The organism is Halomicrobium sp. IBSBa (assembly GCF_017612575.1).
GTDB lineage: Archaea > Halobacteriota > Halobacteria > Halobacteriales > Haloarculaceae > Halomicrobium.
Genome location: NZ_JADPQC010000003.1, coordinates 225,278 through 280,021, shown reverse-complemented (window position 1 = coordinate 280,021; position 54,744 = coordinate 225,278). Strand labels below are relative to the sequence as shown.

Below are 54,744 nucleotides of genomic sequence, written 5' to 3'. Positions count from 1 at the left end.
CAGCTACCCGTCGTCGGCTGTCTCGGCGGCTTCCTCGGCCGGGACGACGCGCTTTCCCTCCGGCTGGGGCTGGACGACGCGGTCCGCGTCTTCCCACTCGCGGTCGAGTTCGCGCCCCTCGAAGAGTCGATCGAGGAAGACCGCCAGCCCGGCGACCTCTGAGTGGGGCTGGTTCGTCACGCCGACGTTCCAGTCGGCCCGCTCGTACACCTCGAAGCTGACCTTCTCCGCGCCCACGACCAGCAGCAGCGGCTCGCTCCGGTGGGCCGCGCGGATCTCGCCTTCGACCTCCTGGACCGGGAGGCCGTACATGGTGAGGTGGGCGATCGAGCCCGACCAGTCTTTCAGGAAGCGGTTCGGTTGCTCGGTGACCTCGACCTCGAAGGGGCCGCCGAAACGGTCGGTGATGTCCTCGACGGTGTCCTGTCGACTCGCGCCCGCGTTCGCGAGGACGAGCCGATCCGCACCCAGGGCCCGGGCCGTGAGTCCGACGTGGGTCGTCATCCGTTCGTCTCGGCCGGGACGGTGGCCGAGTCGGAGGACGGCGACCTCGGGTTCGCCTTGCATACCCGAGGGGAGGGGCGTCGGCCGTTAAGTGCTGTCGGACTGGGCCGCGTCGATCGCGGCGCTGAGTGCCTCGTAGCTGGCTTCGACTCTCTCGCCGTTGACCAGCGCCGTCGGCGTCCGGTCGACCCCCGCGTCGATGCCGCCCTCGCGATCGGCCTCGATAGTCGCCTCGTAGGCCTGTTCGACCGCTGCGGTCTTCACCGTCGACGGATCCGCGTCGACCTCCCGAGCCAGCGACGCGTAGCGGTCCGGCCCCAGTGAGCCCTGGTTCTCGAACAGGAGGTCGGCGTACTCGAAGAACGCCTCGTCGCCGACGCCGTCCTGTACCGCTCGGGCCGCGTTCGGAGCCTCCAGAGAGACGTTCTGGTCGACCGGCAGGGGGAAGTCGTGGTGTTCGTACCGGATCGCCCCGCTCTCGACGTACTCAGAGCGGATGTCGGGATAGACTTCCTGGTTGAAGGTTGCACAGTGTGGACAGGCGAAGTCCTCGTAGACGGCGACCGTCACGTCGGCCTCGGGATCGCCCGCGACCGGCGTCGAGAGCGAACCGGTCGTCACCGTCGCCGTTCCGTCCGGTTGCTCGGAGCCACCACTCGAGGAGTCGAGACAGCCCGCGAGCGAGGCAGCCGCTGCACCGCCGGCCAGCAACAGCGAGCGCCGCGTCGGAGAGAGATCGTCCATAGTCGGCAATCGGAGTTCGTGCACTTTAGTTTCGCGGTCTGTGTGCTGTAGAATCCGCGCCGAGAGCGGGGGCGGCATCGACGCGGGCGTCGGGAGACGGCGACGATCCCACGGGTATTTTGCCCGCCATCCCGTAGCCGCCGCCGTGCAAGTCGTCGGCTATCGCGCTCGCGTCGACGAGTCGGCCGCGCTCCTGCTCGGGACCGACGGAGCCGTTCGAACGGAGCCACTGGAGCCCGGCCAGCAGGTGTCGTACTCGCTCGGCGAGCGCCACTGCGCGGGCACGATCGACGAGGGAACGCACGTCGCTTGCGAGAATCCGACGGCACCCCACTGTGACAGACACACCGATCGCTGGCCGTGTGCGCGGTGTCGCGGGGACTGTGCGATGCCACTGGAGAGCTGTCACGAGGAACACGCCGTCTACCTGGCCGCCTTCGCTCCGGCGACGTTCAAAGTCGGCGTCACCCGCTCGTGGCGGCTCGAACGGCGACTGCGAGAACAGGGAGCCGACCGGGCGGCCCACCTCCGGACCGTCGCGAACGGACGCGTCGCTCGCCAGATCGAGGCCGAGATCGCCGCGACGGTGGGCGACAGCGTCCGCGTGCCGACGAAGATCGAGGGGCTACACCGATCGGTCGAAGAGGCCGCCTGGCGGACGTTGCTCGACGAGTTCGAGCCCATCGAGACGTTCGAGTTCGAGTACGGGCTGGGCCTGACGGACCGTCCGATCGCCGAGACGCTGCTGTCTGGTACCGTCGTCGGGTCACAGGGGCGTCTTCTCGTCGTCGAGAACAGCGGCGGGACCTACGCCGTCGACCTCCGGGACACCGTCGGCTACGAGCTCAGCGAGGACAGCGTCGATCGGCAACTCCAGGCCAACCTCGGCGCGTTCAGCTGATGCTGGCGTCGGCGTCCGCTGGGACGGTGGTGTTCGCGGTCCTGCTTCGTCCCGTGTAGAGACGGACCACGCCTCCCGCGAGGAGGCAGGCGGCCCCCAGGACGAGCCAGTACGGTTCGGCACCCAGCACGAAGCGTCCGGCGTCGCCGCCAGCCACCGAGAAGCCGGTGTACAGCGACCCTTCGGCGGCGTAGTGGCCGACCGCTCTCGCCGCGTAGAAGAACACGACGGCGCTCGCGGCGACCGCTCCGAGCGCGGCCCGCCGCCACCGGAAAGAGGCGAGGACGCCGAGAACCCCGACGACGGCGACACGCGAGAGTAGACGCTCTTCGTGGCTAATCCGGCCGTCCCAGGCGGTGTGGACGGTCGCGTCGTACATCGGTCTGAAATGCAACAACTCCTGGTAGATGCCGACGACGACGGCGGCGAGACCGACGATCGAGAGGACGACCGAGAGGGCGGCTCGTCGGTTCATGCGGTCGGACTCTCATTGCGACGGCATGAATTTTGCCCTCAGCGGCCGAATTGCATACGCCTCGGTTAGTCAGAAAACATTTATGACTCCGTGGAGGGTTCTCGGACGTGCAACGCGAAACGATACTCACCGGCGGCATGGTCGTTCTCGTCGTCGCCATGCTCGCCACACCGCTCGCAGTCCCCGGGGTGCTCGACGAGCCCGACGACGAGAACGTCCGGCCGAGCTACCTCCACCTCCAGACCGAGGACTCGACGATCAACGTCACCTCGGTGCCCGGTCGGACGGCAAACCTCCAGCTCGACACCCGGCTCGTCCACAGCGGCGGGCCGGCGAGAAACGTCACGCTCGAAGTCCGCGCGATCGACGCCGAGTCGGGCCTGCTGGAAGATCAGGTCTACGAGTCCGTCGGCAACGTGACTGGCGATCGATCGGTCTCGGTGCTGACCGACCTCTCGGTCGAGCGTCAGGGCGGCTACCGCATCGAGACGATCGTCTACGAAGACGGCGACCGCGTCGCCCGCGGTACGCGGACGATCAGCGGCGTCCAGGCACTGACGCCCGACTACGCCGACTCGACGGTGGCGTTCGAGCGCTACGAGAACTCCCCGGCTGAGATTCCGACGATCGCCGTCGACCCGACGACGACGAGCGACAACCGCTCGGAGCTGTCGGTGACGGCCGCACTGACCAACGACGGCGACACCGAAGCCGGCGACGTGACGCTGCGGCTCCGGGCTCGCCAGGCCGAGTCGAACCTCGTCGCCGCACAGTCTCGCCAGGAAGTCGGCACGATCCGTCCGGGCCGGACCGTCGAGCCCGGCACGACGCTGACGGTCCCCGACGGCTACAACTACTACATCGACGCAATCCTGCTGCGTGACGGGGTCGTGATCGACACCGCGATCGGCGTCGCCAACCTCGACCCGACCCGCGTCGTCGAGGCCAACGAGACGCGCCGAGCGGTCGAGTTCGACACCGGCGACTTCGACGACGAGAGCACCAGCGGAGGAGACGGCGGTCGGGCGGAGGAGACCCGAACGACCACCGGCGGCGGTCCCGGCTTCGGCGTCGGGCTCGCGCTCGTGGCACTGCTCGCAACCGCACTGCTGACCGCACGGAGACAGATCAATGACTGACGACGACATCGGCGGCGCGATCGAGGCACAGCACGACGAGGGGTTCGAGACGACGCAGAGTCCCGACGACACCGACGAGACGGCGGAGTCCGACACCGGACAGCGCGTCATCGACGCGCTCCAGTGGGCCGCCTTCGGCATCCTGATCCTGGTGGCCCTGATCGCGACGCTGCAGTTCTACTTCGCGACCTCGAACGCGATCCGGAACTTCGTCACGCCGGACTATCGGCCGCTGTTCCAGGCGATCTTCAATCTCGTCATCCTGCTGGCCAGCGCGCTGGGCCTGTCGGTGCTCGTCCGTCGCATCACGTAGACGACAACCCTTTTCTGACCCGCACGCCAACGGCCGTCCATGGCAGAAGACGACGCTGAGGAGAACGAATCGCCAGCAGACGAACCCTCGGACGCGGGCGAGGACGAGGAGAAGTCCTTCCGAGAGCGCGTCGAGGAGATCCGTCAGGAACGAGCCGAAGAGCGCGAGGGCGAGGACGGCGAGATGAGCCGCGAGGAACGCATGGAAGAGATGATGGGCGGTGGCGGCGGCCCGCCCGGCATGGGCGGCGGTGGCGGCGGGAACCCCTTCGCACAGATGATGGGCGGCATGATGGGCGGCGGTCCCGGCGGCCCCGGCGGTGCCGGCGGCATGGGACCGGGCGGCCGAGAAGAAGAGAGCGGCGACAACGAAGAGCTGACCCGCGAAGTCCGAAAGCTGCGCGACGAGGTCCACGACGTGCGCCGCACGCTCGACCGAATCGCCGACGCGCTCGAAGACTAGCGCTTCGAACAGTCCGTTCTACGTTTTGCCGTTCGAGAAGCTGCGCTACTCGTTGTACGCGAGGCTCATGACCCACTGCGAGAAGGCGTCGCTCCGGGCGTCGACCTCCTCGTCGCCGATGAACGGCGAGAGCTGGTCGCCGGCCATCAGCAGCGAGAAGTCCAGGTCTCTGGGTGCCGGCGTGAGGTGGTACGTGTTGTGCCCCTCGTAGATGGTCTCCTCGCGCTGGATCAGTTCCTTGTCCGCCAGCGAGTCGACGATTCGACTCCCCTTGCGCGAAGACACGTCTAGTTTCTTCCAGAAGTCGCTCTGGTGGATGCCACCGGACTCTCTGATGAGTTCCAGGCCGGCACGCTCGTCGTCCGAGAGCTCCTCCTCGATGGCTGCCATGCTCATATACTCCGTTATGGGAGGGTCGGCCGCTTAAACCTGACCTTCGACCGGACGATACGCAGTCTCACAGGGCGGTCCGTCGGCGTAGCGGAACCACCGCTCGTCCCCGAGGACGACAAGCGACGACGAGCGGGTGCCGAACCCCTCACCGTGGACGCAGACGCCGTAGTCGTGGTCCGCGACCGTCTCTGCCGCGCGGTCGAGCCACGAGCCCCCGTTCTCGTCGGGTTCTGGCTGGAGGGTCTGGACGAGTCGACCGGCGCTGTCGGCCTGGCGCTGTGCCGCCGCCCGTCGATCGTCGGGCATCCGGTAGTCGCCGTCGGCACCGACATTGACGACCACGTGGACGCCGGGGCTCAGCGTGCGAACCGAGAGCGTCCCGTCCCACTCGGTGTAGACGGCCGCCGACGCGTCGGCGACGACGAGGTTGAATCCCTGGTACTCGTCGGCGTCGACGGCGCGCTCGACGAGCCGAGCGGCGTCCTCCGCGGATCGCTCGCCCAGCGCGTCGCGCACGAGCAGGCCCCGAGAGCGCCCGCCCGCGAGGTCGGCGTCCGTCCAGCGGTTCGTGACCGCGACGAAGACGCCGTGCTCGTTGTAGCCGATCCACGTGCCGCCAGCTTCCGCGTCGGTCGGTGCGACGACCCGTGTGCGCCAGTCGTGGACGGCGGGAGGGTTCGACTCCCGGTCGAGCCGTTCGTCACGGTTGGCGGCGACGACGAGTGGCTGTTCGAAGACCTGCCAGGCGAAGACGAGCGTACACACGACCGAGTGTAGGGTCCCCGAGGGCTAAAGGGTGCTGTCGGTGTCGTCCTCGCCGACCGGCTCGGCCGGCGCACCGACGACCGTCGTCTCCGGCGGCACGTCTGCCGTGACGACGGCGTTAGCACCGACCTTGGCGTCGTGACCGATCTCGACGCCGGGGAGGACGATCGCTCCCGCACCGATCATCGCGCCCTCGCCGACGACGACCTCGCCGGTCCGATACTCGTCCCGGAGGAACTCGTGACACAGCAGCGTGGCGTCGTAGCCGACGACCGCGTGGTCCTCGATCGTCAGCAGTTCGGGCCAGAACACGTCCGGGGTGGCCGTCAGCGCCAGCGAGACGCCCTCGCCGACCGTCGCGCCGAGCCGACGGAGCAGCCACCGCTTGAGCGCGAGGCTCGGAGAGTACCGCAGGGTCCAGACGACGAGGAAGTTCACCACCAGCCTGAGCGGGTGCTTGGCCGACGGCCAGTGGTGCAGGGAGTTGTGCGGTCCCGGTGTCGCCGTCCGGTCGAGGCGGTCGTGTCGTCGTGGCCCAGTCACGACCGACCGTTCGTCAGGAGCCGTCTAAAAACCCGCGTCGTCGACGCCGATCCGATCGATCTCGGCCCGCGTTACTCGCCGCGCAGTTCGTCCACGTGATCGATCCGCTGCTGGACGAGGTCGGGCTTGCCGATGTCGTGGCGCATCCGCAGGCCCTCTTCGCCGGCAGCGTCGAGGGCCGCCTCCGCGATCTCCTCGGCCTCGGTGATCGTCTCCGCCAGGCCGACGACGGCGAACGACCGGGAGGTCGTCGTGTAGATGCCGTCGTCGCGCTCGTCGACGCTGGCGTAGAACAGGAGCGCGTCGCCGGCGCTGTCCTCGTCGATCGTCACCTTCGCGCCCGCGGCCGGCTCGGTCGGGTAGCCCTCGGGGACGGCGTACTTACAGACCGTCGCCTGCGGGGCGAAAGAGAGCTGTGGCAGGGGTTCGTCCTCTCGGGCTGCCGTCAGCACGTCGAGGAAGTCGGTGTTCAACACCGGGAGCGTGTTCATCGCCTCGGGGTCGCCGAAGCGGGCGTTGAACTCGACGACCTTGATCCCCTCGGCCGTGAGCATGAACTGGCCGTAGAGGACGCCCTTGTAGTCGTCCAGCGCGTCGACGACCGCCCGGAGCACGTCGACGGCCTCCATGTAGTCGTCTTCCGACATGAAAGGCAGCTCCAGGCCGGCGTCGGAGTAGCTGCCCATGCCGCCGGTGTTGGGTCCTTCGTCGCCCTCGTAGGCGCGCTTGTGGTCCTGTACGGCGGGCGTGACACGGAGCTGGCCGTTGGCGACGAACGCCTGGACGGTGAACTCCTCGCCGACGAGGCGCTCTTCGAGGACGACGCGGTCGTAGTCCGCACTCCGGAGGTGCGCTTTTGCCTCCTCGGCGGTCACTTGGTCGCCGATGACTCGGACGCCCTTGCCGCCGGTGAGCCCGGCCGGCTTGACCGCGAGGTCGCCGTCGTAGTCGTCGATGTACTCGCAGGCGGCAGCCATGTCGTCGAACGTCTCGAAGTCGGGACAGCCCGGAATGTCGTGTTCTCGCATGAACCGCCGCTGGAAGGCCTTGTCCGTCTCGATGCGGGCCGCGTCCTGTCGGGGACCGAACGTGTACACGCCCGCCTCGTCGAGCGCGTCGGCGACGCCGGCTTCGAGTGCGTTCTCGGGGCCGATCACCGCGAGCGTCGCGTCGACCTCGTTGGCATAGGTCCGGACCGCCGTCGGGTTCGTCGTGTCCAGCGTCTCGAACCCGTCGGCCAGCGCCGCGATTCCGGGATTCCTGTTGCCGGCACACGCGTACAGTCGGGCATCCGAGTCGGCCAGCGAGCGGGCGATCGCGTGCTCGCGGCCCCCGCCACCGATCAGCACCACGGTCTCTGTCATACCTGAGGGGGCGACTGGCAGGGGCCTAAACCTTGCCTTTCCCCTCGCGTCGGCGGCCGTTCAGTCCGTCTCACGGCCGTCTTCCCGTACACACCTGTGGTCGTCGTCGTTCGATCGACCGGTACGGACCGACGAGACTCCGTCTCAGACTGCCGGCTGTCCGTCTGTACCGAACGTTGCGACCCCGTGGTCGCGAATCGCTTGCAACAGTGACAGCCGGCAGTATCAGTCCAGGCTGTCGGGCGTGTCGTCACGAGCGAGCCACCGCTGCATCGCCGTCAGCAGGCCCTCGTCCTCGTCGGTCCCCGACCCGCAACGTTCTCTGTCCGCGGGATCGACCGGCGTGTCGTCTCGATCGTACCACAGCTCCATCGCGGTCGGATTCTCGGTCGTGTTCTCACACTCCCACGCCGGCCCGTCGTCCGAGCCGCCGTCCGCGAGGTCGCTGCGCCAGAGCTCTCGGTCGTCCGCGTAGTGCTCGTTCGTATCGTAGTCGTCATCGCCGCCATCGCTCCCGTCGTCCTCGTCGCTATCGGCCGCATCATCGCTGTCATCGTTCTCGTCGTCCTCATCGTCCACATCATCGTCGTCTGAGTCGTCTCCGTCCGAGCTGTCGTCACCCGTCTCACTACCGTCGTCTGGGTCGCCGCCGCCGTCTGTCCCGTCACCCCCTTCGCCACTGTCTACGTCGTCGCCACCGTCACCGTCCGAGCCGTCACCGCTGTCGCCGTCGTCACTCCCTTCGCCGCCCTCGGTACCACTGCCGGTGTCGTCGCCGTCCGAGCCGTCTCCGCCGTCGCCGTCGACCGCGTGCGTCGTACAGTCGCTCCCGGCCTCGACGTGTCCGGCGCACACGCCACAGGCGTCGTTCTGGTCCAGGGCCGCGACGATGTCGCCGACGCTGTCGTAGGCCGCCGCGGCGCAGTCGTTGGGGTTGACACAGAGGCTACACGACCCGTTCGGGTCGGTAGTTCCGCCCCGAACGACGTTCTCTTCCAGCAGCCCGACGATCGTCTCGTCGGCCGACGCCTCGTAACAGTAGCTCTGCCAGCTCCAGGGCACGTCAACGCCGCTCGTCGCCGTCATCGGGCGACAGGTGAAGGTCCCGTCGACGGCGACGACGGCGAAGCTCCCGTCCGTCCCCGTACAGACGCGATCACAGCCCTCGAACTGGGTCTCGTGTGCCGCTGCAGTGCCGCTGGCGGCGAGCAGACCCGTAGTCGCCGCCCCGATCGTCTTCAGCACGCGTCGGCGGTCGACGCCGTTCTCGTCGGTCGCGTCGTCTGTTGGGCTCATCGGTAGCGACACCTCTCGGCGTATCGATTTCGTAATGAGTCGTGTACGGCCGAGAAGTCCGCCACTAACCGGTCAGTTCCCCGACTCCAGACGAAGGTAGTCGGCCGTCGATCGCACCGTCTCGTCGGTATCGCTAGCCGTCCGAAGGTATCTGACGACCACCCGGACCGAACTGGAACGTCGGTCGGCGATCGCTGAGACGGACAGGCTTTCCCGTCTGCCACCCGGACGGTCGGCTATGAGCAGCGACTCGGGCCCGACGGACCGGAACCGCCTCAACGAGGCCGAGAGCCCCTATCTCCGCCAGCACGCGGACAACCCCGTCAACTGGCAGCCGTGGGACGAACAGGCACTCGAAGCCGCCAGCGAGCACGACGCGCCGATCTTCCTCTCGATCGGGTACTCGGCGTGTCACTGGTGTCACGTCATGGAAGACGAGAGTTTCTCCGACCCCGAGACGGCGGCGCTACTCAACGAACACTTCGTCCCGATCAAGGTCGACCGCGAGGAGCGCCCGGACCTCGACGCCATCTACATGAGCATCTGCCAGCAGGTGACCGGCCGCGGTGGCTGGCCGCTGTCGGCGTGGCTCACTCCCGAGGGCGAACCGTTCTACGTGGGGACCTACTTCCCGCCTGAGGAGCGACGCGGGATGCCGGCGTTCGGCCAGTTGCTCGAAGACATCGCGGGCTCGTGGTCCGATTCGGAGCAACGCGAAGAGATGTACAACCGCGCCCGGCAGTGGACCGACGCCATCGAGGGCGATGTCGGCGACGTGGGACAGCCGGGCGACGTGCCCGACGACGAGGCGCTGCAGGCGGCCGTCGACGCCGCGATTCGGGCCGCGGACCGCGAACACGGCGGCTGGGGGAACGGCCCGAAGTTCCCGCAGCCGGGGCGACTCCACTACCTCATGCGCGAGGTCGCCCGTTCGGACGGCGACGACGTGCGCGCGGTCGTCACCGAGACGCTCGATGCGATGGGCGACGGCGGGCTCTTCGACCACGTCGGCGGCGGCTTCCACCGCTACTGTACGGACCGGGAATGGGTCGTTCCCCACTTCGAGAAGATGCTCTACGACAACGCGACGCTCCCGCGAGCGTACCTCGCTGGCTACCAGCTCACCGGCGACGAGCGGTACGCGGAGATCGCACGCGAGACGTTCGCCTTCGTCGAGCGCGAACTCACACACGAGGACGGGGGCTTCTTCAGCACGCTCGACGCACAGAGTGTGCCACCCGCCGGCCGTCGCGAGGACGCGGACGCCGAGCCCGAAGAGGGCGCGTACTTCGTCTGGACCCCCGAGGAGGTCCGCGCGGCCGTCGACGACGAGACGGCGGCCGACCTGCTGTGTGACCGCTTCGGGATCACCGAGTCGGGCAACTTCGAGGGCAAGACGGTGCTGACCGTCGACGCCTCCATCGAGGCCCTGAGCGAGTCCAGCGGCCTCGAAGCGAGCGAGGTCGAGCGTAAACTGGCGAGCGCACGCGAGCAGGTCTTCGAGGCCCGCGAGGAGCGGCCCCGCCCCGCACGCGACGAGAAGGTGCTCGCGGGCTGGAACGGACTGATGATCACGGCGCTGGCCGAGGGCGCGATAGTCCTCGACGACGTGGATCCGGAACCGGCCGCCGACACCCTCGCGTTCGTCCGCGAACACCTCTGGGACGAGAGCGAGCAACGGCTCGCCCGCCGGTACAAGGACGGCGACGTGGCCATCGACGGCTACCTCGAAGACTACGCCTTCCTCGCTCGGGGCGCGCTGACGCTGTTCGAGGCGACCGGCGAAGTCGAACACCTCGCGTTCGCGCTGTCGCTGGCCCGCGCCATCGAGCGAGAGTTCTGGGACGAGACGGACGCCACGCTGTACTTCACGCCGACCAGCGGCGAGTCGCTGGTGGCTCGCCCACAGGAGCTCACCGACCAGTCGACGCCGTCCAGCAGCGGCGTCGCGGTCCAGGCGCTGCTCTCGCTGTCGGCGTTCGTCCCGCACGATCGCTTCGAGACGATCGCGGCGGGCGTCCTGGAGACACACGCCAACAAGATCGAGGCGAATCCGATGCAACACGCCTCGCTGGTCGTCGCGGCCGACCGCTATCGGCGGGGCGACCTCGAACTCACGCTGGTCGCCGACGAGGTCCCGGCAGAGTGGCGAACGACGCTGGCCGAGACGTACCTCCCGGACCGGCTGCTCGCGTGGCGGCCGCCCAGCGACGACGATCTCGACGCGTGGCTCGACGTGCTGGGGCTGGAGGAAGTCCCGCCGATCTGGGCCGACCGGACGGCACGCGACGGCGAGGCGACCGTCTACGCCTGCCGACAGTTCACGTGTTCGCCGCCACAACACCACCTGCGGGACGCGCTCGACTGGGCGACAGAGCAGACGTGAGACGGCGCACCGTCGCCCGGCCGTGGTCGTCGGCGTGGCCGCGTTCGAGCGGTGCGTAGCGTGCTCGACCCGTTCTCACTGCTGACCGAAGACGAGGCGTCGCCGGACGTGACGGCGGCGACGGTCGGCGAGGTCTCGCGGGGGACGTTCTGGGTGTTCGTCGCCGCGCTGGTGCTTTCACAGTTCGGGCTCGCCGCCGTCAGCCTCGGCGCGCTGTACGGCCTCGTCCTCGGCCAGTGGCCACTCGCCGGTGTGCTGGTCGCCGTCGGTGTCGCCGCGCTCGCCGGTGTCGGCGCGCTCTACTGGTGGCACCAGAGCCGGAGCGACGAGTGAATTTCGCGACCACGGGGTCGCGAGTGTCTCGAAACAGTGACAGCCGGCAGTCTCAGTCGAGTACCGCCTGGATCTCCTCTGCGAGAGAGACCGCGATCGGTACGTCCGCGTCCTCGACGAAGCGGGCGATCTCCTCGCCGCCGCTCGCGCTGTCCGTGCCTTCCGGCACGCGCTCCACGACCACGGTCGGGATGTACTCGATCCCGTACTCCTCGACGCCGGGACCGGTCTTCGAGCCGTCGTCTTCCTTCTCGGTCTCGTGGTGGACGACGTTCGCTTCGGGGACCTCGGCGGCGTCTAACGCCGCGCCGAAGTCGGGCAGTTGCGAGCGGCAGTCCTTGCACCAGTCGCCGCCCCAGACCTTGTAGACCAGTTCGTCGCGGTGCTCGGCCAGTACGTCGACGGTGTCCTCGTAGGCCCCCTCCGACCAGACGGGGTTGGGCTCCATCGTTGTCAGTGGCATACCCCGGAGTAGCGCCCGGAGTCGCTTAACGCTCGCGCTCTCTCGGTCGTCACCGGTAACGGCACGCCATGCTGGTGACGGGGAGGGTTTTAACCGGGGACCCTCAAGATGGCGGTAATGAACGAGACAATCCTGGAGACGCTGGGGTCGCCGCTCGTCTCGGTCGCGGCACCCGAGGGCGCGACGGTCGCAGCCAAGGTCGAGTCGTTCAACCCCGGCGGCTCCGCGAAGGACCGCCCGGCGCGGTTCATGATCGAGGCCGCCGAGGAAGCCGGCGAACTGAGCGACGGCGACGCGCTCGTCGAACCGACGAGTGGCAACACGGGGATCGGACTCGCGATGGCCGGCGCGGCCAAGGGGTACGACGTGTGCCTCGTGATGCCGGGCTCGAAGTCGCCCGAGCGCCGCCAGATAATGAACGCCTACGGCGCGGAGATCGAGCTCGTCGACGGCGACATCTCCGCCGCGAAAGACCGGGCCGACGAACTCGAAGCCGAGGAGGGGTACGTCCAGCTCCGGCAGTTCGAGAACGAGGCCAACCCGCGGGCACACTACGAGACGACGGGCCCGGAGATCGTCGAACAGGTCGGGGACCGGACGGTCGACGCCTTCGTCGCCGGGATCGGCACGGGCGGAACCATCACCGGGGTCGGCCGTCGGCTCCGCGAGGCGTTCCCGGACGTGGACATCGTCGGCGTCGAACCGGCCGACAACGCCGTCCTCTCGGGGCAAGAGCCCGGGACCGGCGAAGACAGCTTCCAGGGGATGGGACCGGGGTTCGTCAGCCCGAACCTCGACGTGGACCTGCTCGATTCGGTGACGACGGTCGAACTCGCCGACGCCGAAGACGAGTGCCGTCGCCTGGCCCGCGAGGAGGGAATCCTCGTGGGCCAGTCCTCTGGGGCGTCGAACCTCGCCGCCAGAGAGAAGGCCGCCGAGTTGCTCGACGATGGCGTCGCGGACCCGCTCGTCGTGACCGTCTACTGGGACAGCGGCGAGCGCTACATGTCGACGGGGATGTTCGACGAGTAGCGTACCGGTTGCAACGCTGGACACACCGATCGCACTGCTGTCGTGCGATCGGGTGTGCATCGAAGTTCGATGGCCACGATAGAACCGTCCGAAGTCGCCTCGACCGCGTTTTGAGCCTCCACAAGGAGTTTATCAGTACGGACGGCAGAGACGGGTATGCAACGATCTCGCCGCCGCGTCCTCGCAGCCAGCGCCTCGCTGCTCGCGGCCGGCTGTGTCGGGACCGATCCGGAGAGCGACCGCCCGGATCAGCGCTCGCCGACTTCGAGCCCGAACGGATCCGAGACGGCCGACTGTACGTCGGGCATCGTCCTCACGACCGGGCCGTACGCACCGGCCGACGACCTCCCGGTCAGCCTGAACGAGACGGAGCGATCGATCGTCGAACGGGCAGCCAGCGACGGGCCTGCGGCGTACACGACCGACGGCTCCAGACCGCTGCGCGACGGCGTGATCGTACGCCACGACGGCGAATTCTACCGGACGGCGTCCGAGATCGTCGCCGTCGACGCGATTCCGGCCTACGAGATGGACGTGTCCTGGGAAGCGGGACAGACCGCGCCCGAGGGCGCGACGGTCGTCCACTTCGAGGAGCTACCCGAATCTGACCGGGCCGCGCTCGAATCGGCAGTACTGAACCCCGAATCAGAGGGTGATGGAGACGGGCTCCCGCAGCGACAGCTCTCGATTCGAGCGTTCCCGGCACCCTACCCCGACGGCGGGACGGACTCGCGGCTCGTCGGGAATCGGACCTGGGTCCGGTGGCGAGACCGGACGATGCGCGTCGACGTCGCCGGCGACTCCGAGGAGACCAAAGAGCGGCGAACGTTCGAGTACACCCTCGAACGGGTCGCCACAGACGAGCCCGCGCTCCGTTCGTTCGCCGCCGAGCGGTATCTCGTCGCGCTCGACGACCTGCCCGAAGCGCAACGGTCGATCCTCACCGCCGCGATCGACGGCCGCTACGAGGAGTGCGCCCCGGCGTCGACGGCGCTGTCGGCGCTCCGGGAGCGCCTGTCCGAGGCCGAACAGCTCCCCCACCCGAACGACGACGCGTGGTACGTCGCCCTCGACGGAGAGCGGTCGCTGCTCCAGATCAGAGAGTGGGTCCACTGACGGTCGCCGGCAGTCTCATACTACCGGCTGTAAATCTGTGAACGATTTCGCCACCCCGGGGTGGCGAAGATCTTCACGAAGTGACAGCCGGCAGTATCAGGCACCGAACTCGTCTCTCGACACCCTGACGACGACCGTCTCGTCGACCGCACGCAGATCGTACTCGGGGATCGAATCGCCGGTCCGCGTCACCAGCATCGGCTCGACGAGTCGGGGTTCGGCGTCGTCGTCCTCGGGTGGCTCGACGCCGTACACCTTCAGGAACCGGTCGCGTTCGTCCTCGTCAACGGCGTCGTCGCGCATCGCCGTCGCCAGCGACCGCGAGAGCCACTCCGTCTCGCTGACCGACGGTTCAAGCACCATCGCGGCGTCGGTGAAGCGAACGAGATACCAGTTGAGGTCGTTACAAAGCGCCACGGCGGCCCCCAGGCTGACGGTCTCGACGGCCAGAGTGTTGGCGAACGGCTCGCGAATGTCGTAGGTCGCCAGCGCTTCCCGTGCGGTCTCGCGCGAGAGCAGTTCGTACCGGAGGTTGCAGTCCTCGGAGCCGACGAGACACACTCGCGCCATCGTGCTGTCCGAGACGGTCGCCGGGGATAGTGGTTTCGCTCTCAGCGGTCGCGGGCGACGACCTCGGCACGCTCGGCGACGGCCCGCGCACGCTCGAACAGGTCGTCGGGTTCGCGCTCGCGGACGGCGTGCAGGTCGGCGTTCGTCTCGGGCAGCGACGGCGCGACGCGGTTACAGCCGGTCGGGATCGTCGACGCCTCGAAGGTCCCGATCTCGCGGGCCAGCTGCGTGATCTCGGCTTTGTCGGCGGTCAGGTTCGGCCGGAAGACGGGACAGTCGACCGCCGCGTCCGTCACCGCGAGGTTGGCGCTCGTCTGGCTCGACTTCTGTCCGATCGCCTCGCCCGTTGCCACGCCGACGGCGTCGGTACGCTCGGCGATCCGGGCTCCGACGGCGAGCATGAACCGCCGCAGAGCGAGCATCCGCTGTGCGTCCAGCTCCGCTGAGAGCCGTTCCACGACATCCCCACCGTCGGCGATCCGGGCCGAGAGGTCGAAGTTCGGGACGTAGCTGGCGAGCGTCTCGGCGGTCGAGAGGGCTCGCGCGCGGTGGTCCGGACCGCCGTACGCTCCGAGGTCGACGTACACCGGCACGACGGGACAGCCGCGCTTGAGCAGCTTCCAGGCCGCGACGGGAGAGTCGATCCCCCCGGAGAGCAAGACGACGACGGGCTCCTGAGTCCCGACGGGGAGTCCACCGGGACCCGCCTGCTTGTCGAGAAACAGGTACGCGACCTCTCGACGACACTCGACGTGGAACGTCAGGTCGGGATCGTCGAGGTCGACCGCCGGATCGCCGCCCGCCGCTTCGATCGCGGCCCAGACGGCAGCGCCGCCGTCGGACTCGATGTCCTCGCTGGAGAAGTCGTGGGCAGACTGCTGGCCGGCCCGGCGGGCGTCGACGGCGAAGGTGCCACCGTCGAATCGCTCGCGTGCAATCTCTGCCAGCCCCTCACAGATGGCGTCCAGCGTCGGCTCGGTGCGGACGGCGGCGCTCGCAGAGACGACGCCGAAGGTGTCTGTCGCGGCCTCGACGGCGGCGCCGGGCTCGTCGGTGTGGACGAACAGCCGCGTCCGTTCTCGTTCGACCGAGCCGTCGACGCCGCGATCCGCGAGCAGCGCCGAGAGGTTCGTCGCCAGTCGCTCCTCCATCGATCGGCGCACCTGTTCGCTCTTGGTCCCGATCTCGCCGTGGCGAACGAGGACGATGTCGGCTCTCGGCGGGTGCATACCGATGCTTGACCGATCCGCGATAAAGGAATGTCGCCTCGTACGGAACGTTGTCGCTACGTACCGGTGAGCGTCGCCACGGGGTAGACGCTCACCGGTCCATCGCTACAACTGTCCGTATCAGACCGGGCTCCGCGGGTCACTCCGTTCCCCGCGTCGGTTCGAGGCCCGTCGCTCCCGATGGTCGCTTTGGCTCTCGCTGCTCGCGTGTCGTTCCCGCCGCTCTCTCCCGCTCGTAATTTCCGAGAGCCGCGCTCCCGATGGTCGCTTTGGCTCTCGCTTAGAACGTCGAGAGCTCACCGTCGACGACGCGTCGGGTGACGTTGGTCACGTCGGCCAACTCGTCGTCGATCGCGGCCTCGACCTCGTCCTCGAGGTCCGCGACGGTGACGCCGTCCTCGGTGACGAGTTCGGCGTCGGCGACGTGGGGCTGGTCGATCGGCGAGCCGATCTGAGAGAGCAGTCGGATCTGGAGTTGTTCGATGCCGTCGACCTCGTCGACGACGCTCTTTGCGATCTCCGTCGAGAGGAGGTTGTAGATCTTCCCGATGTGGTTGACCGGGTTCTTGCCGGAGGTGGCCTCCATACTCATCGGTCGGTTCGGAGTGATGAGGCCGTTCGCGCGGTTGCCACGGCCGACGGAGCCGTCGTCGCCCTGCTCGGCGGAGGTGCCGGTCGTCGTCAGGTAGATCGACCCCTCGTCGTAGTCGTCGGCGGTGTTGACGTGGACCGTCACCGCTCGGTCGGTGAACTCCGTGGCGAGGTCTTCGACGTACCGACGGACGCTGGCGACGGCATCCTTGTACGCTTCGAGGTCCTCGATGTGTCGATCCACCATCGCCGCGGCGACGGTCACGTCGATGTGGTCGTCCTCGCGCTTGCCCATCACCTTCACGTCCTGCCCGACCTCCGGGTGGTCGACCGAGTACTCGCCGTTGAGCCGTTGCTCGGTGGCTTTGACGATCTGTTCGGTTTCCGACAGCGGTGCGTGCCCGACGCCGTAGCTCGTGTCGTTGGCCATCGGCACGGCCCCCTCGTCGCCGAACACGTCCTGGAGGTCGCCGCTGCCCTCGCCGAGGCGAACGTCGACGACGATGTCCGTGCCGACGTCCAGATACGGGAAGTTCGCCTCCAGGTAGTCCCGCGCCGCTTCGAGCGCGATCGTCTCCGCGGGAATGCGCTCGCCCTCGTAGCTCTTGGTCGCCCGTCCGACGATCAGCAGATAGATCGGTTCCAGCACCTCGCCGCCGCCGAAGGCCGGAGCGGCGGTCCCGGCGACGAGCTGGCTCTCGTCGGTGTTGTAGTGCAGGACCGTTCCGAAGCGGTCGAGGTACGTCTGTGCGAGGGCCCGCGAGACCGTCTCCGCGACGCCGTCACAGATCGAGTCGGGATGACCGATCCCCTTTCGCTCGACGATCTCGACGCCCTGTTCCTCGACTGCCAGCCCAGAAGACGGCTGCACGTGGATGTTCCGATCTGTCATTGGTACTGCGTTCGATGGCCCCGGTTCTATAACTTGCGGAAACCAAATCCTCGGATATGATTACTCTCTCGCATCAGCGTCGGCGTCGTCGAGTAACAGCCCGAGGTACGAGGTCCGGATCTGGTCGTCGGGATTCAGTCCGAGATCGCGCATGAGATCGGCTGCCCCCTCGCGCGCGGCGTCGATCTTCTCGGCCTCGGTCTCGACCTCGACGAACGAGCCCGCGCCAGCCACCGAGTCGAGCGTGACCGTGTAGCCGTCGAGTCGATAGCGGTCGCGCTCTTTGCGAACCGTCGCCGCGGCCTCGAACCCGACCGACTCGAAGATCGCCGCCGCGTCGTCACCGTCACCGACCCCGGTCTCGATCTCCTCGCGGGTCTTCGACTCCGCGTCGACTTTGGGTCCCTTGTAGGTCATCACCGCCGAGGACTCGCCGTCGACGGTCTCGCGACGCACCCGCAGCGCCTCGTCGGTCTCGGCGAACTCCCTGTGGGGCGCGTCGTAGTACGTGTCTGCCTGTTCGACGGTGCCCAGGAACGTCGCCCCGAGCTCGTCGAGTCGCTCGCGCACGGGCTCGTGGTCGGTCTCGACCTTGAGTTCGACCTCGTACATACCCCGAGACTGACCGTCAGGGGATAAAATGCATTCGAGAACCACGGGAGCGAGCGCGATATCGGGTCCCGTCCGCCCCGGTCGCGCAGCCGAAACGTTGTTCTTAAGAGTGCAACGCCAGACCGATAGGGTATGAGTAACGAATCCGAGGCCGACGCGGACGAAGAACTCGAAGAGCAGGACGCAGAAGAATCAGCGGCCGATGAAGAGGAAGCCCAGGGATTCGAAGAGGGCGACTTCGTCGAGATGGCCTACACCGCACGCACCGTCGAGGGCGGCGACCTCGTCGACACGACAGACCCGGAAGTCGCAGAAGAGGAAGGCGTCGGCGAGGACCAGGAGTTCGCGCCGCGAACGATCGTGCTCGGCCAGGGCCACCTGTTCGAGGCCGTCGAAGAGGACGTCTACGGTGAGGAAGTCGGACACTCCGGCACCGTCACCGTCCCCGCGACCGAGGCCTTCGGCGAGTACGACGAGAGCGAGGTCCGTACCGTCGCGGCCGACAAGATCCCGGAAGACGACCGCTACCCCGGCGCACACGTCGACGTCGACGGCGAGCACGGCCACGTCGAGACGATCATCGGCGGCCGCGCGCGCGTCGACTTCAACCACCCGCTGGCCGGCGAGGACATCGAGTACGACTACGAGGTCCTCAGCGAGGTCGATGACCGCGAAGAGCAGGCCCAGGGCATCCTCTCGATGATGCTCGACATGGAGCTCGACGTGTGGTTCGAGACCGAGACCGTCGAGGAAGAGCAGCTCGTCGAGTCCGACGAGGACGACGAGGACGCCGAACCCGAGACCGAGACCGTCGAGGTCGAGAAGGACACGCTCTACATCGAGGCGACGCCCCAGCTGACGATGAACCAGCAGTGGATGATGGGCAAGCAGCAGATCGCCCAGCAGCTCACCCAGCTGCTCGACATCGACCGCATCATCGTGCAGGAAGAGCTCGGCGGTGGCGGCATGGGCATGCCCGGTATGATGGGCGGCATGGGCGGCGCTGGCGGCGCTGACATCGAGGACGCGCTCGAAGACGCGGACGTCGATGCCGACGAGATCATGGACGAGATCGAAGGCGCAGCCGACGAGTAAATCGCTCCCGCAACTTCTCCCGTTTTTTCACCCTCACCAGTTGCGTCGCTGTCGCGTAATCGGCCGTCCGCTCTGATACTACCGGCTGTAAATCTGTGAACGATTTCGCCACCCCGGGGTGGCGAAGATCTTCACGAAGTGACAGCCGGCAGTATGAATAGGCACCGAGAATCAGCCAGCGGTATCAGCGTCGTTCGACGAACGTCGCGTCGGCCGACGTGTGTCCCTGATTGAACGAGAGTACTTTCGCCTCGATCACGTCGCCTTTCGACAGTCCGCCGGGGAGGTCCTCGACGAAGAGGACGAATCCCTCGACCTTGCCGACGGCGACGCGCTCGCCCGAGTGGTGTTCGCTGAAGTCCGTGATCCCGAACGCGTACGTCTCGCCGATCTCGACGGGCGGATCGCGCTGCTGGGCCGCATCGTGGGCGCGTTTCGACTGGCGGCGATCCGAGGAGCCCCGCCATCGGTATACCACTACTACCAGCAACAGCCCGACAGCACCGACGATCCAGAGATACGGCGTGTCGATGCCGACGACCGGAAGCGTCTCCATATCCGTGACTGTGCGGGGTCGCTCAAATAAGTGTGAGTGTCCGGTCAGGCCGTTGGGTCTCTCACATCGAGTACGTCGCGAAGTCCACACCGAGCTCGTATCCGGCCGTTCGCGCCCGCTGCTTCATTTCCTCGGTCGACAGTCCGAGATACGCTTCGTTCAAGTGGGTCAGTACCGTTCGGTCGGCGTTCGAGTCGTCGACCAGCATTTCGAAGTCCACGTCGGCGTCGTAGATGTCTGGTCGATAGAACGCCGTCCCCTCGACGAGCAGCAGGTCGGCGTTTCGGTAAGCGTTGCCACCCGGTCGATCGGGACAGAATCGTTCGATGTCGGGCGCGTAAACGGCCGTCGAGTCGCCGTGACGGACGGTGAAACCCAGCGTGTCGAAGGTCGGTCGGCCGTGGGCGACCGGAAACGGAACGATTTCGAGGTCACCGACGTGGACGGTTCGGCCGTGTTCGAGGGTCTGTTCCTCGAACGAGCCCGTGAGATGTGGTCGTTCGGTCCGCAGGTGATCGGCGGCCGTCTCGGTCAGGTAGATACCGAAGTCGAACGCCGACGAGACGATGCCAAGTTCCTCGATGCCACCGGCGTGATCGTGGTGCCAGTGGGTCAAAAAGACGGCGTCGAGTTGGTCGATGCCTGTTTCACGGACCTGTTCTGGAAGGTCTGGACCGGCGTCGAACAGGACCGTCTGATCGTCGGTCTCGACGAGCAGGCCTGAGCGCCGACGGCGGGCGCCAGCGTTACAGTCGTCGAGAGAAAGGGTGAGCGGCGGTACGCCTGCGGCGTCGCCGGTTCCCAACAGTGTCACGTCCATACTCCCGGTCCGCTTCGTGGGGAAAAAATAGCCGCGATTCCGTTCAACTCACGAGAATGTGGGCGGCGATGTCCTCGCGGATGATCGTATCGCAGTACTCACAGCGGACGCCGTCGTCGAGCACCTCGAACGCCGAGTCGACGGGCTCGGACTCGGTCGTGATACAGTTGCGGTTCGGACACTCCAGGACGCCCTGGACGCGGCTGGGGCGTTCGACGCGGTGTTTCTCGGCCACGTCGAACTCCCGGACGATGTTGATCGTCGCGGCGGGTGCGATCAGCGACAGCACGTCGACCTCGTTCTGTGAGAGCTCACGGCCCTCGACTTTCACGATGTCTTTCTTCCCCAACCGGTCCGAGGGGATGTTCATCGCGACGGAGACCTCCTCGCCGCTGGTCCCGTCGATGCCGATGATCGCCAGCACGTTCAGCGCCTGGCCGCCGGGAATGTGGTCGATCACGGTGCCGTTGCGGATCTTGCTCACGCGGAGCTCGGGGTCGTCGCTCATTGTGACTCCTCCAGGACCATGTCCAGTAGCGCCATCCGAACGGGGACGCCGTTGTGTGCCTGCTGGAAGTACTGTGCGCCGTCGAGTTCGTCCACGTCGTGAGCGATCTCGTCGACCCGCGGGAGCGGGTGCATGACCGTCAGATCCTCGTTGTGCTCGCGGATCGTCGCCGCGTCGATCTGGTACTCCCCGGCGACCTCGTGGTACTCGCTCTCGTCGGGGAACCGCTCTTTCTGGATCCGGGTGACGTAGAGCACGTCCAGTTCCGACAGCACGTCGTCGAGGTCGGTGTGCTCGCGGACCTCCGCGCCGGACTCGTGGAGGTCGTACCGCACCGAGCGGGGCAGCTGGAGGCTCTCGGGGCTGACGAAGTGCTGGCGAGCGTCGAAGACGGTCAGGGCGTGGGCCAGCGAGTGGACGGTGCGGCCGTACTTCAGGTCGCCCATGATCCCGATCGAGAGGTCGTCGAACCCGGCGTTCTCGCGGATCGTGTACAGGTCCAGGAGCGTCTGTGTCGGGTGCTGGCCGGCACCGTCGCCCGCGTTGATCAGCGGCGCGTCGACGAACTCGCTGGCCATCTGGGCCGCGCCCTCGCTGGGGTGGCGCAAGACGAGCGCGTCGGCGTAGCCCTCGACGACGCGGACGGTGTCTGCCAGCGACTCGCCTTTCTTCACGCTGGAGGACTCGACCGTGCCCATGTCGACGATGTCGCCGCCGAGGCGTTTCATCGCCGCTGTGAAGCTCATCTTCGTCCGGGTACTGGGTTCGAAAAAGAGGAGCCCGAGCAGGGACCCCTCGTGTCGGTCCGCGTAGGCCGACGGATCCGCCGCGATCTCGGCAGCGCGGTCCAGCACCGCCTCGATGTCCTGGCGGGAGAGCTGTTTGGCGCTGATGATGTGGTCCTGGCGCATCGATAGGTACCGTGGCCGCGACGGCCTTGAATCTCCCGAACCGTCCCGAGCGTTCAAGACGGATGACGAGACAGTTCCCGCCATGCTCGCGATCGCAGGCGGTAAGGGCGGGTCGGGAAAGACCACGACGACGGCGTGTCTCGCTCGCGGGCTGGCGGGCGAGGAGCGTGCTCCGATCGCCGTCGACGGCGACTGTGACATGCCGGACCTGCACCTCGTCGCCGGAGCGTGCCCGCGGCCGGGTATCGGTGCCTACGAAGACGGAGCGTCCCTCGACGAAGTCACGCACTCGGCCGTGGAGTTGCCCGGCGTCGAGGTGCTGCCGGCAGGCCGTGGCGGCGTCGGGGCACTCGAAGCGACCCTAGAGCAGTTGGCCGCGACGCCGCGGCCGGTCGTCGTCGATACGCCAGCCGGCGCGTCGCCGGTCGTGGCGACCGCGTTGCGCGCGGCCGACGCGGTCGTCGTCGTCTCGACGGCCACGCCGGAGAGTCTCGAAGACGCAGCGAAGACGGCGGCCATGGCTCGGACGCTGGGGACCCGCGTCCTCGGTGCGGTGGTGACCCGGAGCGCGGGCCGGATCGAGCCGGAACCGCTGCTTGGCTGCCAGACGCTGGCCCACGTGCCGGACGTGACAGCGCCGCTGACCGACGAGACTGTGGCTGCGCGGTACGACCGCGTCGTCGACGAGGTGGCCGAACGGAATATTTAATCCGTGTCGGGACGTGTCTCACAGTGGCATGGTGAATCGTCTGCGGACGGGGATCGACGTTCTCGACCGCAAACTGGATGGGGGAATCCCGGAGGGGAGCATCGTGGCCCTGACGGCGGATCCAGCGAGCCAGGCAGAGCTGTTTCTGTACGAGTTGACCGCGACGCGGGGGACGCTCTGGCTCTCGCTGGACCGGACGGCCACCGCGGTGCAGGCGAGCATCGAGCAGACCCCGGCAGAGACCGGCGACCCGACGGTGCGACACATCTCGGGCGAAGCGCCGCTGGACAACGCTGGCAAACTGGTCAGTGCGCTCCCGGAGACGTCGAACCTGATCGTCGACCCGCTCGACGTGCTGGAGGCCCAGGAACCACACTCCCGGTTCCGTGCCTTCATGAACGACCTGCAGACACACATCGTCAACACGGGCAGCATCGCCATCCTCCACTGTCTGGACGGCCGCGAGGTCGCGTCGTTGCGAGACACGACCGAGCACTTCGCGGACGTCGTCTTCCAGCTCGACACCACCGTCTCCGGCGACGAAGTCGAGAACAGGCTGGCGATTCCGAAGTTCCGCGGCGGCCGCGCCCCCTCGGACGTGATCAAGCTCGATCTGGTCGAACAGGTCAGCATCGACACGTCCCGAGACATCGCGTAGTCGACCACCGGAGTTCCTTTGCCGACCCGCCGCCCAGTGTCGACGATGACAGTCGTCTTTGCCGGCGTCGGAGCCGACGACAGCAACGTCAACGCACATGCGCCGCTGTACCCGGACAGTCGCTTCGAGTACGTCCCGATCCCGGAGAAGACGCCCGACACCGACGAACCGGAGACGTTCGGATCGTGGGACCTGCGGTACGACGACCGGGTCGCCGCGGAGCTGACCGACCGACTCGACACCTATCCCGAGGACGGGAGCGCCGAGACGGTGCGTGACGAGGCCGTCCCAGACTGGCCGCTGCACCGCGACCCCAACTTCGAGGCGATGACCTACGGCGAGCACCGCGAGGGGTTCGGGCAGTACGTCTCGCGGCTCTCGCGCCTCGGCGAGGGCGACGTGGTTGCGTTCTACACCTCGCTCGTCGAGGAGGGGTCGGAGCGCAAACATCGCTATCTCGTCGGCTACTTCACCGTCGAGACGCGTACCGTGATCGAACCGGACGACCCGATCGACATGAAACGCGAGAAGCTCGCACGCCACCCCGAGAACGCCCACGCGAAGCGAGCGACGGACGGCGTCCCCTTCTACGACGACAAGCGGCTGGTGTTGCTCGACGGCCGCGCTCCCGGTGGGCTCTTCGAGCGCGATCCGATCAAGTTGAGCGAGTACCGCGACCGCCCGGACGGACCCGGCGGGTACTACCTCGACCCCGCCGTGGCCGAGCGCTTCGCCGTCTCGGAGGGGTCCGACTACATGACCCGAAAGCCCGCCCTGGTGAGCGAACTGGACGGCGAGGAGTTCGTCGAACTGGTGGGTCGACCGGGCGATCGCTAACGGCAGACAGCGTTCGTTCTCGTCTCGACGACGACCCGTACTGACGGGACTGGCAAGATTTATAATCCAGTGATATAACTAGCTTATCCATGACGACCCAGCTCCAGCGTGCCAGCGACGGAGAGATCACACCGGCGATGGAACGGATCGCAGAGCGTGAGAACGTCGACGCCGAGTTCGTCCGCCAGCAGGTCGCGGACGGGCAGGCCGTGATTCCGGCCAACGTCGGCCACGAGACGCTCGACCCGATGATCATCGGCCGGGAGTTCTCGACGAAGGTCAACGCCAACATCGGAAACAGCGAGGAGACGAGCGATCTCGACGGCGAACTGGAGAAGCTCCACACCGCGGTCCACTACGGCGCGGACACGGTGATGGACCTCTCGACGGGCGCGAACTTGGACGAGATCCGCGAGGCCAACGTCGACCACTCGCCCGTTCCCGTCGGAACGGTCCCCATCTACGAGGCCGTCAAGCGCGCCGGCAGCCCCGAAGAGATCACCCACGAGCTCCTGCTGGACGTGATCGAGAAGCAGGCCGAGCAGGGGGTCGACTACATGACGATCCACGCGGGCGTGCTGATGGAGCACCTCCCGCTGACCGACGGCCGCAAGACCGGGATCGTCTCTCGCGGCGGGTCGATCATGGCCAAGTGGATGGAGGAGAACGGGATGCAGAATCCCCTGTACACGAAGTACGAGGAAATCTGCGAGATCTTCCGCGAACACGACGTGACCTTCAGTCTCGGCGACGGCCTGCGGCCCGGCTGTATCGCCGACGCGAGCGACGAGGCCCAGTTCGCAGAGCTGGACACCCTGGGTGAGCTGACCCGCAAAGCGTGGGACGAGGGCGTCCAGGTGATGGTCGAGGGACCGGGCCACGTCCCGATGGACGAGATCGCGGACAACGTCGAGCGCCAGCAGGAGGTCTGTGACGGCGCGCCGTTCTACGTCCTCGGCCCGCTGGTGACCGACATCGCGCCGGGTTACGACCACATCACCAGCGCGATCGGCGCGACGGAGGCCGGACGCGCGGGCGCGGCGATGCTGTGTTACGTCACGCCGAAAGAACACCTCGGCCTGCCCGAGCGAGAGGACGTCCGCGAGGGACTCGCCGCATACCGGATCGCCGCACACGCCGCCGACGTTGCCAACGGCCGCGACGGAGCCAGCGACTGGGACGACGCTCTCTCCGAGGCCCGCTACGCCTTCGACTGGTCCGAACAGTTCGAACTCGCGCTCGACCCCGAGCGCGCCAAGGAGTACCACGACCAGACGCTACCGGGTGACAACTACAAGGACGCCCGCTTCTGTTCGATGTGTGGCGTCGAGTTCTGCTCGATGCGGATCGACCAGGACGCGCGGGAGGGCGACGAGATGGCGTCGATCGCCGACGAGACCGATCTCGAAGGGTCGGCGGCCGCGTCGGTGAACCGACCGCCCGTCGGCACCCACGACAGCGACGCCGAACTGCACCACCACGAGGGGCGACCTACCGTCGTCGGCGACGACGACTGATACTGTGGCGAGTGGACGACCCTCTCGGCGGCGGTCCGTGACCGACTGCTCGGGGCGACAGTCGCTCTCCCGCGACCCGAACCTATAAGGTTCCGTCAACTGCCACCTAGCATGTGGTTTACGAGACAGGTAACCGAACGATCGACGACGCTGTCGCCCGCGTGATCGACGGCGAACAGTTGGATCGCCGCGACGGGATCGCGCTGCTGGCCCAGCCCGTCGGCGAACTCGCAGCGGGAGCCGACTACGTCCGGTCACAGTTCGGTGACGGGACCGTCGACGCCTGCTCGATCGTGAACGCGAAGGCCGGCAACTGCGCCGAGGACTGTGGCTTCTGTGCCCAGTCGGTCCACTTCGACACCGGGATCGAGAACTACGGCTTCCTCGATCCCGAGGAGATCCTCGCCGCGGCCAAGCGCGCCGAACGCGACGGTGCCCAGCGCTTCGGGATCGTCGTCGCCGAGAAGGGCGTCTCGAAAGAGCACCGGCCCGAGGAGTGGCGCGAGGTGTTGCGAGCTATCAGGCTCGTCCGCGACGAGACGGCCGTAGAGGTCGACGCGAGTCTCGGCATCCTCACGGAGGAAGAAGCGGCCATCCTGGCCGACGAAGGACTCAACCACTACAATCACAACATCGAGACCTCGCCGCGCTTCTTCCCCGAGATCGTCGACTCCCACAGCTTCGAGGATCGGGTAGCGACCCTGGAAGTCGCCAAGGAGGCAGGCATGGACCTCTGTGCCGGCGTGATTCTGGGGATGGGCGAGTCCCCGGCGGATCGCGTCGACGCGGCGGTCGCCCTCCAGGACATCGGCGTGTCCTCGCTCCCGGTCAACATCCTCAATCCGGTCGCCGGGACGCCCCTCTCCGAGAAGCTGAACGGGACGGCCGACATCACGACCGAGGAGATCGTCGAGACGATCGCAGTGTACCGATTCCTCCACCCCGAGGCACGGGTCCGACTCACCGGCGGTCGGGAGGTCAACCTCGACGAGGACGAACAGCACCTCCCGTTCGAGGCGGGTGCCGACGGGATGCTCACCGGCGACTACCTGACGACGGACGGTCAGTCGCCCGGTGACGACATCGAGACCGTCGAGCGAGCGGGACTGGAGCCGAACATGGCCGAAAACGAGTTCGACCCGGCGGCGGTCAAGGAGCGAGACGGCGACGCAACAGATCCCGACGCCGTCGTCGAGACGGCGGCCGGGACGGCGACCAGCGAAGCGGAATCCGGAGACTGACACCATGGACGACATTCGATTCGCAGTACTCGGAACGGGTGGTATCGGCAGACGAACGCTCGAAGTCGCGACCCACCGAGACGGCCTCACGCCCGTCGCGGCGTGTGATCGCAACGGGGTCGCGATCGACCACGGCGGGCTCGACGTGGACGAACTGCTCGACGCCACCGAGGGCAATATCGCGAGCGGCCCGGCCGACGACCCCGACGCGACCGACGGCTCGTCTGATCTGCGATCAGACGGCGGCGCGGCGGCCGGCGGCGTCAAACAGCACGGCGAACAGGCCGGCATCGTCGCCAGCGACCAGGGCCGAGAGACGGAGACGCCGATCGACGACGTGATCGCCGAGGCCGACGAGATCGACGCGGTCCTGATGGCGCTGCCCAACCTGGAGCACGACTTCATCCCTCGGGTCGCCCAGCGGTTCGCAGACGCCGGCTACGAGGGCGTCCTGATCGACGTGCTCAAACGCTCGCGCGTGATCGGGATGCTGGAAGACCGCGAGGAGCGACTCGTCGACGCCGGCATCACGTTCGTCTGTGGGGCCGGTGCGACGCCGGGGCTGCTCACCGGAGCGGCGGCGCTCGCCGCCCAGTCGTTCGTCGAGATCGAGTCCGTCGAGATCTGGTGGGGCGTCGGCCTGAAGTCGGGCTACGAGGACAACCGCGGCACCGTCCGAGAGGACATCGCCCACCTCGACGGCTACGACATCGAGTCGGCCCGCGAGATGAGCGAGGCGGAGATCGAGGCGCTGATCGACGAGCACGACGGTCGCCTGGAGTTCGACGACATGGAACACGCCGACGACGTATTGCTGGAGCGGGCCGGCGTCTGTGACGCCGAGGACGTGACCGTCGGCGGGATTCTCGACGTGCGACAGGACGAGAAGCCGACGACGACGACTGTCAGCGTGACCGGCAGGACCTTCGACGGCGAGACGGGGACCAACACCTTCCAGCTCGACGACGCGACGAGCATGGAAGCCAACGTCAACGGCCCCGCGATCGGCTACCTGAAGGCCGCCGTGTTGCGAAATCGCGCGGGCGACTACGGCGTCTACGGGCCGGCAGAACTGATGCCGACGTTCTGATGACACACGGCTTTTCGCTCGGGCGACGGCTCGAACAGCGCGAAGAGCGCGGCCTGCGACGCCACCTGGACCCCGCCGAATCGGTCGCCGGCCGGACCCGGCTGGCCGACGATCCGGGCGGTGACGCCGCCGACTTCGGCGAGCCGGAGCTGGTCTTCGCCGCGAACAACTACCTCGGGCTGGCCGACGACGGCCGGGTCCAGCGAGCGGCCGAGACCGCGGCACGGTCGATCGGCACCGGTGCCGGCGCGTCGCGGCTCGTCACGGGGGATACGACGCTCCATCGAGCCCTGGAGCGCGACCTCGCAGACTGCAAGGGAACGGAGCGCGTGCTCGTGTTTTCGTCTGGCTACGCTGCAAACGTCGGTGTGATCGACGCGCTCGCGCCGGACGTGGTGTTCTCCGACGAGCTGAACCACGCCAGCATCGTCGACGGCTGTCGGATCGGGGCCGGCGAGACGGTGGTCTACGACCACTGTGACCCCGCGGATCTCGCGCGGCGGATGGACGCCAGAAGCGGCGACGCCGACGGCGAGTCGTGGCTCGTCCTCTCCGACAGCGTGTTCTCCATGGACGGCGACCGCGCGCCGCTGTCCGACATCTGTGACGTGGCCGAGCGCCACGGCGCGTGGGTGATGGTCGACGAAGCCCACGCGACCGGCGTCGTCGGTGCCGACGGTGGCGGTGTCGTCCAGGCACAGGGCGTGAGCGACCGGGTCGACGTACAGCTCGGGACCCTCTCGAAGGCGCTGGCGGCACAGGGCGGGTACGTCGCCGGGTCGGAGACGCTGATCGAGTGCCTGTTCAACGAGGCCCGGACGTTCGTCTTCTCGACCGGACTCGCACCGCCGGCCGCCGGAGCGGCACGCGAGGCGCTCCGGATCGCCCGCGAGGGGTCTCGGCGGGAGCGACTCTGGGACAACGTCGAACGGCTCCGGAACGGCCTCGAAGCCGCCGGGTTCGAGGTGCTGGGCGACACGCACATCCTCCCCGTGGTCGTCGGGGACCGAGACGACGCGATGGCACTCGCGACGGCCGTCCGCGACCGGGGCATCGTCGCACCGGCGATCAGGCCCCCGACCGTCCCGGCCGGCCGGTCGCGGCTCCGGGTCGCGCCGATGGCGACCCACGACGAGGCGGCGATCGACCGCTGTCTCGACGCCTTCGAACGTGCCGGCACGGAGTGTGAGCTGCTGTGAGCCTGTTCGTGGTCGGGACCGACACCGGCGTCGGCAAGACGGTCCTCACGGCCGGCATCACGGGGTGGCTCCGCCGGGACGGGATCGACGCGACCGCGGTCAAGCCCTGTCAGACCGGTGTCCCGGCGGACGACGACGCGCGCTTCGTCGAGCGCGTCTGTGGCGACGCCGCGGCCGCGACCTGTCTGGAACGGCTCGGCCCGGCGCTGGCCCCCGCCGTCGCGGCCCGCGAGACGGGCGTCGAACTCTCCTACGACCGTCTGCTGGCCGGCTGTCGCGCGGCCGTCGAGGACAGCGAGGCGACCGTCGTCGAGGGGATCGGCGGACTTCGGGTCCCGCTGACGGCGACCCACGAGGTCGTCGACCTCGTCGGCGATCTCGACCTGCCGACGCTGGTCGTCGCCCGCTCCGGGCTGGGGACGCTGAATCACACGGCACTGACCGTCGAGGCGCTGCGTCGCCGGGGCGTCTCCGTTCGCGGGGCCGTCCTGAACGAGTACGAGGGCGCGACCGTCGCCGAGCGGACGAATCCACGCGAGATCGAGACGGCCAACGACGTGCCGGTGGCGACGCTGCCGCCGGTCGACGTGGCAGACGGCGAGGCGCTCGTCGACGCCGTGGCGTCGGCGCTCCCCGAGCGATTCCGCGGTGTCGAAAGTGGCGGCGACTGAGAGTGCTGCCAGCGGACCGCCGACCCGTCGTCTCTGAGGTGGGTCCGGCGAGACTCGCTCAGAGATCGACCGAGAGCAGCCGTTCCACGTCGACGCCTTCGGCGAGCAGTTCGCCCATTCGGTCGACGGTGTCTCCGGTTCGGGTACGTCCCGCGTGGAGAACGTCCTCGACGCGATCGATCGTCGTCCGGGTGTCCGACTGGACGAGCAAGATCGGGACGCCCTCTTCCTGTGCGCGACCGAGGACGGCACTGGCCGGTCGGAAGCCGCCGGTCAGCAACAGCGCCTTGATGCCCGCAGACTCCAGTGCGGCCGTCTGGACCTCCGAGCGGTCGCCGCCGGTGATCATGACCGCGTCCCGCGTCCGCCGGAACTGGTCGAGCGCACTGCTGCCGCCCATCGCGCCGACGGTGAACCGTTCGACGTGTCTGTCGAGGTCGATATCCGGCGTCAAGACGTTACAGCCCAGGCTCCGGGCGAGTTCCTCGACGGTGACGCCCGACAGCTCCGGGACCGTCGGGAGCGCGCCGAACACCGGAACGTCCCGCCCGTCGAGGAACGGGATCACGTCGTCGTTGAGCTCGTCCATCTTGGCGTCGGCGACGCCGTTGAAGACGACGCCTTCCAGCCGGTCGCCGGCCGTCTGTGCGCTGCCAAGCACCGCATCGGTCGTCGCCACGGAGTCGTACCCCGTGACCAGCAACATGCGGGCGTCGAGGGCCTCGGCGATGTCCACGTCGTCGAGGTCGACGATGCTCCCCGTCGAGAGGTCGCCGCTCCCCTCGACGATCATCAGGTCTTTGTCCTCGGCCAGATCCTCGAAGCTGTCGACGACCCGCTCGCGGAGTTCGTCGGGATCTTCGCGTCCGCGGATCGCCTCCTGAATGAACGTCGGGGAGTAGACGATCGGCTCCATCTCGTGCATCTCCGCGTCGAGATCGAGCAGCTCGCGCGCGAGCATCGGGTCCTCGTCGCGGGTCTTGCCGACCGCACTCTGGAGCCGCGTGCCCTTCGGTTTCATGTACCCCACGTCGTAGCCCGCCCGCTGTGCGCGCCGAGCGAGCGCGAGGGTGATCGCCGTCTTGCCGATGCCGTCGTTCGTCGAGGTGACCAGTAGCGTGTTCATAGTTCCTCCTGATCGAGGGTCAGCCGCAGGTCGATCGCCGCGACGCCGTCGTTGGTCGCGACGAGCGGGTTGATGTCCAGTTCGACGATCGCGGGGAAGTCCGTGACGAGCTGTGAGAGGCGCTGGATCGTCTCGACGAGCGCGTCCTCGTCGACCGGATCGCGACCGCGTGCGCCCCGCAACAGCGGAGCCGACTCGATGTCGTCGAGCATCGAGCGGGCGTCGGGCTCCGAGACCGGCGCGACCCGGAGCGTCGTGTCTTCGAGTACTTCGACGAAGATGCCGCCGAGTCCGAACAGAACCAGCGGGCCGAACTGGGGATCTCGGTTCACCCCGAGGATCGTCTCGGTGCCCGCGTCGACGTCCAGCATCTCCTGGACCTGGACGCCGAGGATCGTCGCGTCCTGCTGGTAGTTGCGCGCTCGCACGACGAGGTCCTCGTAGGTGTCCCACACGTCCTCCGGTGAGACGCCGACCTCGACGCCGCCGATGTCGGACTTGTGGAGGATGTCCGGACTCACGATCTTCATGACGACCTCGTCGCCGATCGATTCCGCGACCGACTGGGCCTCCGACGGGGAGTCCACGACCTCGCCCTCCGGCGTCGGAATCCCGTAGGCGTCGAGCAAGTCCATGGCCTCGACGCCGAGGCGGTTCTGGTTTCGGTCCGCGGCCGACGACAGGATGCTCCGGGCCCGCTTGCGGTCCACGTCGAAGGTCTCGGGGTCGGTGTACTCACGGGACTGGATGTCGTCGTAGCGGGCCAGCGCGTCGAGGCTGTCGACGGCCCGCGCCGGGTCGAAGTAGTTCGGAATGCCGGACTCGGTCAACGTCGAGGCGGCGGGACCGACGCTCTGGCCGCCCATCAGCGTGGTCGCGACGGGAATGTCGTACTCCTGCTGGCAGTCGACGACGACCTCCGCGAGTTCCTCGAACGAGAGGACCGCGGTCGGACAGGCGACGACGACCGCCATGGCGACGTTGTCGTCGGCCATGACGGTCTCCAGGGCCGCCTCGAACCTTGCTGCCGGTGCGTCGCCGATGATGTCGACGGGGTTGTAGATGTTGGCCTCGTCGGGCATCGTCTCGGCGAGGCGCTCGACGGTGTCGTCGGTGAGGTCGGCCAGTTCGAGGCCGCTGTCGCCGACGGCGTCGGTGGTCATCACGCCGGGTCCGCCCGCGTTCGTGACGATCGCGACTTCCTTCCCCTCCGGGAGGGGCTGGTCGGCGAGGATCTGTGCGTAGTCGAACAGCTCCTGGACGGTCTCGACCCGGATCGCGCCGGACTGTTCGAGACCCGCCTCGTAGGCCGCTTCCGAGCCGGCCATCGCGCCGGTGTGAGAGGCGGCGGCGCTGGCACCGGCGTCGGTCCGGCCGGACTTGACGAGCACGATCGGCGTGTCCTGTGTGACCTCGCGGGCGGTCTGGACGAAGCCCGCGCCGTCCTCGATGTCTTCGAGGTAGCCGAGGATCACGTCGGTGTCGGGGTCTGCACCCCACTCGTCGATGAAGTCTCGTTCGTCGAGGATCGCCTTGTTGCCAAGCGAGACGATGTCTTTGAATCCCACGTCGCGTTCGGCGGCCCAGTCCAGGACGGCCGTGACGAACGCGCCGGATTGACTCATGAACGAGATACCGCCACTCGTTGCCATCTCGTTGCCGAACGTAGCGTTGAGCCCCGTCGGCGTGCTCATGATGCCGAGGCTGTTCGGGCCGACGAGGTTGAGGTCGTACTCGGCGGCCGTCTCTCTGAGGTCTTTCTCGCGTGCTGCACCCTCCGTACCGGTTTCGCCGAAGCCGGCGGTGATGACGACGACGTTCTCGATCCCGGCCTCGCCGGCCTCGCGGATCGAGTCGACGGCGACGTCGGGTGGGACGACGATCACCGCCACGTCGATGTCTGCCTCGACGTCGGCCACGGTGTCGTGGCAGGGCAGACCCAGCACGCTCTCCTTGTACGGGTTTACCGCGACGATATCACCCGTGAACGACGCCTGCAAGTTTTCCGTGATCGCGCGACCGACTGCACCGTCGGAGTCTGTCGCACCGACGACGGCGACTCGGTCGGGCGAGAACAACGTTGAGAGGCGTCCCATGCAGTTCGACCTTCCCTGCGTGACGGGATAATTCTGCTGGCGGTGTCTCGGGCGGTGAGAACGGCCCGTCGATTGTTGAGACTTTTATGCATCGAGTGCGAACCTCGCGCGATGGAGTCCGCCGACAGCGACCTGTTCGACACCACCGACGTCGAGCGATCGGCCAGCGAGTTCGCGGTCGATCCAGCAGCGTTGACCGAGCGACTCGCCGACCACCAGGCGGCAGTCGAGGAGTTGCCCGGCGTCGAGAACCTCGTCTACGAGTGGCGCAAGCAGTACGAGGACCCGCTGATCGAGCGCACGGCCGAGGTCTACTACCTGCGAGTGCGGCGACCGTGTGGGACGAGTTCGGGGACGCACTCGGCGTCGGCGACGCGATGCTCGGTGCTCTCGTCGACGTACACCGCCGGACCGTCTCGACCGCGAGTGACGTGTCGTCGACGCCACCGGACGGTGTCGCGTACGTGGCGCTCAACCGCACGCTGTAGGTCGCGACCCGACATTGCCGGCGGTCGACTTTCTGGGACCGTCGTTCCCGATCGGACAGCAGGTCGTCTCGGCTGATCGGCTCCCACAGACCGTGGAAAACACTACATCTAGTTGCCACGTTGTGCAGTATTCGAGAATTAGGTTTACCAAAAGCAAAAAATGGTTTTTGGAATCGCGAAGGTTTTAAGTGCTGTCCGGTAGTAGTCGTAGTTGCCATGAGCAAACAAACGTCCGTCCAGCAGGAGTTTGGCACCGTCGGTGACAACGAGCTTCGCCTCGAACGCGACAAGTCCGAGCAGATCATCGACGCGCTGAACAGCGACCTGGCGGCGACCTACGTCCTCTACCACCAGCTCAAGAAGCACCACTGGAACGTCGAGGGCGCGGAGTTTCGCGACCTCCACCTGTTCCTGGGCGACGCCGCCGCAAACGCCGAAGCAGCGGCCGACGAACTCGCCGAGCGCGCGCAGGCACTCGGTGGGACGCCCGTCGCCGGACCGGCCGCACTGGCCGACCACGCGCCGGTCGAATCCGAAGATGAGGACGTGTACGACATCCGGACCTCGCTGGCCAACGACCTCGAGATGTACGGCGAGATCATCGAGTCGCTACGGGATCACGTCGAGTTGGCGACCAACCTCGGCGACCACGCGACGGCACAGATCCTCCGCGAGATCCTGGTCGAGACCGAAGAGGACGCCCACCACATCGAGCACTACCTCGAAGACGACACGCTCGTCACCGAGCACGCGATGCAGTAGCGTGGCAACTGACGGTATCGAGATCGGGTAGCGAGGAGAAGAGCCGCGTTACTCCCAGGGTTCGACCGTGAGGTCGGTCGCGATCCAGGCGTCGGAGTTTCCGTCTTCTGTGAAGACCGTTCTGTCGGGGGAACTCTGATGGGCGCTGACCGACGGTTCTGTCCGAGCGTCGTCTGAATCTTGTTCGCGTTCCGAGACGGGTGCCATTACCGGAGCTTAGGTATGCCTAAAGCTAAAAGGATTTTGGTTCGCCTAATCTGACCGCGGCTGGGTTTTTATATCTCACACTGCAAGAGCGCGTATGAGCAGCTCCGACGACGATCTGGCGTCCCTGGTCGGCGAACTCGTCACGACGTTACAGCGGCTCGAAACCGAGTTCGAGCCACGGGACGACGACGACCGGCTGCGTCCGCCGACGCCCCGCGAACTGATGCGGTTGACCAGCGACGTCGCCATTCCCGCGACGATCCTCCTGTTGCGGACCAACATCGAGGCCCTGAAGCTCCTCCAGCGGGCGCTACGGATGGCGGACGGTCGAGCACCGACTGCGGACTCGGAGGGGAGCGACGTGCGAGCCCGCGCCGAGCGCCTCAGCGCGACCACGCTCTCGAAGCTCGACGGCGCGCTCGCGGACCTCCAGGACGCCGTCGAGGGCCAGCCCACGGACGACGAGGCGCGCGAACTCCTGACCGAAGCGCGTCGCCTGCGAGCGGACATCGAGTCCCGCATCGAGGAGCAGGCCGCCGATGGCTCGGCGGACTCTGCCACGACGGCCGAATCGGAGGACGGCGACGAGAACGGGGACGTGCCGGTCGACGTGGACGCAGAACTCCGGTCGCTGAAAGACGACGTGACCGACCAGACTGATTCGGACGACGACGAATCGTCGTAACCACCGGATCGACTGGAAACGCTCGAACGCCAGAATTTACCAGCTGTAAGGCCCGTCCGCCGTACTGCACTCGTTCTCGTAGTAGCGTGAATAAACATACTCTAAAAAACATAATGATTTATTATTCGTGGGCTACTACGGAGAGACACCATGCCCACGACAGAGCGGCCGGGGGGAGTTCGGGCGAGGCTATTCGTTCGGGAGACCCTCCCGACACCGGCGACCCAGAGCAGCCAGCGGACCATCGCGCGGCTGGAGCGGCTCACGTCGGAGGGGCTGCTCGACGGCTACAGCGTAACGTCGTGGGACAAGCGACTGCCGGTCGACGGGGCGGACGCGCCCGAACAGCGGCGTCGGTACAACGAGTTCAGCGACTGGGCCCGGTCCAACGGTGCCCGGCTGACGCCGTTTTTCGACACCCGAGAGTGCTACTCGATGGAGACCGGCGAGAAGCGCACCGAGTTGGTCTTTCCCGCGATTTGTCTCGCACTCTACGAGGACGGCGACCTCCGGACCGTCGCACCGCACGCGGCGGGTTCCGAGACCGAATCCGTCGCGGACTGTCTGGACCGACTGGTCGAACAGTCCACCGACGAACCGGTTCGACGGACGACCGTCACGGCGGACTGAGACGTTTCACTGGACTGGTCGGAACCGATACCCGTCCCAGTCCTGACTCTCCGGTTCCTTGATCCCGATCTCGGGATCACGCAGTTCCTCGACGTACACCGGTTCGACCACGTCGCCGGTTTCGACGTCCTCGGTCGTGACCTGGCCGAGCGCGCGGACGACGGTGTCTGCCACGTCGAACTCGACGATCGCCAGCGTGTTCGGTTCGCGCACGCCCGGCGGCGTCGCCGTCGAGTGAGTCCAGGTGACGACCTCGCCGCGGCGCTCCGAGAGGTCGATCGTCTCGGTCTGTTTCTCGCCACACTCCGGACAGAACGTGTGGCCGGGATAGGTCACGTGACCGTTCTCACAGCGGTGTGCGTCGAAGGTCACGCGAGGTCACCTCCCTGTGACCGAGTGTGACGTTGTCGCGCGCGATACGAGCCGCCGACGAGTGCGTGTCCAACAGCAGTCATTCTGCGGCCTCCATGATCGTGGTGATGACACAGTTCCCGAAGCCACCGACGTTACAGGCCAGTCCCACGTCGGCCTCGACCTGTCGAGGCCCGGCCTCGCCGACGAGCTGTTCGTAGATCTCGACGCCCTGAGCGACCCCGCTCGCGCCGAGCGGGTGGCCCTTGGACTTCAGTCCGCCGGAGGTGTTGATCGGCAGTTCGCCGTCTCTGTCCGTGTAACCGTCCATCGCGAGTTCCCAGGCTTCGCCCTGCTCGGCGACGCCGATCCCCTCCAGCTGGAGGAACTCCAGGATGGTGAACATGTCGTGGAGTTCGGCCACGTCGAGGTCGTCGGGACCCAGGCCGGCCATCTCGTAGGCCTGGTCGCTCGACTCGACGACCCCGCCCATCACCGTCGGATCCGTCCGCTCGTGGACGACGTGGGTGTCCGTCGCGCCGCCGATCCCCGAGACGACGGCGTAGTCGTCGGTCAACTCGGCCGCCCGCTCCTCGGTGGTAAAGAGCATCGCGGCGCTGCCGTCCGTGATCGGACAGAAGTCGTACAGGCGCAGCGGGTCGGCGACGATCGGCGACTCCAGGGCCGTCTCCATCGTGATCTCCTTCTGGAACTGCGCGTTGGGGTTGTCGACGCCGTTGCGGTGGTTCTTCACGGCGACCTTCGCCAGCGATTCGCGGGGGGCGTCGAACCGTTCGAGATAGTGGCGAGCGGTCATGCCGGCGAAAGACGGCAGCGTGACGCCGTGTTTGTACTCGTCGGGATGAGTGATCGAGGCGATGATGTCGGTCGCTTCCGGCGTCGTCTTGTGGGTCATCTTCTCGCCGCCGACCAGCAGCGTCATCTCGCTCGCGCCGGAGGCGATCGACTGCCAGGCCTCGTAGATCCCCGCACCGCCGGAGGAAGACGTCTGATCGACCCGCTCGCTGTAGGCCGGCAGCAGGCCGAGATCGTGGGCCAGCCAGTTCATCACGCCCGTCTGCCCCTCGAACTCTCCGCTGGACATGTTCGAGACGTACAGATGCTCCACGTCGTCGTTGTCGATGGGTGCGTCGGACAGACACGCCTCGCCCGCCTCCGCGAGTAGATCGCGGAGCCAGGCGTCGCGCTGGCCGAACTTCGTCATCGACGCTTCGATTACGGCGACTCCCATGTGGGTGGGGACTCGCGGGGGTATTGTGTTCGTTGTGGTTCCAGTTGTCTTTGCCCTGACCTGTCAACCTAGGTGACGCTGTGGCCCGCGTTCCCGGCGGTCGAGAGCCCGGACAAAGTATATGAGTGTGCCACTGGCACACGAACACATGCAGGAAGCCTGGATACAGCTCCAGTGTCCCGACTGCACGACCGAGTGGGAACAGCGCCTCTCCGAGCTTCCGGCGTCGGGAGAGCGGTTCCAGTGTGACCACTGTGACGCGTACAATCCCACCGCGGAGTTCGCGAAGACCACCCGCGACCTCGAAGTGCTCCGAGAGATGAACGGCGCGGAGTAGCGCCTACCGATAGAACGACCGACCGGCCGCCTTCCACTCGTCGCCTCGCTCGACTCGCTGTGGGCGGCGGCGCTTGCCGAAGCGTTCGAGACGCCCTTCGAGTACCCACTCGTTGGCGTACTCGGGCTCGGAGTCGCTGGCTGCCGCCGCGGCGGCCCCAGCGCGCTGGCGATCCGTGACGTGAGCACTGATCGCCGAGGCGATGGCCGCGGCCTCGGACGGCGAGGCGTCGTCCGGGAGCGACACGTCCAGTTCCCGGTCGCCGGCAGTGACGGTCACCGTCGTCTCGTCGGCGTCCTCGACCGCTTCCTCGTCGTCGGTTGATTCGAGTGACGACATCGTTACAGTGGGATGTTGCCGTGGTCTTTCGGCGGCGACTCCTCGCGTTTCCGTTCCAGCAGGTCGAGGTCGTCGATCAGTCGTTTGCGGGTGTCCTTCGGTTCGATCACGTCGTCGAGGTAGCCCCGCTTGGCCGGCCCGTAGGGGTGAGCGAACTCCTCGCGGAACTCGTCCATGAGCGCCTGCCGGCGGGCGTCGGGATCGTCGGCCTCGGCGATCTCGTTGCGATAGAGGATGTTGACCGCGCCGCGCGGTCCGAGCACCGCCATCTCAGAGCCCGGCCAGGCGTAGTTCACGTCCGAACCGAGGAACTTCGAGGACATGACGATGTAGGCCCCGCCGTAGGCCTTCCTGACGACCACGGACAGCAGCGGCACCGTCGCCTCGGCGTAGGCGTAGATGAGCTTCGCCCCGCGGCGGATGATCCCGTTGTGCTCCTGGTCGGTCCCGGGCATGAAGCCCGGCACGTCGACCAGCGAGACGATCGGGACGTTGAACGAGTCACACATCCGGATGAACCGGGCAGCCTTCTCGGCGGCGTCGATGTCCAGCGTCCCGGCGCTGACCCGGGGCTGGTTGGCGACGATTCCGACCGAGCGCCCGTCCATGCGGGCGAAGCCGACGACGACGTTGCGCGCCCAGTTCTCGTGAACCTCGAAGAACGAGTCCTCGTCGACGATGCTCCCGATGACCTTCGTCATGTCGTAGGGCTTGCGCGGGGCGTCGGGGACGATGTCGGTGACCTCCGGCACCTCGCGGTCCGGTTCGTCCCACGGTTTGACCCGCGGCGGGTCCTCCATGTTGTTCTGTGGGAGATACGAGAGGAGCCGCCGGATGTTCTCCAGTGCGGCCTCCTCGCTCGGGTAGGCGAAGTGGGCGACGCCGGACTTCGAGGCGTGTGAGCCTGCACCCCCGAGTTCGCCCTTGGAGACCTGTTCACCGGTGACCGTCTCGATCACGTCCGGCCCCGTGATGAACATGTGGCTGGTGTCCTCGACCATGAAGGTAAAGTCCGTCAGCGCGGGCGAGTAGGTCGCGCCACCGGCACACGGCCCCATGATCGCCGAGATCTGCGGGATCAGCCCCGAGGCCTCCGTGTTGCGCTGGAAGATCTTGGCGAAGCCGACGAGCGAGTCGACCCCTTCCTGGATGCGCGCGCCGCCGGAGTCGTTCAGTCCGATGACGGGCACGCCGTTCTCGATTGCCTTGTCCATCACCTTACAGATCTTGTCGGCGACGACCTCGCCGACGGAGCCACCGAGGACGGTGAAGTCGTGGGCGAACAGGAAGACCTTCCGCCCGTCGACCTCGCCGTAGCCCGTCACGACGGCGTCGCCCGCGAACTGCTTTTCTTCCATCCCGAAGTTCGTCGACCGGTGTTCGACGAAGGGGTCGATCTCGTTGAACGTCCCGTCGTCGACGAGGAAGTCGATCCGTTCGCGGGCAGTCATCTTCCCCTTGTCGTGCTGGGCCTGGATGCGATCCTCGCCGCCGCCGAGTTGTGCTTCGCGTTTGCGTTCCCGAAGCTCCTCGATAGGGTCAGAGACCGCGTCGTCGGTCTCCGCTTGGCCGTCCGAATCTGTGTCGTGCTCACTCATGTTACCACTCCATACCGCCGTTGACGCCCAGCACCTGTCCGGTCATGTAGCTCGACTCTTCGCTGGCGACGAACCGGACGATCCCCGAGATGTCCTCGACCGTGGCGAACCGGTTCAGCGGGATCTCGCGCAGGATCTTCTCTTGCACACGCTCTGGGACCTCTTCGAGCATGTCCGTGGCGACGAACCCCGGCGCGATGCAGTTGGCCGTCGAGCCGGTGTCGGCGAGTTCGAGTGCGAGCGTTCGGGTGAACCCGAACAGACCGGACTTCGTCGTCGCGTAGTTGGCCTGCCCGTAGTTGCCCTGCTGGCCGACGACCGAGGAGATGTTGATCAGTCGCCCGGTCTCGGACTGCTCGATGTCCTCGTAGAAGGCGTTCGTACAGTTGAAGACGCCGCCGAGGTTCACGTCGATGACCGTCTCCCAGTCATCGCGAGTCATGTTCTCGAACTTCTTGTCGATGGTGACTCCGGCGTTGTTGACGAGTACGTCCACCGACCCGAACGTGTCGTGTACCGCCGCGACCATCGATTCCACGTCGTCCTGCTCGGAGATGTCGGCCTGTGCGGCCATCGCGGTGCCGCCGTCGTCTTCGATCTCCTCGACGACGGCCCTGGCTTCGTCTTCCGACGAACGATAGTTCACCACGACGTCGCCCCCGTGGGCGGCCAGGTCCGTGGCGATACCGCGTCCGATCCCGCGCGACGACCCGGTCACGACGCAGGTCTGGCCATCGAGATTCATGGCTGGCCGCGATCGCCCCCAGTAGTTCGTCTGTTCATGGTACTGGAACACGCCGCGGGCAAGCAAATAATAGTTCTCCTTATTCAGCCTATATTTACTATATACATTCATTACCGACTGGCAAATTATTCCGAAGACTTCTTTCGTGGGCGATAGACGACAACGACAGGTATTTTAGGGTTGCCTAAAGAGATGTGGGCAACCAATGACCGACATCTGCGTCGTCGTACCGACGATCAGGGAGTACGAGTGCGTCGAGGCGTACGTCGAGAACGCGCGTCGACACGGGTTCGACACCGACCGTCTGTCCTTCGTTCTCGTGACGGAGGACTTCTGTGACACCGACGAGATGGCCGCGCTGATCGACGATCTGGGCGTCGACGGCGAAGTGTTCGACGGCTCGCGCCGCACCGAGTGGTTCGAACGGCAGGGCGTGAGCGAGTACGACCACCTGATTCCCGAGGCCAGTCACGCACAGACCTCCTTCGGCCTGCTGTACATGTGGGCAAACGACTTCGAGTACGGCGTGTTCATCGACGACGACACGCTCCCCCACGACGACGTGGACTTCTTTGGCACACACATGCGAAACCTCGACCACGACGGCGAGATCGAGCAGGTCCGCTCGGACGAAGAGTGGGTCAACGTCCTCTACCAGTCCGACCACGACCTCTACCCGCGTGGCTACCCCTACGCCGCCATGGACGAGACCGTCGAGACCGAGACCGCCCACGTCGACGAGGTCGTCGCCTCACAGGGTCTCTGGACGAACGTCCCCGACCTCGACGCGGTCCGTATCCTGATGGACGGCGACCTGCAGGGCCAGGCCCAGACGCGCACGACCAACGAGGACTACGGGACGGACTTCGTCGCCGCACCGGGCCAGTACCTCACTGTCTGCTCGATGAACCTCGCTTTCCGCCGGGAAGTGATCCCCGCCTTCTACCAGTTGCCCATGGACGACAACCGCTGGGACGTGGGTCGCTTCGACGACATCTGGAGCGGGCTCTTCCTCAAACGGGCCGCCGACGTGCTCGGCAAGCAGGTGTACAACGGCGACCCCCTCTGTGAGCACAACAAGGCTCCCCGCTCGACGTTCTCGGACCTGACCAACGAGGTCCACGGCCTCGAACTGAACGAACACGTCTGGGAGATCGTCGACGACGCGGGCGGCGACGCCGAGAGCTACGCCGGCGTCTTCCGAGCGATGGCCCAGGCCCTCGCCGAAGGCGACTTCGACGACTGGGAGAACGGCCCGTTCCTGAACTACTGTGGCGAGTACATGCTCGACTGGCTAAGCTGTCTCGACGAGATCGACCCGGGCAGCCTCAGCGACGAACCGACCGCCGTACCGGCGGACGATTAGAAAGGTATAAGTTGTTTAGGAGGGCCTAAATCCAATGATGGAACACAACGCCGACGACGACGATCGATCGGATCGAGATCGCACGCGTCCGTCGTCACGACGCGGTTTCTTGGCCGCGAGCAGCACGCTCGCCGCCAGCGCGCTCGCCGGGTGTACGGACATGCTCCCTGGTGGGGGCGGCGAGACGAGCGGAAGCGAGCTGTCTGTGGGAGACTTCCGCGGCTCTGGCCCACTCGTCGAACAGCGCTCCGCCCCAGAGGGGACCAGCATCGACGACCTCCCGGACCTCTCGGGCGAGCTGACGATGTTCCTCGGCGGTGGCGAGAGCGGCCTCTACCTCGATCTGGTGGATCTCCTCGAACAGATCTATCCCGACTTCACTGTCAGCAGCCAGCAGGACTCGGCCAGCAACCTCGCGAACCGAATCAGCGTCGAGAACAACGCCGGTTCGACGCCCGCAGACGTGTTCATGGCCGTCGACGCCGGTGCGCTCGGATCGGTCGCACAGGACGGAAACGCCGCGTCGATGTCCAGCGAGGTGACCGATCCGGTTCGCGACGCCTTCAAGGACAGCGAGGGCCGCTGGGTCGGCTTCGCCGGCCGCGCCCGCGCGATCCCGTACAACACGAACGAACTCTCGGCCAGTGACGTGCCGAGTACGGTCGCGGAGTTCCCCGAGACGAGCGCCTTCGGAGACTCCTTCGGCTGGGCACCCAGTTACAGCGCCTTCCAGTCGTTCGTGACCGCCATGCGTGTCATCGAGGACGACGAGACGACTCGCCAGTGGCTCCAGTCCATGCAGGACCTCGGAGTGACGACCTACGACAACGAGTTCGCCGTCTCGAACCGCGTGGCCGACGGCGAAATCTCGGCCGGTTTCGCGAACCACTACTACTCGCTGCGGGTCCAGAGCGACCGCTCCTCGGCCCCGATCGACCTCGCGTTCACCGAGGGCGACGCCGGTGCGCTGGTCAACGTCTCCGGTGCCCAGATCCTCGACGGCACCGAGAACAAGGAACTCGCGGAGAACTTCCTCCGACACGTCCTCTCGGCGGAGGCCCAGGAGTTCTTCGCTACCCGGACGTACGCGTACCCGATGATCTCGGGCGTCGAGCCGGTCGGTGGTCTCCCGACGATCGACGAGCTGAACCCGCCGGACATCGATCTGGGCGAGCTGTCGGATCTGGGCGGGACCGTCGACATGCTGCGTGAGGTCGGCGTCCTCTGATGGCCACCGGAGATCGCGACCGCGTCGCCGAGCAGAGCCAGGGAGCGACCACCGAACGCTCCGCCTACAGAGTGCTCTCCGGCGTCGCCGTCGCGATCACGCTCCTCGTGCTCTCGCCGCTCGCCTGGCTCGTCCTCCGGGCCGGCGAGATGGACACCGCGCGTGCGATCGAGTTGCTCATCAGCCAGACGACGATCGAGGTGACGGCGAACACGATCGTGCTGGTGGGCAGCGTGACTCTGTTGTCCGCGCTCGTCGGAGTGCCACTAGCGATTTTGACCGTCCAGACGGACCTCCCCTTCCGCCGGTTCTGGACGGTCACGAGCGCGTTGCCGCTGGTCGTCCCCAGCTACATCGGCGCGTTCGCGTTCGTCTCGGCCTTTGGCCCGCAGGGCCACCTCTCGAACCTGCTCGCGCCGCTTGGCGTCGAACGGATCCCGGCGATCTACGGGCTCCCGGGCGCGACGCTGGTGTTGACGCTGTTTACGTACCCCTACATCTTCCTGACGACCCGCGCCGCCCTGCTGTCGTTCGACGGGACGATCGTCGAGGCCGCACGGTCGCTCAACCACACGCGCTGGGAGGCGTTCAAGCGCGTCACGCTGCCCCAGATCCTGCCGGGAATCGCGGGCGGGGGACTGCTCGTGGCCCTCTACACGCTGGGCGACTTCGGGACGCCGTCGATCATGAAGTACGACGTGTTCACCCGGATGATCTTCAACGAGTTCGGAGCGCGCCGGATCGACTACGCCGCCGTGCTCTCGTGGCTGTTGCTCGCCATGGCGGTCGTCATCCTCGCCATCGAGTCGCGGATCGAGGCCGGTCGAGACGGCGCGTACGTCAGTCGCGGCGCGCGCCGCCCCGGGGAGATCAAACTCGGCGTCTGGAAGCTCCCGGCGACGCTGTTCTGTGGCGCGGTCGCGACGCTCGGACTCGCGCTGCCGATCGCGATTCTCCTCCAGTGGCTCGTCAGGGGCGGCGTCGGCTACTCGGATGCTGGCCGCCCCTTCCAGCTGGGCTTTGCCTGGAACTCGCTGACCGTCGCGGCCGCGGCGGCGGCGGTCAGCGTCGTCGTCGCGCTCCCGCTCGCGTACCTCGCGGCCCGTGGCGACTCGCGGGTCAGCTCGCTGCCGGACCGACTGAGCTACGTCGGCTACGCGGTTCCCGGCGTCGTGCTGGGCCTCGCGCTGGTCTTCCTCAGCCTCAAGTACGTCCCCTTCGTCTACAACACGGTGTTCCTGCTCGTGTTCGCCTACGTCGTCCGGTTCATGCCACAGGCGGTGGGGACGACGAAGTCGTCGCTGTTACAGGTCGATCCCAGCTACGTCGAGGCCGCTCGCTCGCTGGGATACCCGCCGCTGACGGCCTTCCGGAAGGTCGTCTTGCCCCTGGTCGCGCCCGGTATCGCGGCCGGCGGCGCGCTGGTCTTCCTGACGACGATGAAAGAGCTGCCGGCGACGCTCATGTTGCGGCCGCTTGGCTTCGAGACCTTCGTCACGTACATCTGGCGGGTCCAGGAGTCTGGCTACTACGGGCAGGCCGCGGTCCCGGCGCTCGTACTCGTCGTCGTGTCCGGACTGTCGATGCTCGTCATCCTCGGGAGGGAACAACAGAATGGAGCCTGACATAGACACACGCAACACGACAGCAGCGTTCGACTCGGTCGAATCGGCGGTCGACGACCCGTCCGCGACCGTCCTCGAACTGGACGGGATCACCCGCGAGTACGGCGCGGAGACGGCGGTCGACGACCTCTCGCTGTCGGTCAACGACGGCGAGCTACTGACACTGCTCGGCCCCTCGGGCTGTGGGAAGACGACGACGCTGCGCATGATCGCCGGCCTCGAACGCCCCTCGGGTGGTTCGATCCAGATCGAGGAGCGAGCCGTCGCCGACGGATCGACCTTCCGCAAGCCCGAAGAGCGAAACGTCGGGATCGTCTTCCAGGACTACGCGCTCTTCCCGCACCTGAACGTCGCGGAGAACATCGCCTTCGGGCTCCGAGACGCCGACAGCCGCGAAGCGGACGAGCGGGTCACGGAGCTGCTGGAACTCGTCGACCTCACCGACCACCGCGAGAAGATGCCCAGCAAGCTCTCCGGCGGCCAGCAACAGCGGGTGGCGCTGGCGCGCTCGCTCGCGCCCGAACCCGACGTGTTGCTGCTCGACGAGCCGTTCTCGAACCTCGACGTACGCCTCCGGGTCGAGATGCGCGAGGAGGTCCGGAAGATCCTCAAGCGAGCCGGCGTGACCGCGATCTCGGTCACGCACGACCAGGAGGAAGCCCTCTCGATCTCCGACCGCGTCGCAATCATGAACGACGGCACGATCGAGCAGGTGGGCGACCCCGCCGAGGTCTTCGAGAACCCCGAGTCGCGCTTCGTCGCGAGCTTCCTCGGGCAGGCGAGTTTCCTCTCTGCTTGTGTGGCCGGCGACGACATCGAGACCGGGATGGGGACGTTCAGGACGGCGCGGCTCAACGGCCCCGTCGAGGCGTACAACGGCGCGACCGTCGACGTGCTCGTCCGGCCCGACGACCTGCGGGCGATCCCGACGGCGGAGTCGACCGCCGACGGCTACGTCACGCAGCGCCAGTACAACGGCCCCTCCTTCGTCTACCGGGTGAAGCTCCACAGTGGCGACGTGGTCCACTGTCTGCACAACCACAGCGAGTCGTTCGAACCGGGCGAACCGGTCGAGATCGACCTGACGGCCGATCACCCGCTGGCCTGGTACCCGACCGAATGACGCGCCGCCGCCACCGGCTCGCGGTCGCGGGGCTGGCGGTGACGGCGGGGATCGTCGTCTACGCGCTGGCGACCCAGGTGTTTCCCTACCACACGACCAACCACGACGAGGCCGTCTACCTCCAGCAGGCGGCCATGTTGCTGGATGGACGGCTGTTCCTCGATCCGCCCGTCACCGACGCGTTCCGACCGTGGTTCTTCGTCGAGGCCGGCGACGGTCGGCTGTACCCCAAGTACTCGCCCGTGCCGGCCGCGATGTTCGCGGTCGGGACGCTCCTGGGCAGCGCCCGCGTCGCGCTCGCGCTCGTGGCCGCCGGCGTCGTCGCGCTGACGGTTCGGGTCGGCACGGAACTGTTCGACCGTCGGCGAGGACTGCTGGCCGGGGGGTTGCTGCTGGGCTCGCCGCTCTTTCTCGTCGACGCGTCCGTCTTCCTACCGTACGTCCCGACGACGCTCTGGAACCTCGCGTTCGCGGCGGCGTACCTCCACGCCGACCGGACCGGGAGTCGGGCGAGCGCGGTCGCGGCGGGAGCGGCAATCGGGATCGCGTTCTTCGCGCGTCCCTACACCGCAGTCCTGTTCGCCGCGCCGTTCATCGCCCACGCGCTGTGGACGCTTCGGGAACTGGAGCGCGAGCCACTCGTGCGACAGGGGCTGACGGCGGCGCTGGGGATCGTCGGCGTCGCCGTAGCGCTTGGCTACAACGCGGTGGTGACTGGCGATCCGCTGCGCTTTCCCTACCAGGTCTTCGCCCCCATGGACGGACCGGGGTTCGGCGTCCGCGAGATCGCCGGCTACAGCCGGGAGTACACGCCAGCGCTGGCGCTGCGCTCGAACGCCGAGGCGCTGTGGGTGTACGCGACCAGGTGGGTCGTCGCCGGTGCGCTGGGGACGCTGGCGGCCGCCCTCGGCTTCGCGACGGCGATCAGGCGGGGGCTGACGCCGCGCCAGGCGACCGTCGCCGGGATCGCCCTGACGGTCCCCGTCGGAAATCTCTTCTTCTGGGGCACACTGAACACGCTCGGCGAACTGGATCGGGCCGGCGACGGACTGGTCCACACGCTCGGAACGTACTACCACGTCGACCTCCTCTTGCCGACGGCCGTCTTCGGCGCGGTCGGGTTGACCGTCGCGTGGGATCAGCTCCGCCAGACGGTGCAGCGTCGCTCCTGGGCGAGCGCCCGACACGTCACCGCGGCGCTCGTCCTCTCCGGGACGCTCGTTGCCGGTCTGGGCGTCGCCATGGTCGCGGAGCCGGTGTCGGACAACGCGGCCGTCACCGACCGCTACGAGCAGGCGTACGAGCCGTTCGAGGAGCGGTCGCTCGACGACGGGCTCGTCTTCTTGCCGACGCCGTACGGCGACTGGCTGGGCCATCCCTTCCAGGCCCTGCGAAACGATCCGGGCTACGACGACGGGACGGTGTACGCGCTCGACGAGCGGCAGTTCGCCGTCGTCGACGCGTTCCCGGACCGGGAGATCTATCGGTACACCTACCGCGGGCCGTGGTCGCCCACGACCGGCGCGACCGTCGAGCCGCGGCTCCAGCGCGTCGAGCACGCCAGCGGCGAGACGGTGCATCAGGAGACGACGCTCGGAGTCCCACAGTTCGCACAGCGGGTGTCGATTCGACTGGCCAGCGAGAACGGCAGCGGCTACACGACCGCCGACGTGGCCGGCCGTGAGTCGCTGTCGCTCCAGTTGGCTCTCGACGGGGAGCGGGCGGCGCTGACCGGCGAGGGGCTCGACCGGACGGTCGTCCCGCTCGCGGACCGCGAGCGACTCGTCCTGTCGGCGTTCGTCGACTACGGCACCGGGGCGGGTTTCACTTACCGGTTCGAAGTGCCCGTCGAAACCGCCGACGGACGCGTCCGCGTCCTGACGCCGTACGCGGAGGTCTGTCGGGACGGGCGACTCTGTGGCGGCGAAGCGGCGTACGTCCCCGGCAGCCACGAGGACGGCGTCTCGATCGAGACGACACTGACGACACCATGACCGACTACGAACTCACGCGACGCGACGCGGTGATCGCGCTCGCCGTTGGCGGCGTCGCCGCCGGGAGCGCGTTGACCTGGGATCGGCTCCGCAGAGACGACGAGCAGCCGGGGCTGTCCGAGCGACAGCGCGAGACGCTGCTCGCGCTCGCAGACACGATCTATCCCGAGGCCGTCGACAACGTCGACGCGTTCGTCGAGCGGTACGTCGTCGGGAAAGTCACCGACCGGCCGGCGTACGGGCGTGGCGTGGCGACGGCGCTGGACGACCTCGACTCCTACGCCCAGACGTGGGAAGAGCAGTCCTTCGCAGCGCTCGATCAGGCAGGGAGAGACGAGTTGCTCCGGGAGTTCAGCGTCGACACCGCGGATCCGGACCCAGACGGACGGCCGGAAGAGCGAGTCCGGTACTACCTGGTCAACGAACTCCAGTACGCGCTGTACTCGTCGCCGACCGGCGGCAAGCTCGTCGGCCTGGAAAATCCGCAGGGCCACCCCGGCGGGACGGAGAGCTACCGACAGCCGCCCGACCGGTGATCAGCGGAACTGCTCTTGGACGCAGACTTTGACGATCGACTTCGCGATGGCTGCACCGCCCGAGAGCGGGTCGAGCTTCGTCTCGCCGGCCCGCTCGGCGTAGGCGATGGGCGCTTCGCGCACGTCGTAGCCCCGCATCAGCGGGCGGATCAACAGCTCCGCCGAGAGGCCGGTGTTCTCGGTCCACTCGATCTTCTGGACGACCTCGCGGCGGTAGGCCCGCATACCCGTCGTGGTGTCGTGGACGCGCTCGCCCATCAGCACGCTCGCCAGGACGGCGAAGGCGTGGTTCCCGAAGCGATTGAACGCCGGCATCGGATCGGCACCGTGGTAGAGCCGGTCGCCGCTGACCACGTCTGCGCCGTCGTTGATCAGTTCGAGGAAGTCGCCGAGCCGATCCATCGGGTACGTGTCGTCACAGTCGGTCGTGACGACCACGGGCCGGTCGGCGGCCAGCACCGCCTCGCGGACGGCGACGCCGTACCCCTGTGGCTCCTGTTCGATGACGCGGGCACCGTGGTCGCGGGCGATCTCCGGCGTGCGGTCGCTCGACCCGTCGACACAGATCACGTTCGCGCGGCCGTCCGTCTCGGCGTCGATGTCAGAGATGACCGTCCCGATCGCTTCGGCCTCGTTGTACGTCCCCATGACGACCGTCAGGTCGTCGAAGGTGAACCCATCCTCCCCTTCTGAAACCGTCTGTTGGCTCATTAGATAGGGGTCTCTGCCGGACGTACTTGAGTTTTAGGTTACCCAAAAGGAAACGCGAGGTGGTAACACACGCCGCCTCGCTACGTCGTCGGCGGCTCGTCGCGGCCGACGCTGATGGTGAACGCCTCGATGTCCTCGTAGGCCGCCACGCGGTCCCCGACGGCGACGCGTCCGTCCTCGCCTTCGACCGTCAGGGTCGCGACCTCGCGGTTGCGGCCGAACTCGGCTTCGACGATCCGGCCCTCGACGACGCGCGGATCGCCGCTCTCGACGTCCCGTCCCTCGATGGCCGCGTAGAACTCGCCGTCGAGGGCCTGCAGATCGGAGATACACCGTCGGATCGTCCCGTAGCGCCGGGGAAACGAGAGGTCCTCGCCGTTGCCGACGATCGTCTCGGCGGTCGTCCACAGCACCGTGTTGAGAAAGCCCGAGACGAGAAACCCAAGCTCGGAGCGGTTGAAGATGACGCCGTAACGGTCGTTGTTCCCTCGCACGCTCTCGCGGGTGGCGTACATCGAGTAGTTGCCGTCGGCGACGGCGACGACCGGCGTCGTGATCCCGCGCCGGCCTTTGACGGTCGTGGCGAGGCCCCGGTAGTCGAACTCGCCGGCTGGCGGTGCTTTGGCGGCCGGCGAGACGACGATCTCGATGGCGACGCCCTCGTCGTGGACCGACCGGAGCGCGTCCTCGAACCGGTCGAGCAGCCGCGGGGTCAACGACAGCATCAGCTCGTACTCGGCGGCAGTGATGATGTCTTCGAGATAGCGCAGTATCGTCGGACGCGACTTCACCAGCGAGACCGCCTCGGGTTTGCGCGTCGGCGCGGTGTAGCGCCGCGAGAGGTCGTCGACGAGAGAGTCCAGCGAGGACTGCACGTCGTCGAAGGCCTCCCGTGGGTCGATCGCGAGCACCGTCATCGGTCGGCTGTCTTTCAGCTCGACGAGGCCGACGTCGCTGAGACTGCGGACGGTGTCGTAGACCCGTGGCTGTGGGATGTCCGTGTGCTCGGACAGCTCCGACGCGGAGAGCTCGCCGTGTTCCAGCACCGCGAGGTAGGCCGTGACCTCGTACTCACCGAGGTCGAAGACGGTGATGACCTGCTCCAGTGCGTCCCGGAGGTCGTCGCGGGGCATACGAATCGGTTGACCGACGCGCCAACTAAGTCTTCCGACAGCTACGTTTCCGGACCCGCGATCACTCCGACGGCGATCCGTCTCGTACCGCCGGCTGTACGTCTGTAACGAATTTCGCGACCACGGGTCGCGAATAGCTTGCAACAGTGACAGCCGGCAGTATCAGGGCGACTCGAACTCGACGATCGCCTTGATCTGATCGTCGCCGTCCTCGAAGGCCGGCTCGACGTTCTCCGGATCGGTGACCGTCGTCACGAGGTGATCGAGCAGGTCGTCGGGCATCGCCTCGACGACTGCCGCCCCCTCCGCGAAGTGTCGGATGCCGGCGTTGACCGAGCCGAACAGACACTTGTTGTGGAGGACGATGTCGTTGTGCAGCGATCCGCCGTCGATCTCGAAGTCCCAGGAACTGGGGATGCCGAGCAGCGCGCCGACGCCGTTGGGCGCGAGCGCCTCGACGGTCTCGAACGCGTGGGGCGCGTAGCCGGTCGCCTCGTAGATGAAGTCCATCCCCTCGTACTCGTCGGGGATCTCGTCGACCGGGGTCTCACGTGAGTCGATGTACGTCGCACCGACCTCGTCGATGAACTCCAGGGTCAGGTCGGGCCGGTCGCGTCGGCCGAGACAGTAGGCACGGTCGAACTCCTGGGTGAGCTGCCACAGCGTCAACAGGCCGAGCGGACCGTTGCCCAGCACGGCGGCCGACTCGGGGTACCAGTCGAACGCAGAGCGAGTCGCGCGGGCGTGTTCGAGGGCCTTCTCCGTGTTCGACAGCGGCTCGACGAAGATGCCGTACGGCGCGATCTCCTCCTCGATGGGGATCAGGAAGTCCGCGGGACTGGTGAAGTACTCGGACATGTAGCCGTGCTCGCCGACGATCCCGCGTTCGAAGTACTCCCCGTCGGGGGCCATGTCCGGCTCGTTGCGACGGAAGTACTCGTTGGTCTCGCCGTTTGGCTTCCGTCGAACCGTCGGAACGACGTACTGGCCCTCGTCGAGGCCGGTGCCGTTGGGATCCTCGACGACCCCGACGGCCTCGTGGCCCATCACCATGTGGTCCTCGCCCTCGGGGAACCCACCGTGGGACCCGCTCAACACCTCGTGGTCGGTGCCGTCGACACCGACTCGGAGCGTCCGAACCAGCGCTTCGCCGTGTTTTGGCTCCGGCCGTGGCTTCTCGATCAGTTCCGGCTCGTCGCTCCCGCGACGGATTGCGACAGCTTTCATACGTGGTCGAAAGATGTGAGCACCGGGGATTAAGTCTTCCTCTCTCGCGCTGTCTGGCGTAATTTGCGCCGTTCGCGTCGACAGACGGCGCTGTCGCTGTTGACAACGCGGGTCGCCCTCCGGAACGGACCGCAATTAGAGGGGAGTTACTCCACGGAGACCGCTTCGCCGGCCTCGCTGGACCGATAGATCGCGTCCATCACGCGCTGGACGGTCAGCCCCTGTTCGATCGTGTTCATCGCCGGGGTGTCGCCGCTGGCGACGTGTTCGAGGAAGTACTCCTGTTCGAGCCCGTGGGCCTCCTGGTCTGCGGTCTCGATCTCGGTGTCACGGTGGTGGGCCGCGCCGTCGGCGGCCGTATCGAGCACGGTCAGGGAGTCGTCGGCCATATCGAGGTGCGCGCCGCCGCCGTCGCCCCGAACGACGAGCTCCTGACTCGGGTAGCGGTTGCTCGCCCACGCGACTTCGAGCGAGATCGTCTTGCCGTTCGCACAGCGGACGAACGCCGTGGCGGAGTCGTCCACGTCGAAGCCGCCGGCACCCTCGTCGTAGCCCCACATGTTCAGATACGTGTAGTCGTCGTCCGGGCCGAACTGCGCGCGGGTCTGGGCCGAGACCTCCTCGATCTCCGGGAAGCCCAGCAGGTACAGCGCCACGTCGATGGCGTGGGTCCCGATGTCGATGACTGCGCCGCCGCCCGAGACCTCCTTTCGGGTGAACCAGCTGCCACGACCGGGGACGCCGCGTCGGCGGATGTAGTTCGCTTCGACGTGAGAGACGTCGCCGAGTTCGCCGTCCTGACGGTACTGGTCGAGGACCTGAACCGGCCCACGGAAGCGATTGTGGAACCCGACCATGCAAAAGCCATCGGCGTCGGCAGCCGCGTCCGCGATCCGCTCGGCGCTCTCCAGAGAGTGTGCGAGGGGCTTCTCGACGAGCACGGAGAGTCCCGCTTCGAGCGCGCTGGTCACGTACTCCTCGTGGAACGTGTTGGGCGTCGAGACGACGACGGCGTCGACGTGCTCGTACATCGCGTCCTCGTCCTCGTACACGTCGGCGTCGTAGGCCGCCGCGAACTCGTCGCGAGCCTCCTCGTCGATGTCGGTGCCGGCGGCCACCGTCCCTCCGACGTCGAGTACCTGGTCCGCGTGGAGGTGTGCGATGTTCCCGAGTCCGACGAATCCGAGTCGAACGTCTTCTATGTCAGTCATTCTCTGTCCGTGCCTCCGTGGGACGGGGATAAAAACGCTCGGGAATCATTTAGTACAGCTGTTGTTCTTTTTCTTCTCGCTCCTGCTCGCGTTCCCGTTCGGCTTTGCGCTCGCGGCGACCGCGTCGGTACTGGAGGATGCCCGGCACGATCTTGTTGCGCAGGTCGAGGGCGAACGACACGATGCCGTAGACCCAGAAGAAAAACAGGGCGACCATCCCGCTCCAGTACACCAGCGCGGCGGTGTCGGCGACCATGGTCAGTCGTCACTCTCCGCGCGTGTGCCCGCCGAGCCATCGCCCGTCACGTCGACGATCCCGTGGGCGATGGCGTCGCCGGTCGTGTCGTCGAACAGGTGGATCTTACGCCGATCGAGTACGACGCTGACCGTTTCATCTTCCTGTAGATCTGAGTCCGGTTCGATGCTCATAAGCAACTGATCGTCCGTCGCGGCCTCCTGTGACATCGACGTCTCGCCGTCGCCAAGCAGGAGGTACGCGAAGATCTCGTCGCCCATCGGCTCCAGCACGTCCGAACGTGCCTGAATCGCTGCGGTGGGATGGACGACGTCGTCGGCCTCGGGCACCGGGTACACGTCTTCGGGCCGGACGCCGACGGTCACGTCGTCGCCCGGTGCCAGCCCGTCGACGCGGGCGGGATCGAACTCGATCGAGAAGTTCGGCGTCTCGATCGCGTCGGCCCCGACGCTCCCGTTGACGAAGTTCATCGACGGCGAGCCGATAAAGCCCGCGACGAAGAGGTTCGTCGGCTCGTTGTAACAGACCAGCGGGGGATCGATCTGCTGGAGTTCCCCGGTGTCGAGGACGGCGATTCGGTCGGACATCGTCATCGCCTCGGCCTGGTCGTGGGTGACGTAGATGATCGTCGTGTCCAGTTCCTTGTGGAGTCGCTGGAGTTCCGTCCGCATGTGGACCCGGAGCTTGGCGTCGAGGTTCGCCAGCGGCTCGTCCATCAGGAACACGTCGGGTTCCCGGACGATCGCACGCGCGATCGCGACGCGCTGGCGCTGCCCGCCGGACATCTCGTCCGGCATCCGTTCGAGCATCCCCTCCAGTTGCACGATGTCGGCGGCCCGCTCGACGCGGCGATCGATCTCCTCTTTGGGGTAGTCCCTGAGACGCAGGCCGAAGCTGATGTTGTCGTACACGTCCATGTGGGGAAAGAGCGCGATGTTCTGGAACACCATCGCGATTCCCCGGTCCTTGGGCGGCAGGTTCGTCACGTCTCGGTCGCCGATGAACACCTTCCCCTCGGTCGGAATGGTGAGACCGGCGATCGTCTCCATCGTCGTCGACTTCCCACAGCCCGAGGGGCCGACGAGACAGACGAACTCCCCGTCTTCGATGTCGAGGTTCATGTCGTCGACTGCCGTGACGTCTTCGTAGCGTTTCGTGACGTGTTCGAGTTTGAGGCTTGCCATGATTACTCCTTGAGTGCTCCCGAGGTTAGTCCGCTGACGATGCGTTCCTGTGCGACGACGACGAGGACGAGCATCGGGAGCACGCCCACGACGCTCGCCGCCGCCATCAGGTTGAACGAGGTGGTGTACTGGGTCTGGTAGCTGAGGATCCCGCCGACCAGGGGCGACCAGTTCCCGGCCTGTGGGGAGGTCGCCATGATCGAGCTGAAGAAGTACTCGTTGTACACCGAGATGAACGTCAGGACCGCTGCGGTCGCCACGCCGGGGGCCGACAGCGGCATGATGACCCGGAACAGCGCGCCGAGTCGGGTCGTCCCTTCGACGCGGGCCGCGTCCTCCAGTCCGTCCGGAATCTGGCCGTAGAACGTCGTCAGGATGAAGATCGACAACGGCATGAACAGGGCGCTAAAGGGAAGCACCATCGACCCCGGCGTGTTCAGCAGTTCGATCGACTGGAACAGCGCCACGTCCGTGAAGGGGATGTTCACGGCGTTGCCGGCGAAGATGTCGTACAGCGGGACGACGAAGGCGGCGGGCGGGAAGTAGCTGATCGCGAGGATCGCGAGCATCAGCACTGCCCGGCCCGGGAACTCCAGGCG

At 67.0% G+C, this 54,744-nt stretch carries 60 protein-coding genes (1 of these 60 running past the window's edge); 28 read left to right on the top strand and 32 right to left on the bottom strand.

Features of this window, described 5'->3' with window-relative positions; translation table 11 throughout:
• Positions 1-3: 3 nt before the first annotated feature.
• Together IL252_RS10950 and IL252_RS10945 are read right to left on the bottom strand one after the other, a co-directional pair.
• Complete coding sequence (locus tag IL252_RS10950; protein WP_208628029.1) at positions 4-567, bottom strand: tRNA (cytidine(56)-2'-O)-methyltransferase; 564 nt, start codon at positions 565-567, stop codon at positions 4-6.
• Between the two features lie 24 nt (positions 568-591).
• Positions 592-1,248, bottom strand: coding sequence for a thioredoxin domain-containing protein (locus IL252_RS10945; RefSeq protein WP_208628028.1), 657 nt, complete (start codon positions 1,246-1,248; stop codon positions 592-594).
• Positions 1,249-1,393: 145 nt separating this feature from the next.
• Between IL252_RS10945 and IL252_RS10940 the strand changes: the two genes are divergently transcribed.
• A complete protein-coding gene (locus tag IL252_RS10940) occupies positions 1,394-2,149 on the top strand; it encodes a DUF2797 domain-containing protein (RefSeq protein ID WP_208628027.1) in 756 nt (251 codons plus the stop codon).
• Here IL252_RS10940 and IL252_RS10935 read toward each other — a convergent pair.
• Positions 2,142-2,624, bottom strand: a complete 483-nt coding sequence (locus IL252_RS10935) for a hypothetical protein (RefSeq protein WP_208628026.1) — start codon at positions 2,622-2,624, stop codon at positions 2,142-2,144. The two genes, IL252_RS10940 and IL252_RS10935, sit on opposite strands and share 8 nt — an antisense overlap.
• A gap of 107 nt (positions 2,625-2,731) precedes the next feature.
• Here IL252_RS10935 and IL252_RS10930 point away from each other — a divergent pair, with 107 nt between their 5' ends.
• The 3 genes from IL252_RS10930 to IL252_RS10920 are packed head-to-tail and all read left to right on the top strand — an operon-like array spanning position 2,732 to position 4,538.
• On the top strand, positions 2,732-3,763 hold the full coding sequence (locus IL252_RS10930) for a PGF-CTERM sorting domain-containing protein (RefSeq protein WP_208628025.1): 1,032 nt from the start codon (positions 2,732-2,734) through the stop codon (positions 3,761-3,763).
• Positions 3,756-4,076 (top strand): hypothetical protein, encoded by a 321-nt coding sequence (locus IL252_RS10925; RefSeq protein WP_208628024.1) that lies wholly within the window; start codon positions 3,756-3,758, stop codon positions 4,074-4,076. The genes IL252_RS10930 and IL252_RS10925 overlap by 8 nt, the downstream gene beginning before the upstream one ends.
• A gap of 39 nt (positions 4,077-4,115) precedes the next feature.
• Entirely contained in the window at positions 4,116-4,538 is a 423-nt protein-coding gene (locus IL252_RS10920; protein ID WP_208628023.1) for a hypothetical protein, read from the top strand.
• A 45-nt stretch (positions 4,539-4,583) separates the two neighbouring features.
• On the opposite strand, the gene IL252_RS10915 is transcribed toward IL252_RS10920, so the two are convergent.
• The 5 genes from IL252_RS10915 to IL252_RS10895 all read right to left on the bottom strand — a co-directional run bounded on the left by IL252_RS10915 (position 4,584) and on the right by IL252_RS10895 (position 8,899).
• A complete protein-coding gene (locus IL252_RS10915) occupies positions 4,584-4,934 on the bottom strand; it encodes a MarR family transcriptional regulator (protein WP_208628022.1) in 351 nt (116 codons plus the stop codon).
• Between the two features lie 27 nt (positions 4,935-4,961).
• A complete protein-coding gene (locus tag IL252_RS10910; RefSeq protein WP_208628021.1) occupies positions 4,962-5,696 on the bottom strand; it encodes an NRDE family protein in 735 nt (244 codons plus the stop codon).
• A 24-nt stretch (positions 5,697-5,720) separates the two neighbouring features.
• Entirely contained in the window at positions 5,721-6,239 is a 519-nt protein-coding gene (locus IL252_RS10905; RefSeq protein WP_170094295.1) for a DapH/DapD/GlmU-related protein, read from the bottom strand.
• A 71-nt stretch (positions 6,240-6,310) separates the two neighbouring features.
• On the bottom strand, positions 6,311-7,603 hold the full coding sequence (gene purD / locus IL252_RS10900) for a phosphoribosylamine--glycine ligase (RefSeq protein ID WP_208628020.1): 1,293 nt from the start codon (positions 7,601-7,603) through the stop codon (positions 6,311-6,313).
• A 225-nt stretch (positions 7,604-7,828) separates the two neighbouring features.
• The gene (locus tag IL252_RS10895) at positions 7,829-8,899 is read right to left on the bottom strand and encodes a hypothetical protein (RefSeq protein WP_208628019.1); all 1,071 of its coding nucleotides are present in this window, start codon (positions 8,897-8,899) and stop codon (positions 7,829-7,831) included.
• 238 nt (positions 8,900-9,137) lie between these two features.
• On the opposite strand from IL252_RS10895, the gene IL252_RS10890 reads away from it, so the two are divergent.
• Both IL252_RS10890 and IL252_RS10885 read left to right on the top strand, forming a co-directional pair.
• Positions 9,138-11,285: a thioredoxin domain-containing protein gene (locus IL252_RS10890; RefSeq protein WP_208628018.1), complete on the top strand. Its 2,148-nt coding sequence runs from the start codon at positions 9,138-9,140 to the stop codon at positions 11,283-11,285.
• A gap of 51 nt (positions 11,286-11,336) precedes the next feature.
• Positions 11,337-11,618, top strand: coding sequence for a hypothetical protein (locus IL252_RS10885; protein ID WP_208628017.1), 282 nt, complete (start codon positions 11,337-11,339; stop codon positions 11,616-11,618).
• A 52-nt stretch (positions 11,619-11,670) separates the two neighbouring features.
• On the opposite strand, the gene IL252_RS10880 is transcribed toward IL252_RS10885, so the two are convergent.
• Positions 11,671-12,081: a thioredoxin family protein gene (locus IL252_RS10880; protein ID WP_170094290.1), complete on the bottom strand. Its 411-nt coding sequence runs from the start codon at positions 12,079-12,081 to the stop codon at positions 11,671-11,673.
• Between the two features lie 117 nt (positions 12,082-12,198).
• Here IL252_RS10880 and IL252_RS10875 point away from each other — a divergent pair, with 117 nt between their 5' ends.
• Positions 12,199-13,113: a PLP-dependent cysteine synthase family protein gene (locus tag IL252_RS10875; RefSeq protein ID WP_208628016.1), complete on the top strand. Its 915-nt coding sequence runs from the start codon at positions 12,199-12,201 to the stop codon at positions 13,111-13,113.
• A gap of 156 nt (positions 13,114-13,269) precedes the next feature.
• Positions 13,270-14,229, top strand: coding sequence for a hypothetical protein (locus IL252_RS10870; RefSeq protein ID WP_208628015.1), 960 nt, complete (start codon positions 13,270-13,272; stop codon positions 14,227-14,229).
• Between the two features lie 96 nt (positions 14,230-14,325).
• Here IL252_RS10870 and IL252_RS10865 read toward each other — a convergent pair whose 3' ends face one another.
• From IL252_RS10865 to cyaB, 4 genes are all read right to left on the bottom strand, one after another.
• Positions 14,326-14,799, bottom strand: coding sequence for a DUF5804 family protein (locus tag IL252_RS10865; RefSeq protein ID WP_015763262.1), 474 nt, complete (start codon positions 14,797-14,799; stop codon positions 14,326-14,328).
• Between the two features lie 41 nt (positions 14,800-14,840).
• Positions 14,841-16,028: a tRNA sulfurtransferase gene (locus IL252_RS10860; RefSeq protein WP_208628014.1), complete on the bottom strand. Its 1,188-nt coding sequence runs from the start codon at positions 16,026-16,028 to the stop codon at positions 14,841-14,843.
• 280 nt (positions 16,029-16,308) lie between these two features.
• The gene (locus IL252_RS10855) at positions 16,309-17,511 is read right to left on the bottom strand and encodes a methionine adenosyltransferase (RefSeq protein ID WP_208628013.1); all 1,203 of its coding nucleotides are present in this window, start codon (positions 17,509-17,511) and stop codon (positions 16,309-16,311) included.
• 60 nt (positions 17,512-17,571) lie between these two features.
• Positions 17,572-18,123 carry a class IV adenylate cyclase gene (gene cyaB / locus IL252_RS10850; protein WP_208628012.1) on the bottom strand — a complete coding sequence of 184 codons (552 nt, stop codon included), beginning with the start codon at positions 18,121-18,123 and terminating at the stop codon, positions 17,572-17,574.
• A gap of 132 nt (positions 18,124-18,255) precedes the next feature.
• Between cyaB and IL252_RS10845 the strand changes: the two genes are divergently transcribed.
• On the top strand, positions 18,256-19,218 hold the full coding sequence (locus IL252_RS10845) for a peptidylprolyl isomerase (RefSeq protein WP_170094283.1): 963 nt from the start codon (positions 18,256-18,258) through the stop codon (positions 19,216-19,218).
• Positions 19,219-19,402: 184 nt separating this feature from the next.
• Here IL252_RS10845 and IL252_RS10840 read toward each other — a convergent pair whose 3' ends face one another.
• From IL252_RS10840 to pyrB, 4 genes are all read right to left on the bottom strand, one after another.
• Complete coding sequence (locus IL252_RS10840; RefSeq protein ID WP_208628011.1) at positions 19,403-19,774, bottom strand: TRAM domain-containing protein; 372 nt, start codon at positions 19,772-19,774, stop codon at positions 19,403-19,405.
• A gap of 61 nt (positions 19,775-19,835) precedes the next feature.
• A complete protein-coding gene (locus tag IL252_RS10835; RefSeq protein WP_208628010.1) occupies positions 19,836-20,594 on the bottom strand; it encodes an MBL fold metallo-hydrolase in 759 nt (252 codons plus the stop codon).
• Positions 20,595-20,637: 43 nt separating this feature from the next.
• A complete protein-coding gene (gene pyrI / locus IL252_RS10830; protein ID WP_208628009.1) occupies positions 20,638-21,102 on the bottom strand; it encodes an aspartate carbamoyltransferase regulatory subunit in 465 nt (154 codons plus the stop codon).
• A complete protein-coding gene (pyrB, locus tag IL252_RS10825) occupies positions 21,099-22,013 on the bottom strand; it encodes an aspartate carbamoyltransferase (protein WP_170094281.1) in 915 nt (304 codons plus the stop codon). Before pyrB ends, pyrI begins: the two co-directional genes overlap by 4 nt.
• A gap of 82 nt (positions 22,014-22,095) precedes the next feature.
• Here pyrB and IL252_RS10820 point away from each other — a divergent pair, with 82 nt between their 5' ends.
• From IL252_RS10820 to bioD, 8 genes are all read left to right on the top strand, one after another.
• Positions 22,096-22,722 carry a cobyrinic acid ac-diamide synthase gene (locus IL252_RS10820; RefSeq protein WP_208628008.1) on the top strand — a complete coding sequence of 209 codons (627 nt, stop codon included), beginning with the start codon at positions 22,096-22,098 and terminating at the stop codon, positions 22,720-22,722.
• 28 nt (positions 22,723-22,750) lie between these two features.
• Complete coding sequence (locus IL252_RS10815) at positions 22,751-23,380, top strand: transcriptional regulator (RefSeq protein WP_015763253.1); 630 nt, start codon at positions 22,751-22,753, stop codon at positions 23,378-23,380.
• Positions 23,381-23,425: 45 nt separating this feature from the next.
• Positions 23,426-24,217, top strand: a complete 792-nt coding sequence (locus IL252_RS10810; protein ID WP_208628007.1) for a hypothetical protein — start codon at positions 23,426-23,428, stop codon at positions 24,215-24,217.
• An 89-nt stretch (positions 24,218-24,306) separates the two neighbouring features.
• Positions 24,307-25,734, top strand: a complete 1,428-nt coding sequence (gene thiC, locus IL252_RS10805; RefSeq protein WP_208628006.1) for a phosphomethylpyrimidine synthase ThiC — start codon at positions 24,307-24,309, stop codon at positions 25,732-25,734.
• Between the two features lie 113 nt (positions 25,735-25,847).
• A complete protein-coding gene (gene bioB, locus IL252_RS10800) occupies positions 25,848-26,975 on the top strand; it encodes a biotin synthase BioB (RefSeq protein WP_208628005.1) in 1,128 nt (375 codons plus the stop codon).
• Between the two features lie 4 nt (positions 26,976-26,979).
• Complete coding sequence (locus tag IL252_RS10795; protein WP_208628004.1) at positions 26,980-28,065, top strand: transcriptional regulator; 1,086 nt, start codon at positions 26,980-26,982, stop codon at positions 28,063-28,065.
• Positions 28,065-29,264 (top strand): 8-amino-7-oxononanoate synthase, encoded by a 1,200-nt coding sequence (locus tag IL252_RS10790; protein ID WP_208628003.1) that lies wholly within the window; start codon positions 28,065-28,067, stop codon positions 29,262-29,264. The genes IL252_RS10795 and IL252_RS10790 overlap by 1 nt, the downstream gene beginning before the upstream one ends.
• Positions 29,261-29,935 (top strand): dethiobiotin synthase, encoded by a 675-nt coding sequence (gene bioD / locus IL252_RS10785; protein ID WP_208628002.1) that lies wholly within the window; start codon positions 29,261-29,263, stop codon positions 29,933-29,935. Before IL252_RS10790 ends, bioD begins: the two co-directional genes overlap by 4 nt.
• Positions 29,936-29,993: 58 nt before the next feature.
• Here bioD and IL252_RS10780 read toward each other — a convergent pair whose 3' ends face one another.
• Both IL252_RS10780 and acs read right to left on the bottom strand, forming a co-directional pair.
• The gene (locus tag IL252_RS10780) at positions 29,994-31,061 is read right to left on the bottom strand and encodes a phosphotransacetylase family protein (RefSeq protein WP_208628001.1); all 1,068 of its coding nucleotides are present in this window, start codon (positions 31,059-31,061) and stop codon (positions 29,994-29,996) included.
• On the bottom strand, positions 31,058-33,157 hold the full coding sequence (gene acs, locus IL252_RS10775; protein ID WP_208628000.1) for an acetate--CoA ligase alpha subunit: 2,100 nt from the start codon (positions 33,155-33,157) through the stop codon (positions 31,058-31,060). Before acs ends, IL252_RS10780 begins: the two co-directional genes overlap by 4 nt.
• Before the next feature lie 111 nt (positions 33,158-33,268).
• Between acs and IL252_RS10770 the strand changes: the two genes are divergently transcribed.
• Both IL252_RS10770 and dpsA read left to right on the top strand, forming a co-directional pair.
• A complete protein-coding gene (locus IL252_RS10770; protein WP_244257074.1) occupies positions 33,269-33,721 on the top strand; it encodes a hypothetical protein in 453 nt (150 codons plus the stop codon).
• A 140-nt stretch (positions 33,722-33,861) separates the two neighbouring features.
• The gene (dpsA, locus tag IL252_RS10765) at positions 33,862-34,407 is read left to right on the top strand and encodes a DNA starvation/stationary phase protection protein DpsA (RefSeq protein WP_208627999.1); all 546 of its coding nucleotides are present in this window, start codon (positions 33,862-33,864) and stop codon (positions 34,405-34,407) included.
• A 48-nt stretch (positions 34,408-34,455) separates the two neighbouring features.
• Here the strand turns inward: dpsA and IL252_RS10760 are convergent, their stop codons facing one another.
• The gene (locus IL252_RS10760; protein WP_015763242.1) at positions 34,456-34,614 is read right to left on the bottom strand and encodes a hypothetical protein; all 159 of its coding nucleotides are present in this window, start codon (positions 34,612-34,614) and stop codon (positions 34,456-34,458) included.
• Between the two features lie 94 nt (positions 34,615-34,708).
• Between IL252_RS10760 and IL252_RS10755 the strand changes: the two genes are divergently transcribed.
• The gene (locus IL252_RS10755; RefSeq protein WP_208627998.1) at positions 34,709-35,299 is read left to right on the top strand and encodes a hypothetical protein; all 591 of its coding nucleotides are present in this window, start codon (positions 34,709-34,711) and stop codon (positions 35,297-35,299) included.
• 150 nt (positions 35,300-35,449) lie between these two features.
• On the top strand, positions 35,450-35,929 hold the full coding sequence (locus IL252_RS10750; protein ID WP_170094268.1) for an HTH domain-containing protein: 480 nt from the start codon (positions 35,450-35,452) through the stop codon (positions 35,927-35,929).
• A gap of 6 nt (positions 35,930-35,935) precedes the next feature.
• On the opposite strand, the gene IL252_RS10745 is transcribed toward IL252_RS10750, so the two are convergent.
• Positions 35,936-36,301 (bottom strand): Zn-ribbon domain-containing OB-fold protein, encoded by a 366-nt coding sequence (locus IL252_RS10745; RefSeq protein ID WP_170094267.1) that lies wholly within the window; start codon positions 36,299-36,301, stop codon positions 35,936-35,938.
• Positions 36,302-36,380: 79 nt separating this feature from the next.
• Complete coding sequence (locus IL252_RS10740) at positions 36,381-37,532, bottom strand: thiolase family protein (protein ID WP_153553316.1); 1,152 nt, start codon at positions 37,530-37,532, stop codon at positions 36,381-36,383.
• A gap of 148 nt (positions 37,533-37,680) precedes the next feature.
• On the opposite strand from IL252_RS10740, the gene IL252_RS10735 reads away from it, so the two are divergent.
• Complete coding sequence (locus IL252_RS10735; RefSeq protein ID WP_170095357.1) at positions 37,681-37,869, top strand: hypothetical protein; 189 nt, start codon at positions 37,681-37,683, stop codon at positions 37,867-37,869.
• A 3-nt stretch (positions 37,870-37,872) separates the two neighbouring features.
• Here the strand turns inward: IL252_RS10735 and IL252_RS10730 are convergent, their stop codons facing one another.
• From IL252_RS10730 to IL252_RS10720, 3 genes are read right to left on the bottom strand one after another with little or no spacing between them, the layout of a single operon-like run.
• A complete protein-coding gene (locus IL252_RS10730; protein ID WP_208627997.1) occupies positions 37,873-38,208 on the bottom strand; it encodes a hypothetical protein in 336 nt (111 codons plus the stop codon).
• A gap of 2 nt (positions 38,209-38,210) precedes the next feature.
• On the bottom strand, positions 38,211-39,806 hold the full coding sequence (locus IL252_RS10725) for an acyl-CoA carboxylase subunit beta (RefSeq protein WP_208627996.1): 1,596 nt from the start codon (positions 39,804-39,806) through the stop codon (positions 38,211-38,213).
• A gap of 1 nt (position 39,807) precedes the next feature.
• The gene (locus IL252_RS10720; protein ID WP_208627995.1) at positions 39,808-40,551 is read right to left on the bottom strand and encodes a beta-ketoacyl-ACP reductase; all 744 of its coding nucleotides are present in this window, start codon (positions 40,549-40,551) and stop codon (positions 39,808-39,810) included.
• Positions 40,552-40,756: 205 nt separating this feature from the next.
• On the opposite strand from IL252_RS10720, the gene IL252_RS10715 reads away from it, so the two are divergent.
• From IL252_RS10715 to IL252_RS10690, 6 genes are read left to right on the top strand one after another with little or no spacing between them, the layout of a single operon-like run.
• Positions 40,757-41,917, top strand: coding sequence for an alpha-1 4-glucan-protein synthase (locus IL252_RS10715; protein ID WP_208627994.1), 1,161 nt, complete (start codon positions 40,757-40,759; stop codon positions 41,915-41,917).
• Positions 41,918-41,951: 34 nt separating this feature from the next.
• Positions 41,952-43,145, top strand: coding sequence for an extracellular solute-binding protein (locus tag IL252_RS10710; RefSeq protein ID WP_170094261.1), 1,194 nt, complete (start codon positions 41,952-41,954; stop codon positions 43,143-43,145).
• Entirely contained in the window at positions 43,145-44,770 is a 1,626-nt protein-coding gene (locus IL252_RS10705; protein WP_208627993.1) for an iron ABC transporter permease, read from the top strand. Before IL252_RS10710 ends, IL252_RS10705 begins: the two co-directional genes overlap by 1 nt.
• The gene (locus IL252_RS10700) at positions 44,760-45,893 is read left to right on the top strand and encodes an ABC transporter ATP-binding protein (protein ID WP_208627992.1); all 1,134 of its coding nucleotides are present in this window, start codon (positions 44,760-44,762) and stop codon (positions 45,891-45,893) included. Before IL252_RS10705 ends, IL252_RS10700 begins: the two co-directional genes overlap by 11 nt.
• Positions 45,890-47,887 carry a glycosyltransferase family 39 protein gene (locus tag IL252_RS10695; RefSeq protein ID WP_208627991.1) on the top strand — a complete coding sequence of 666 codons (1,998 nt, stop codon included), beginning with the start codon at positions 45,890-45,892 and terminating at the stop codon, positions 47,885-47,887. Before IL252_RS10700 ends, IL252_RS10695 begins: the two co-directional genes overlap by 4 nt.
• Positions 47,884-48,423: a gluconate 2-dehydrogenase subunit 3 family protein gene (locus tag IL252_RS10690; protein ID WP_208627990.1), complete on the top strand. Its 540-nt coding sequence runs from the start codon at positions 47,884-47,886 to the stop codon at positions 48,421-48,423. The genes IL252_RS10695 and IL252_RS10690 overlap by 4 nt, the downstream gene beginning before the upstream one ends.
• Here the strand turns inward: IL252_RS10690 and IL252_RS10685 are convergent, their stop codons facing one another.
• The 7 genes from IL252_RS10685 to IL252_RS10655 form a co-directional block, all read right to left on the bottom strand.
• On the bottom strand, positions 48,424-49,134 hold the full coding sequence (locus IL252_RS10685) for a dolichyl-phosphate hexose transferase (protein ID WP_208627989.1): 711 nt from the start codon (positions 49,132-49,134) through the stop codon (positions 48,424-48,426).
• Positions 49,135-49,214: 80 nt separating this feature from the next.
• A complete protein-coding gene (locus IL252_RS10680; protein WP_170094255.1) occupies positions 49,215-50,267 on the bottom strand; it encodes an HTH-type sugar sensing transcriptional regulator TrmB in 1,053 nt (350 codons plus the stop codon).
• Positions 50,268-50,429: 162 nt separating this feature from the next.
• Complete coding sequence (locus IL252_RS10675; protein WP_208627988.1) at positions 50,430-51,494, bottom strand: glucose 1-dehydrogenase; 1,065 nt, start codon at positions 51,492-51,494, stop codon at positions 50,430-50,432.
• Positions 51,495-51,640: 146 nt separating this feature from the next.
• Complete coding sequence (locus IL252_RS10670; protein WP_208627987.1) at positions 51,641-52,705, bottom strand: Gfo/Idh/MocA family protein; 1,065 nt, start codon at positions 52,703-52,705, stop codon at positions 51,641-51,643.
• 49 nt (positions 52,706-52,754) lie between these two features.
• A complete protein-coding gene (locus IL252_RS10665) occupies positions 52,755-52,961 on the bottom strand; it encodes a hypothetical protein (RefSeq protein ID WP_208627986.1) in 207 nt (68 codons plus the stop codon).
• A 2-nt stretch (positions 52,962-52,963) separates the two neighbouring features.
• Positions 52,964-54,145 (bottom strand): ABC transporter ATP-binding protein, encoded by a 1,182-nt coding sequence (locus tag IL252_RS10660; protein WP_208627985.1) that lies wholly within the window; start codon positions 54,143-54,145, stop codon positions 52,964-52,966.
• Between the two features lie 2 nt (positions 54,146-54,147).
• A protein-coding gene (locus IL252_RS10655) for a carbohydrate ABC transporter permease (protein WP_208627984.1) crosses the window boundary here: on the bottom strand, positions 54,148-54,744 show its 3' portion. It continues 396 nt past the right edge of the window; only the last 597 of its 993 coding nucleotides appear in the window; its start codon lies off the right edge, out of view — the gene reads right to left on this strand; it ends in the stop codon at positions 54,148-54,150.

Coding starts and splice junctions, on each gene's coding strand:
- IL252_RS10950 (WP_208628029.1), bottom strand. CDS start 567: ATGCAAGGCGAACCCGAGGTCGCCGTCCTCCGACTCGGCCACCGTCCC.
- IL252_RS10945 (WP_208628028.1), bottom strand. CDS start 1,248: ATGGACGATCTCTCTCCGACGCGGCGCTCGCTGTTGCTGGCCGGCGGT.
- IL252_RS10935 (WP_208628026.1), bottom strand. CDS start 2,624: ATGAACCGACGAGCCGCCCTCTCGGTCGTCCTCTCGATCGTCGGTCTC.
- IL252_RS10925 (WP_208628024.1), top strand. CDS start 3,756: ATGACTGACGACGACATCGGCGGCGCGATCGAGGCACAGCACGACGAG.
- IL252_RS10920 (WP_208628023.1), top strand. CDS start 4,116: ATGGCAGAAGACGACGCTGAGGAGAACGAATCGCCAGCAGACGAACCC.
- IL252_RS10915 (WP_208628022.1), bottom strand. CDS start 4,934: ATGAGCATGGCAGCCATCGAGGAGGAGCTCTCGGACGACGAGCGTGCC.
- purD (WP_208628020.1), bottom strand. CDS start 7,603: ATGACAGAGACCGTGGTGCTGATCGGTGGCGGGGGCCGCGAGCACGCG.
- IL252_RS10895 (WP_208628019.1), bottom strand. CDS start 8,899: ATGAGCCCAACAGACGACGCGACCGACGAGAACGGCGTCGACCGCCGA.
- IL252_RS10890 (WP_208628018.1), top strand. CDS start 9,138: ATGAGCAGCGACTCGGGCCCGACGGACCGGAACCGCCTCAACGAGGCC.
- IL252_RS10880 (WP_170094290.1), bottom strand. CDS start 12,081: ATGCCACTGACAACGATGGAGCCCAACCCCGTCTGGTCGGAGGGGGCC.
- IL252_RS10875 (WP_208628016.1), top strand. CDS start 12,199: ATGAACGAGACAATCCTGGAGACGCTGGGGTCGCCGCTCGTCTCGGTC.
- IL252_RS10870 (WP_208628015.1), top strand. CDS start 13,270: ATGCAACGATCTCGCCGCCGCGTCCTCGCAGCCAGCGCCTCGCTGCTC.
- IL252_RS10865 (WP_015763262.1), bottom strand. CDS start 14,799: ATGGCGCGAGTGTGTCTCGTCGGCTCCGAGGACTGCAACCTCCGGTAC.
- IL252_RS10860 (WP_208628014.1), bottom strand. CDS start 16,028: ATGCACCCGCCGAGAGCCGACATCGTCCTCGTTCGCCACGGCGAGATC.
- IL252_RS10855 (WP_208628013.1), bottom strand. CDS start 17,511: ATGACAGATCGGAACATCCACGTGCAGCCGTCTTCTGGGCTGGCAGTC.
- cyaB (WP_208628012.1), bottom strand. CDS start 18,123: ATGTACGAGGTCGAACTCAAGGTCGAGACCGACCACGAGCCCGTGCGC.
- IL252_RS10845 (WP_170094283.1), top strand. CDS start 18,256: ATGAGTAACGAATCCGAGGCCGACGCGGACGAAGAACTCGAAGAGCAG.
- IL252_RS10840 (WP_208628011.1), bottom strand. CDS start 19,774: ATGGAGACGCTTCCGGTCGTCGGCATCGACACGCCGTATCTCTGGATC.
- IL252_RS10835 (WP_208628010.1), bottom strand. CDS start 20,594: ATGGACGTGACACTGTTGGGAACCGGCGACGCCGCAGGCGTACCGCCG.
- pyrI (WP_208628009.1), bottom strand. CDS start 21,102: ATGAGCGACGACCCCGAGCTCCGCGTGAGCAAGATCCGCAACGGCACC.
- pyrB (WP_170094281.1), bottom strand. CDS start 22,013: ATGCGCCAGGACCACATCATCAGCGCCAAACAGCTCTCCCGCCAGGAC.
- IL252_RS10820 (WP_208628008.1), top strand. CDS start 22,096: ATGCTCGCGATCGCAGGCGGTAAGGGCGGGTCGGGAAAGACCACGACG.
- IL252_RS10815 (WP_015763253.1), top strand. CDS start 22,751: ATGGTGAATCGTCTGCGGACGGGGATCGACGTTCTCGACCGCAAACTG.
- IL252_RS10810 (WP_208628007.1), top strand. CDS start 23,426: ATGACAGTCGTCTTTGCCGGCGTCGGAGCCGACGACAGCAACGTCAAC.
- thiC (WP_208628006.1), top strand. CDS start 24,307: ATGACGACCCAGCTCCAGCGTGCCAGCGACGGAGAGATCACACCGGCG.
- IL252_RS10795 (WP_208628004.1), top strand. CDS start 26,980: ATGGACGACATTCGATTCGCAGTACTCGGAACGGGTGGTATCGGCAGA.
- IL252_RS10790 (WP_208628003.1), top strand. CDS start 28,065: ATGACACACGGCTTTTCGCTCGGGCGACGGCTCGAACAGCGCGAAGAG.
- IL252_RS10780 (WP_208628001.1), bottom strand. CDS start 31,061: ATGAACACGCTACTGGTCACCTCGACGAACGACGGCATCGGCAAGACG.
- acs (WP_208628000.1), bottom strand. CDS start 33,157: ATGGGACGCCTCTCAACGTTGTTCTCGCCCGACCGAGTCGCCGTCGTC.
- IL252_RS10770 (WP_244257074.1), top strand. CDS start 33,269: ATGGAGTCCGCCGACAGCGACCTGTTCGACACCACCGACGTCGAGCGA.
- dpsA (WP_208627999.1), top strand. CDS start 33,862: ATGAGCAAACAAACGTCCGTCCAGCAGGAGTTTGGCACCGTCGGTGAC.
- IL252_RS10760 (WP_015763242.1), bottom strand. CDS start 34,614: ATGGCACCCGTCTCGGAACGCGAACAAGATTCAGACGACGCTCGGACA.
- IL252_RS10755 (WP_208627998.1), top strand. CDS start 34,709: ATGAGCAGCTCCGACGACGATCTGGCGTCCCTGGTCGGCGAACTCGTC.
- IL252_RS10750 (WP_170094268.1), top strand. CDS start 35,450: ATGCCCACGACAGAGCGGCCGGGGGGAGTTCGGGCGAGGCTATTCGTT.
- IL252_RS10740 (WP_153553316.1), bottom strand. CDS start 37,532: ATGGGAGTCGCCGTAATCGAAGCGTCGATGACGAAGTTCGGCCAGCGC.
- IL252_RS10735 (WP_170095357.1), top strand. CDS start 37,681: ATGCAGGAAGCCTGGATACAGCTCCAGTGTCCCGACTGCACGACCGAG.
- IL252_RS10730 (WP_208627997.1), bottom strand. CDS start 38,208: ATGTCGTCACTCGAATCAACCGACGACGAGGAAGCGGTCGAGGACGCC.
- IL252_RS10725 (WP_208627996.1), bottom strand. CDS start 39,806: ATGAGTGAGCACGACACAGATTCGGACGGCCAAGCGGAGACCGACGAC.
- IL252_RS10720 (WP_208627995.1), bottom strand. CDS start 40,551: ATGAATCTCGATGGCCAGACCTGCGTCGTGACCGGGTCGTCGCGCGGG.
- IL252_RS10715 (WP_208627994.1), top strand. CDS start 40,757: ATGACCGACATCTGCGTCGTCGTACCGACGATCAGGGAGTACGAGTGC.
- IL252_RS10710 (WP_170094261.1), top strand. CDS start 41,952: ATGATGGAACACAACGCCGACGACGACGATCGATCGGATCGAGATCGC.
- IL252_RS10705 (WP_208627993.1), top strand. CDS start 43,145: ATGGCCACCGGAGATCGCGACCGCGTCGCCGAGCAGAGCCAGGGAGCG.
- IL252_RS10700 (WP_208627992.1), top strand. CDS start 44,760: ATGGAGCCTGACATAGACACACGCAACACGACAGCAGCGTTCGACTCG.
- IL252_RS10695 (WP_208627991.1), top strand. CDS start 45,890: ATGACGCGCCGCCGCCACCGGCTCGCGGTCGCGGGGCTGGCGGTGACG.
- IL252_RS10690 (WP_208627990.1), top strand. CDS start 47,884: ATGACCGACTACGAACTCACGCGACGCGACGCGGTGATCGCGCTCGCC.
- IL252_RS10685 (WP_208627989.1), bottom strand. CDS start 49,134: ATGAGCCAACAGACGGTTTCAGAAGGGGAGGATGGGTTCACCTTCGAC.
- IL252_RS10680 (WP_170094255.1), bottom strand. CDS start 50,267: ATGCCCCGCGACGACCTCCGGGACGCACTGGAGCAGGTCATCACCGTC.
- IL252_RS10675 (WP_208627988.1), bottom strand. CDS start 51,494: ATGAAAGCTGTCGCAATCCGTCGCGGGAGCGACGAGCCGGAACTGATC.
- IL252_RS10670 (WP_208627987.1), bottom strand. CDS start 52,705: ATGACTGACATAGAAGACGTTCGACTCGGATTCGTCGGACTCGGGAAC.
- IL252_RS10665 (WP_208627986.1), bottom strand. CDS start 52,961: ATGGTCGCCGACACCGCCGCGCTGGTGTACTGGAGCGGGATGGTCGCC.
- IL252_RS10660 (WP_208627985.1), bottom strand. CDS start 54,145: ATGGCAAGCCTCAAACTCGAACACGTCACGAAACGCTACGAAGACGTC.